47 protein-coding genes and 1 rRNA gene (1 of these 48 running past the window's edge) are annotated in these 57,671 nt (G+C 75.5%); 27 read left to right on the top strand and 21 right to left on the bottom strand.

What is annotated here, in order from left to right:
* On the bottom strand, positions 1-318 hold the 5' end (the start) of the coding sequence (locus BMW99_RS26590; protein WP_075017676.1) for an LCP family protein. The gene continues 1,020 nt to the left of window position 1, outside the view; the window shows 318 of its 1,338 coding nt (coding positions 1-318); the start codon lies at positions 316-318; its stop codon lies off the left edge, out of view.
* 634 nt (positions 319-952) lie between these two features.
* Here BMW99_RS26590 and BMW99_RS26585 point away from each other — a divergent pair.
* The 4 genes from BMW99_RS26585 to BMW99_RS42930 all read left to right on the top strand — a co-directional run bounded on the left by BMW99_RS26585 (position 953) and on the right by BMW99_RS42930 (position 5,546).
* Positions 953-1,822 (top strand): oxygenase MpaB family protein, encoded by an 870-nt coding sequence (locus BMW99_RS26585; RefSeq protein WP_075017675.1) that lies wholly within the window; start codon positions 953-955, stop codon positions 1,820-1,822.
* Positions 1,823-1,949: 127 nt separating this feature from the next.
* Positions 1,950-4,142, top strand: a complete 2,193-nt coding sequence (locus BMW99_RS26580) for a serine/threonine-protein kinase (protein WP_075017674.1) — start codon at positions 1,950-1,952, stop codon at positions 4,140-4,142.
* Positions 4,143-4,285: 143 nt separating this feature from the next.
* Positions 4,286-5,044 (top strand): alpha/beta fold hydrolase, encoded by a 759-nt coding sequence (locus BMW99_RS43155; protein WP_075017673.1) that lies wholly within the window; start codon positions 4,286-4,288, stop codon positions 5,042-5,044.
* Positions 4,962-5,546, top strand: coding sequence for a GNAT family N-acetyltransferase (locus BMW99_RS42930; protein WP_407640321.1), 585 nt, complete (start codon positions 4,962-4,964; stop codon positions 5,544-5,546). The genes BMW99_RS43155 and BMW99_RS42930 overlap by 83 nt, the downstream gene beginning before the upstream one ends.
* Positions 5,547-5,591: 45 nt before the next feature.
* On the opposite strand, the gene BMW99_RS26565 is transcribed toward BMW99_RS42930, so the two are convergent.
* From BMW99_RS26565 to BMW99_RS26545, 5 genes are all read right to left on the bottom strand, one after another.
* Positions 5,592-6,167 carry a chloramphenicol phosphotransferase CPT family protein gene (locus BMW99_RS26565; protein WP_075017672.1) on the bottom strand — a complete coding sequence of 192 codons (576 nt, stop codon included), beginning with the start codon at positions 6,165-6,167 and terminating at the stop codon, positions 5,592-5,594.
* A 125-nt stretch (positions 6,168-6,292) separates the two neighbouring features.
* Positions 6,293-7,240, bottom strand: coding sequence for a phosphotriesterase family protein (locus tag BMW99_RS26560; protein ID WP_069465321.1), 948 nt, complete (start codon positions 7,238-7,240; stop codon positions 6,293-6,295).
* Positions 7,237-7,524, bottom strand: a complete 288-nt coding sequence (locus BMW99_RS26555; RefSeq protein ID WP_069465322.1) for a hypothetical protein — start codon at positions 7,522-7,524, stop codon at positions 7,237-7,239. Before BMW99_RS26555 ends, BMW99_RS26560 begins: the two co-directional genes overlap by 4 nt.
* Positions 7,525-7,592: 68 nt before the next feature.
* Positions 7,593-8,180: a DUF4865 family protein gene (locus BMW99_RS26550; protein ID WP_069465323.1), complete on the bottom strand. Its 588-nt coding sequence runs from the start codon at positions 8,178-8,180 to the stop codon at positions 7,593-7,595.
* Positions 8,181-8,292: 112 nt separating this feature from the next.
* Positions 8,293-8,856, bottom strand: a complete 564-nt coding sequence (locus BMW99_RS26545; RefSeq protein WP_069465326.1) for a TetR/AcrR family transcriptional regulator — start codon at positions 8,854-8,856, stop codon at positions 8,293-8,295.
* A gap of 164 nt (positions 8,857-9,020) precedes the next feature.
* Between BMW99_RS26545 and BMW99_RS26540 the strand changes: the two genes are divergently transcribed.
* Entirely contained in the window at positions 9,021-9,260 is a 240-nt protein-coding gene (locus tag BMW99_RS26540) for a DUF397 domain-containing protein (RefSeq protein WP_069465324.1), read from the top strand.
* A gap of 135 nt (positions 9,261-9,395) precedes the next feature.
* On the opposite strand, the gene BMW99_RS26535 is transcribed toward BMW99_RS26540, so the two are convergent.
* A complete protein-coding gene (locus BMW99_RS26535; protein WP_245791630.1) occupies positions 9,396-10,091 on the bottom strand; it encodes a maleylpyruvate isomerase family mycothiol-dependent enzyme in 696 nt (231 codons plus the stop codon).
* Positions 10,088-10,741: a pyridoxine/pyridoxamine 5'-phosphate oxidase gene (locus tag BMW99_RS26530; protein ID WP_069467565.1), complete on the bottom strand. Its 654-nt coding sequence runs from the start codon at positions 10,739-10,741 to the stop codon at positions 10,088-10,090. Before BMW99_RS26530 ends, BMW99_RS26535 begins: the two co-directional genes overlap by 4 nt.
* 49 nt (positions 10,742-10,790) lie before the next feature.
* Here BMW99_RS26530 and BMW99_RS26525 point away from each other — a divergent pair, with 49 nt between their 5' ends.
* From BMW99_RS26525 to BMW99_RS26515, 3 genes are all read left to right on the top strand, one after another.
* A complete protein-coding gene (locus BMW99_RS26525; RefSeq protein WP_075017671.1) occupies positions 10,791-11,405 on the top strand; it encodes a CGNR zinc finger domain-containing protein in 615 nt (204 codons plus the stop codon).
* A 286-nt stretch (positions 11,406-11,691) separates the two neighbouring features.
* Positions 11,692-14,394, top strand: a complete 2,703-nt coding sequence (locus BMW99_RS26520) for an ATP-binding protein (protein ID WP_079176190.1) — start codon at positions 11,692-11,694, stop codon at positions 14,392-14,394.
* A 102-nt stretch (positions 14,395-14,496) separates the two neighbouring features.
* Positions 14,497-14,997 (top strand): hypothetical protein, encoded by a 501-nt coding sequence (locus tag BMW99_RS26515; protein WP_075017698.1) that lies wholly within the window; start codon positions 14,497-14,499, stop codon positions 14,995-14,997.
* Positions 14,998-15,122: 125 nt separating this feature from the next.
* Here the strand turns inward: BMW99_RS26515 and BMW99_RS26510 are convergent, their stop codons facing one another.
* Positions 15,123-17,132, bottom strand: a complete 2,010-nt coding sequence (locus tag BMW99_RS26510; protein ID WP_069467100.1) for an N-acetylmuramoyl-L-alanine amidase — start codon at positions 17,130-17,132, stop codon at positions 15,123-15,125.
* A 268-nt stretch (positions 17,133-17,400) separates the two neighbouring features.
* A complete protein-coding gene (locus BMW99_RS26505; RefSeq protein WP_075017670.1) occupies positions 17,401-18,492 on the bottom strand; it encodes an aminoglycoside phosphotransferase family protein in 1,092 nt (363 codons plus the stop codon).
* 229 nt (positions 18,493-18,721) lie between these two features.
* On the opposite strand from BMW99_RS26505, the gene BMW99_RS26500 reads away from it, so the two are divergent.
* Entirely contained in the window at positions 18,722-20,224 is a 1,503-nt protein-coding gene (locus tag BMW99_RS26500; RefSeq protein ID WP_069465873.1) for a DNA-binding protein NsdB, read from the top strand.
* Between the two features lie 153 nt (positions 20,225-20,377).
* On the opposite strand, the gene BMW99_RS26495 is transcribed toward BMW99_RS26500, so the two are convergent.
* Positions 20,378-21,829: a PP2C family protein-serine/threonine phosphatase gene (locus tag BMW99_RS26495; RefSeq protein ID WP_069465872.1), complete on the bottom strand. Its 1,452-nt coding sequence runs from the start codon at positions 21,827-21,829 to the stop codon at positions 20,378-20,380.
* 445 nt (positions 21,830-22,274) lie between these two features.
* Between BMW99_RS26495 and BMW99_RS26490 the strand changes: the two genes are divergently transcribed.
* From BMW99_RS26490 to BMW99_RS26475, 4 genes are all read left to right on the top strand, one after another.
* On the top strand, positions 22,275-23,747 hold the full coding sequence (locus BMW99_RS26490) for a HEAT repeat domain-containing protein (protein WP_075017669.1): 1,473 nt from the start codon (positions 22,275-22,277) through the stop codon (positions 23,745-23,747).
* Between the two features lie 87 nt (positions 23,748-23,834).
* On the top strand, positions 23,835-24,956 hold the full coding sequence (locus tag BMW99_RS26485) for a glycosyltransferase family 4 protein (protein ID WP_075017668.1): 1,122 nt from the start codon (positions 23,835-23,837) through the stop codon (positions 24,954-24,956).
* Complete coding sequence (locus tag BMW99_RS26480) at positions 24,953-26,140, top strand: glycosyltransferase (protein ID WP_075017667.1); 1,188 nt, start codon at positions 24,953-24,955, stop codon at positions 26,138-26,140. Before BMW99_RS26485 ends, BMW99_RS26480 begins: the two co-directional genes overlap by 4 nt.
* A 130-nt stretch (positions 26,141-26,270) precedes the next feature.
* Entirely contained in the window at positions 26,271-27,236 is a 966-nt protein-coding gene (locus BMW99_RS26475; RefSeq protein ID WP_069463477.1) for an SGNH/GDSL hydrolase family protein, read from the top strand.
* Here the strand turns inward: BMW99_RS26475 and BMW99_RS26470 are convergent.
* From BMW99_RS26470 to BMW99_RS26460, 3 genes are read right to left on the bottom strand one after another with little or no spacing between them, the layout of a single operon-like run.
* Entirely contained in the window at positions 27,128-28,015 is an 888-nt protein-coding gene (locus tag BMW99_RS26470) for a 5-oxoprolinase subunit C family protein (RefSeq protein ID WP_075017666.1), read from the bottom strand. The genes BMW99_RS26475 and BMW99_RS26470 overlap by 109 nt on opposite strands.
* Positions 28,012-28,680: a 5-oxoprolinase subunit B family protein gene (locus BMW99_RS26465; protein WP_075017665.1), complete on the bottom strand. Its 669-nt coding sequence runs from the start codon at positions 28,678-28,680 to the stop codon at positions 28,012-28,014. The genes BMW99_RS26470 and BMW99_RS26465 overlap by 4 nt, the downstream gene beginning before the upstream one ends.
* The gene (locus BMW99_RS26460; protein WP_075017664.1) at positions 28,677-29,438 is read right to left on the bottom strand and encodes a LamB/YcsF family protein; all 762 of its coding nucleotides are present in this window, start codon (positions 29,436-29,438) and stop codon (positions 28,677-28,679) included. Before BMW99_RS26460 ends, BMW99_RS26465 begins: the two co-directional genes overlap by 4 nt.
* A 253-nt stretch (positions 29,439-29,691) precedes the next feature.
* Between BMW99_RS26460 and BMW99_RS26455 the strand changes: the two genes are divergently transcribed.
* From BMW99_RS26455 to BMW99_RS26445, 3 genes are all read left to right on the top strand, one after another.
* A complete protein-coding gene (locus BMW99_RS26455; protein WP_245791629.1) occupies positions 29,692-31,248 on the top strand; it encodes a hypothetical protein in 1,557 nt (518 codons plus the stop codon).
* A gap of 100 nt (positions 31,249-31,348) precedes the next feature.
* Positions 31,349-32,254 (top strand): hypothetical protein, encoded by a 906-nt coding sequence (locus BMW99_RS26450; RefSeq protein ID WP_075017697.1) that lies wholly within the window; start codon positions 31,349-31,351, stop codon positions 32,252-32,254.
* 108 nt (positions 32,255-32,362) lie between these two features.
* The gene (locus BMW99_RS26445; protein WP_245791628.1) at positions 32,363-37,276 is read left to right on the top strand and encodes a hypothetical protein; all 4,914 of its coding nucleotides are present in this window, start codon (positions 32,363-32,365) and stop codon (positions 37,274-37,276) included.
* Positions 37,277-37,309: 33 nt separating this feature from the next.
* On the opposite strand, the gene BMW99_RS26440 is transcribed toward BMW99_RS26445, so the two are convergent.
* Positions 37,310-37,705 carry a hypothetical protein gene (locus BMW99_RS26440; protein ID WP_107451631.1) on the bottom strand — a complete coding sequence of 132 codons (396 nt, stop codon included), beginning with the start codon at positions 37,703-37,705 and terminating at the stop codon, positions 37,310-37,312.
* Between the two features lie 177 nt (positions 37,706-37,882).
* Here BMW99_RS26440 and BMW99_RS26435 point away from each other — a divergent pair, with 177 nt between their 5' ends.
* From BMW99_RS26435 to BMW99_RS26420, 4 genes are read left to right on the top strand one after another with little or no spacing between them, the layout of a single operon-like run.
* Positions 37,883-40,537, top strand: coding sequence for a sensor histidine kinase (locus tag BMW99_RS26435; protein ID WP_069464827.1), 2,655 nt, complete (start codon positions 37,883-37,885; stop codon positions 40,535-40,537).
* Complete coding sequence (locus BMW99_RS26430; protein ID WP_069464826.1) at positions 40,534-40,956, top strand: roadblock/LC7 domain-containing protein; 423 nt, start codon at positions 40,534-40,536, stop codon at positions 40,954-40,956. Before BMW99_RS26435 ends, BMW99_RS26430 begins: the two co-directional genes overlap by 4 nt.
* 35 nt (positions 40,957-40,991) lie before the next feature.
* Positions 40,992-41,384 (top strand): DUF742 domain-containing protein, encoded by a 393-nt coding sequence (locus tag BMW99_RS26425; protein ID WP_069464825.1) that lies wholly within the window; start codon positions 40,992-40,994, stop codon positions 41,382-41,384.
* A gap of 28 nt (positions 41,385-41,412) precedes the next feature.
* Complete coding sequence (locus tag BMW99_RS26420) at positions 41,413-42,024, top strand: GTP-binding protein (protein WP_069464824.1); 612 nt, start codon at positions 41,413-41,415, stop codon at positions 42,022-42,024.
* A 34-nt stretch (positions 42,025-42,058) separates the two neighbouring features.
* Here BMW99_RS26420 and glpK read toward each other — a convergent pair whose 3' ends face one another.
* Both glpK and BMW99_RS26410 read right to left on the bottom strand, forming a co-directional pair.
* Positions 42,059-43,591, bottom strand: a complete 1,533-nt coding sequence (glpK, locus tag BMW99_RS26415; RefSeq protein ID WP_069464823.1) for a glycerol kinase GlpK — start codon at positions 43,589-43,591, stop codon at positions 42,059-42,061.
* Between the two features lie 119 nt (positions 43,592-43,710).
* Positions 43,711-44,139 carry a DUF962 domain-containing protein gene (locus BMW99_RS26410; RefSeq protein ID WP_079138627.1) on the bottom strand — a complete coding sequence of 143 codons (429 nt, stop codon included), beginning with the start codon at positions 44,137-44,139 and terminating at the stop codon, positions 43,711-43,713.
* Positions 44,140-44,279: 140 nt separating this feature from the next.
* On the opposite strand from BMW99_RS26410, the gene BMW99_RS26405 reads away from it, so the two are divergent.
* The 3 genes from BMW99_RS26405 (at position 44,280) to BMW99_RS26395 (ending at position 47,652) form a co-directional block, all read left to right on the top strand.
* Entirely contained in the window at positions 44,280-45,197 is a 918-nt protein-coding gene (locus BMW99_RS26405) for an NUDIX hydrolase (RefSeq protein WP_069464822.1), read from the top strand.
* Positions 45,198-45,386: 189 nt separating this feature from the next.
* Entirely contained in the window at positions 45,387-46,316 is a 930-nt protein-coding gene (locus BMW99_RS26400) for a hypothetical protein (RefSeq protein WP_069464821.1), read from the top strand.
* Complete coding sequence (locus BMW99_RS26395; RefSeq protein WP_218108439.1) at positions 46,303-47,652, top strand: adenylosuccinate synthetase; 1,350 nt, start codon at positions 46,303-46,305, stop codon at positions 47,650-47,652. The genes BMW99_RS26400 and BMW99_RS26395 overlap by 14 nt, the downstream gene beginning before the upstream one ends.
* Here the strand turns inward: BMW99_RS26395 and BMW99_RS26390 are convergent.
* Positions 47,577-48,377: a M15 family metallopeptidase gene (locus tag BMW99_RS26390; RefSeq protein ID WP_069464829.1), complete on the bottom strand. Its 801-nt coding sequence runs from the start codon at positions 48,375-48,377 to the stop codon at positions 47,577-47,579. The two genes, BMW99_RS26395 and BMW99_RS26390, sit on opposite strands and share 76 nt — an antisense overlap.
* Before the next feature lie 104 nt (positions 48,378-48,481).
* On the opposite strand from BMW99_RS26390, the gene BMW99_RS26385 reads away from it, so the two are divergent.
* A complete protein-coding gene (locus BMW99_RS26385) occupies positions 48,482-49,093 on the top strand; it encodes an NUDIX domain-containing protein (RefSeq protein WP_069464820.1) in 612 nt (203 codons plus the stop codon).
* Here the strand turns inward: BMW99_RS26385 and BMW99_RS26380 are convergent.
* Positions 49,060-51,438 carry a glycoside hydrolase family 31 protein gene (locus BMW99_RS26380; protein WP_075017663.1) on the bottom strand — a complete coding sequence of 793 codons (2,379 nt, stop codon included), beginning with the start codon at positions 51,436-51,438 and terminating at the stop codon, positions 49,060-49,062. The genes BMW99_RS26385 and BMW99_RS26380 overlap by 34 nt on opposite strands.
* Positions 51,439-51,698: 260 nt before the next feature.
* On the opposite strand from BMW99_RS26380, the gene BMW99_RS26375 reads away from it, so the two are divergent.
* Both BMW99_RS26375 and BMW99_RS26370 read left to right on the top strand, forming a co-directional pair.
* Positions 51,699-53,738, top strand: a complete 2,040-nt coding sequence (locus BMW99_RS26375; protein WP_069463491.1) for an acetoacetate--CoA ligase — start codon at positions 51,699-51,701, stop codon at positions 53,736-53,738.
* A 106-nt stretch (positions 53,739-53,844) separates the two neighbouring features.
* Positions 53,845-54,813 (top strand): hypothetical protein, encoded by a 969-nt coding sequence (locus BMW99_RS26370; protein WP_069463490.1) that lies wholly within the window; start codon positions 53,845-53,847, stop codon positions 54,811-54,813.
* Between the two features lie 93 nt (positions 54,814-54,906).
* Here BMW99_RS26370 and ptsP read toward each other — a convergent pair whose 3' ends face one another.
* Both ptsP and BMW99_RS26360 read right to left on the bottom strand, forming a co-directional pair.
* Positions 54,907-56,577 carry a phosphoenolpyruvate--protein phosphotransferase gene (ptsP, locus tag BMW99_RS26365; RefSeq protein ID WP_069463489.1) on the bottom strand — a complete coding sequence of 557 codons (1,671 nt, stop codon included), beginning with the start codon at positions 56,575-56,577 and terminating at the stop codon, positions 54,907-54,909.
* A gap of 4 nt (positions 56,578-56,581) precedes the next feature.
* Positions 56,582-57,031 (bottom strand): PTS sugar transporter subunit IIA, encoded by a 450-nt coding sequence (locus BMW99_RS26360; RefSeq protein WP_069463488.1) that lies wholly within the window; start codon positions 57,029-57,031, stop codon positions 56,582-56,584.
* Between the two features lie 524 nt (positions 57,032-57,555).
* Here BMW99_RS26360 and BMW99_RS26355 point away from each other — a divergent pair.
* Positions 57,556-57,671 (top strand): 16S ribosomal RNA (locus BMW99_RS26355); the annotation flags it as partial.

Below are 57,671 nucleotides of genomic sequence, written 5' to 3'. Positions count from 1 at the left end.
GGCGCGGGTGTCGGAGCCGATCACCAGCACGTTCACCGGGGTCCTGCCGAAGGCGTCGGCGCGCTCGCTGCCCGCGTCACCGCCGACGCCGCCGAACAGGGGCAGGTCGCGCAGGTTGCCGTTGAGCCGGAGGTACTCGAACGCGGTGGCCGCGGCGCAGAGGAGGACCGCGACGGAGAGGCCCGCGGCCAGCCAGCGGATGACCCTGCGCCGGGTCGAGAGGGGCGCGCCCGCCGGCCCCTCCCCGGCGCGCGGGGCGAGGCGGCGCGGGTCGGCCCACGCGAAGCGCCGCTCCTGCTTGTCGTGCCCGTCGCCCATGCGTGGCTACGTCCTCGGGTCGTCCGCCGGGGCCGGTGGGCACGCCGCCCACCGGCGGACTAGCAGTATGTCCCATCCTGACCCGTTTTCCGTGGTATCCCGTCCCGGAGGGTGTCGGTGTCGTGCGCGGCCGCCGCGCGCCGGCGTTCCCCCGGCGACGGGCCCCGCCGGGGGCGGCGCGGCCATGTGGGGGCGCGGACGGCCGTGTGGCCGTTCGCCGGCGGCGTGCGCCGTAGGGCGCGTCGCGCCCCCAGGGGGCGCGAGGTCCCCTGCCTTTCGGCGAGGTCCCCTGGTCTTCGGCCGGGAGCTGCCCCCCACGCGTCCAGCCGCGGCGCGCCCTCGGACCGTCGCCGCCGAAGGAGAGCCGTCCGGTCCGACCCGGGCCACCGGCCGGCGGCGGGTTGCGCGCGTCGGGACCGCTCCCGTCCGAAGTCCCGGGGACCGCAGGCCCTTTGAGGGATGGTGCCCGCCCGTGCTGGGCTGGGCGCGCCGGGGTGCCTCCCGGGGCCGAGGGCCCGGGGGACGTCGCGCCCCGGAGGGTCGCCCCTTGCCCGCGCAGGGCGAGGCCGGTTTCGGCGACCCGGGGGAAGGGACGGAGGCGGGGGGTTACCGTGGGCGCAGGGAGGAGGCGCGGATGCGTGACGCGGATCCCGGGCTCTTCGGGCCCGACTCGGTGACCTGGCAGCTGCACGGCGATCCCGTGATGTGGATCGCCGGAGTGCGCGCGCTGTACCTGCAGGCCCTGCACCCGAGGGCGGTGCGCGGCGTCACCCAGAACTCGGACTTCCGGCGCGACGCGTGGGGCCGCCTGATGCGCACCGCCTCCTTCGTCGGCGAGATCACGTACGGCACGACGCTGGCGGCCGAGCGGGCCGGCGCCCGCATCCGCGGCATCCACCGCAGGCTGTCCGCGGTCGACCCGGACACCGGGGAGCGGTACGGCGTCGACGATCCCGACCTGCTGCTGTGGGTGCACTGCGCCGAGATCGCCTCGTACCTGCACGTCGCCCGCCGCTCCGGCTACCCGCTGACCGACGCGCACGCCGACGCCTACGTGGACGAACAGCGCGAAGCCGCCCGCCTGGTGGGCCTCGACCCGGCCGACGTGCCCGCCGACGCGGACGAGTTGGAGCGGTACTTCGGGAAGGTCCTGCCCGAACTGGCGGCCGCACCGGAGGCGTTCGAGGTGGTCCGGTTCCTGAAGGCGCCGCCGGTGCCGCGGCTGCTGCTGCCCGCGCGGATCGCGCTGTGGCAGACCGTCGCCGACACCGCCTTCGCCACACTGCCGGAGTTCGCGCACGAGCTGTACGGGCGCACCCCGCCGTCGCCGGCCGCGACGACGCGGCGGCTGCGGACCCGCGCGGGGCTGATGCGCGCCATTCCCGCGATGGTCCGCTGGCAGCTCCCGCCCGGCCACATCCTGAAGGCCGTCGGGCGCCTCGGCCCGGGCACGCACCCCTCCCCGCGCCGCCTGCCCGCCGCTCCCGCGACCGTTCTGCCCTGATCCGCCGTCCCCGTTCGGCGCGGCCGCGGTCATACTGGTCCCGGGGAAGCACGCAGGAGGAAAACCGGGGGCGGGGCGGCGCGCGATGGCGGCGGGACACTCAGGACAACCACATCATCCAGGGCACGTGTCCGACGGGCACCGCGCGGCGGAGCAGGGCGGCGGGCTCGTGCAGAACCGGTACCGGCTGCACGAGCTGATCGGGCGCGGCGGCATGGGCGAGGTGTGGCGCGCCCTCGACGAGTCCCTGGGCCGCCGGGTCGCCGTGAAGTGCCTGAAACCGGCCGGTGCGGAGTCCGGCGACGCGGGCTTCACCCGGATCCTGCAGGAGCGGTTCCGCCGCGAGGCGCGCGTCGCCGCGTCGCTCCAGCACCGCGGCATCACCGTCGTGCACGACTTCGGCGAGCACGACGGCGTGCTGTTCCTGGTGATGGAACTGCTCGACGGGCGCAACCTGCTGCAGATCCTCGACGACGCGCAGCGCCATCCGCTGCCGGTCCCCGACATCACCGACGCCGCCGAACAGGTCGCCGCCGCCCTCGCGTACACCCACGCCCAGGGCGTCGTCCACCGCGACCTGAAACCCGCCAACATCATCCGGCTGTCCGACGGGACGGTGAAGATCTGCGACTTCGGGATCGCCCGCCTCGGTCACGACATCGGCTTCACCTCCCGCCTCACCGGCAGCGGCATGGCGATGGGCACCCCGCACTACATGTCGCCGGAGCAGATCGACGCCGCGGAGGTCGACCACCGCAGCGACCTGTACTCGCTGGGCTGCGTGCTGTACGAACTCGCCACCGGCGCACCGCCGTTCGACCTGGGCGATGCCTGGTCGATCCTGGTCGGCCACCGCGACACCACGCCCGAACCGCCGCGCGCGCGGCGGCCGGAGCTGCCCGCCGACCTCGAACGCCTCATCCTCGACCTGCTCGCCAAGGACCCCGAGGAGCGGCCGCAGGACGCCGCCGACGTCTGCGGGCGCCTCAAGGCGATGCGCGCCGCCGGGGTCGCGGCGAGTGCCGCGGGCCGGCGCCCGGCCGAACTCCCGGACTGGGCGCGGAGCCTGCGCACGGGATCGGCCGCCCGGTCCACCCGCGCCCACCGCCCGGCGGCCGTGCCGCACCACGAGCTGACCGGTGCCTGGTCGACCCGCGCCATGACCGTCCCGGCCGGGCCCGAGGCGCTGGACGCGCTCGCCGCCCGGCAGGCCGAGGCCGCCGACCTCGGCCGGATCGGCAACTGGCAGCAGGCGTACGACCTGCACACCGCGGTGTGCGCCGAGCGCGACCGGGTGCAGGGCCCGGAACACCCGGCGGCCCTCGCCAGCCGGCACGAGGCCGCGTACTGCCTGACCCGCCTCGCACGCACCGAGGAGGCGCTGCGGCTGTACCGCTGGATCGCCGAGGTCCGCGGCCGCGTCCTCGGCCCCGACCACCAGGACACCCTCGCCGCCCGGCACGAGGCCGCCTTCGCCCTGGGCCGACTGGACCGGCACGTGGACGCGCACCGGGAGTACGCGGCGGTGCTCGCCGCCCGCGAGCGCACCGTCGGTGCCGACGACCCGGACACCCTGAGCTGCAAGCACAACCTCGCCGTGAACCTCGGGCAGCTCGGCCGCGCCGCGGAGGCGTACACCGCGGCCGCCGCGGTGGCCGCCGCCCGCACCCGGGTCCTCGGCGCCGCCCACCCCGACACGCTGCTCAGCCGCGTCGAGGTCGGCTACGCCCTCGGGCGCCTCGGCCGCTGGGGGGACGCGCTCGACGCCTATCTCGAGGTCGCGCGGGAGCGGGCGGACGCGCTCGGCGCCGACCATCCCGACACGCTCGCCGCCCGCTACGAGGCCGGCATCTGCCTGGGCCGCCTCGGCCGCAGCGACGAGGCGCTGGCGCTCTTCGACGAGCTGGTGGCCGCCCGCACCCGCGCCTCGGGCTCCGCCGACCCGGAGACGCTGCGCACGCGGCACGCGCTGGGCGTGACGCTGGGGCTGGTCGGGCAGTGGGACCAGGCGCTGGCGGAGGCCCGGGAGGTGGCCGCGATCCGCGAGCGGGTGCTCGGGCCGGCGGACCCCGACACGCTCGCGGGCAAGCGGGAGATCGCGGTGGCGATGGGCTGGCTCGGCCGCTGGCCGGCGGCGCTGACGGTGTACCGGGAGGTCGCCGACGCCCGCGAACGCGTGCTGGGACCCGCGCACCCCGACGCCCTCGCCAGCCGCACCGACGAGGCGCACTGCCTGGAGCGCCTCGGACGCGCCGAGGAGGCGCGGGAACTGCTCCGCCGTGTGGCGGCCACGGGCAGCGACGGGCCCGAGCGGCTGTGAGAGGCGGCGCGGTCCGCGGGTGAGGCGCGGGCCCCGCCCGCGGTGACCGGGTCCCGCCCGTGGTGACCGGGCCTCGCGCAGGCGGCGTCGGCCCTGCGCGAACGGCCCGCGGAGATCCCCACCACAGGCCCTAGGCTCGGCCCATGGGTGAGGTCGCGATGTACCAGGTGAACGGCGTGCTGCTGGCATGCGAGGCCGACGGTCCGCCGGACGGCCCGCCGGTGCTCCTGCTGCACGCGCTCGGGGAGGACCGCGGCTCGTGGCGCGCGGTCTCCGCGGGACTGGCCGCCGACGGATGGCGGACGCTCGCGCCCGACCTGCGCGGGCACGGCGACAGCGGGCACCCCGGCGCGTACGCGTTCGAGTCGATGCGGGACGACGTCCTGGCGCTGCTGGACGCCCTGCGCCTGGAGACGGTGACGGTGGTGGCGCACTCGCTGGGCACCATCGTCGCCTCGCTGGTCGCCATGGACCGGCCCTGGGCCGTACGCCGGATGGTGCTGGAGGAGGGGCCGCTGCCCTACCCCGCCGACCCGCCGCGGCCGGTGCCCGGTGCCCGGCGCCCCGGACGGCCCGACGCCGTACGACTGGCGCGTGGTGCCCGCGGTCGCCGTGCAGCGCAACGCCCCGCCGCCCCGGCACCTGGAGGGTCTCGCCGAGATCACCGCACCCACCCTGATGGTGGCCGGCGGCCCGCGCAGCCACGTCCCGCAGGACCGGCTGGCGGAGATCGCGGCGGCGATCCCCGGCGCGCGCCTGACCACCATCGAGGGCGGGCACATGGTCCACGACGAGCGGCCGGCCGAATTCCTCGCCGTCGTGAGGGAGTTCCTCGGGAGCCCGCCGGACGCGGACGCCGAGACCCCGGCGCCGTTCGTGCCGGTGCGCGTCACGGCCGGTGAACTGCGCGACCAGGTGGAGGACTTCGCGGCACTGCTGGTGGACGCGGTGGCGTCCGGCGCCTCGGTGGGCTTCCACGGCCCGCTGGCCCCCGCCCGCGCGGTGTCCTTCTGGCAGGGTCTCGCCGCCGGTGTGGCGGCGGGCCGCGTCGACCTGTGGGCGGTGTACGACCACGACGCGAAGGTCTGCGGCGCGGTGCAGGTGCACCGCCCCGACTCGCCGAACGCCGCCCACCGTGCGGAGATCGCCAAGCTCCTCGTCCGCCGGGACGTCCGCCGCAAGGGCCTCGCCCGCATGCTGCTGCGCACCGCGGAGGCGTCCGCGTGGGGTGACGGGGTGCGCCTGCTGATCCTGGACACGCAGACGGGCAGCGCCGCCGACCATTTCTACCGGGCCGCGGGCTGGACGCCGTTCGGCACCGTGCCGGGCTATGCCGCGGACCCGGACGGCGCGTTGCTCCCGACGACGTTCTTCTTCAAGTCCCTCCCGGACGAGGCGATCTGACGGCTCCGCCCGAGGACGGCCGGCAGGCGCGGGGAAGGGCCTGGGTCAGCGGGTGACGCGGCCGGCGACGGCCGCCGCGCAGTCCTCGGGCGTGCCCTTCCCGCTGTCGACCTCCAGGTCGTACTCCACCCCGCGGTGGACCAGTTCGGCCTGGAGCCGCGCCATGCCACCGACGCGGTCGCCGCGTGCCGCCTCCCGGGCCGCGGCCACCTCCGGATCGCAGCGCACGCCGACCCACAGCACGTCCGTCCCGGCGAGCGCGGCACGCCACCGGGCCTGGGACCTCGGGCCACCCAGGAACACCTCGTCCACCACGACCGGCACCCCGGCGCGGACGATCGCGGCCACCCCCCGCGCCCATGCCTCGTCCAGGCGCCGGAACTCCTCGCCGGTGACGACCTCGCCACTGTCGGCGATGCCGATCCCGTCGGTCCCGTCGGCCCCGGCCGCCCCGGCCGCCCCGTCGGTGTGGGACGAACGCAGGCGCCCCGGCAGGGCGTCGACCAGCGTGTCGGTCCCGAGCGTCAGCCACGCCTCGGGCAGCAGGTCCTGCAGGCGGCGGGCGAGCGTGCTCTTGCCGGAGCTGGAACCGCCGTTCAGCATGATCACTCGTGTCGGCATGGGGCCACCGTAGGCGGCCCGGCGGGCGGCGGCGAGCGGATTCCCGCGCCGCCGCCCCAGATCCGGCCCCGGCACACCGGACCGCCGCCCCCGTGGCGGCGGTCCGGGCCCCCGGGCCCGTGCGGCTACCGCCAGTCGACGGCGAACGCCCGGGCCGGGTTGTCCACGAAGACCGCCCGAGCGGCCTCGGCGCCGAGCGCGGCGGTGATCCTCGGCCGCAACACCCGTAGCAGGTAGGGGAGTCCGGGACCGCCGCCGGTGGCCGCCCGGCCGGACGCCGACGTGGTGTCCCCGCCGAGAAGCAGCCGGCCGGTGTGGCCGGCCGCCGCCAGCTCCTCCAGGCACGTCAGCAGCCGCCAGTCGGTGGCGTGGTGGGCCCGCGACGGACCGTCGAACGCCAGGAAGGCGCCGGAGGCGGCGAGTTCGCGGTGCAGGCCCGGATCGGGGAAGCGGTTGAGGTGGCCGAGCAGGATGCTCGCCGCGGGCACCCCCAACTCCTCGTGCAGCAGCGTGAGGACGTCCATCGCTGCGGTGCCCGTTTCGTGGTGGATGCCGATCGGCGCGCCGGTCGCGTGGTGGGCCTCGGCCGCCGCCGCCATCACGCGGCGGGTGCGGGTGTCCAGGCCGTGGAACATGCCGGCGACCTTGATCATCCCGGCCCTGGCCCGGCCGCGGGGGCCCGCCGGGTCGTCACCGTCGATCAGCCCCTCGGTCAGCTCGGAGACGAAGAGCGCCGCCAGCCCGTGCTCGCCGAGCGCGTCCAGCCGGGCCCTCAGCGCCGGGTCGTAGTGCACGGCCTGGTGCAGTCCGGTGGCGGCGACGACGTGGACCCCGGACGCGCGGGACACCGCGGGCAGTTCGGCGGCCATCCGGCCCAGACCGAACGGCGTCCACTGGACGAGTGCGGCGCCGCCCAGCTCCCCGAACGCGGCGAGTTCGTCGCGTGCGGCCGCCGGATCGTCCAGTTCCTGGCCGGCCAGCGCGGGCACGGCGATGAACAGATGGTCGTGCGCGTCGCACACGCCCAGCGCGCCGGGGTCGATGTCGCCCAGGACCGTGCGGACGGCGGTCATCCGGTCACCTCGGCGGAGGAGCCGTGCAGCGCCGTGTCCTGCCGCGGGTCGACGCCCGCGTCCTCGAAGACCGCCGAGGCCACCCGCAGCCCGGCGAGTGCCCTGGGCGCACCGGTGTAGGGGTCCAGGTGCACCATCACCAACCGGTACCCCGCCGCGCGGTCCGACGGCGCCGTGTCCATCGCCGCCGTGTCCATCGCCGCTCCGTCCACCGGCGGCGGACCGTCCGCGCCCGCCTGCCCGTGCGCCGTGTGCGGCCAGTCCACCGCTGCCCCCGCGTTCATGCCCGTCCGTCCTTCCGCCGCTGTCCGCTCGTCCCCGTCCGACGGCCCTCTCGCCGCCCTCCGCTCCGTCACCACTGCCGTCCCGCTGGCAGGGCGTCCAGTCCGGGACGGGACAGGTGCAGCACCCGGTAGCGGTCGGTGCCCGGTTCCGGTGGCGCCGTGTCCTGCCACAGCGTGAACCGCACCACCTCCCAGTGCCGCGGGTCGACGGCCAGCGCGGCGCTGTGCACGCCCGGAGCGGCGGCCTGTTCGGCGAGGGCCCTCACCTCGTCGGCGAGCACCGGCGCCGGATCGGCCGCGGGGTCCAGGCGGTGGACCCGCCGGGACGCGGAGAGGGGCACGGCGCCGACCGCCGCGCCGCGCTCGAAGGCGAGCCCGGCCCAGTGCTCGACCGTGGGACGGCCGAAGTCCGCGACGAGGCCCTGGAATCCCGGGCCCCACAGGAAGCTGTTCATGCCCTCGGGGGTGTTCCACAGATAGAAAGGGGCGTACTCGTTGACCGGCGAGCCGTCCGTGCCGCGCTCGCGCACGAGGTACGCCTTCAGGCCGAGCCCCGGGAAGCCGTCCAGGAGATGACCCTTGGCGGCCACGCGCCGGTGGACGATCCCCATGTCGTAGTCGGCGGGCAGGGTGATGCGGTAGTTCATGGCGTGCACGAGCGGACTCCCTCAGGGCGTCGTTCGGTGCCGCCGCGGCCCAACGGCCGGGCAGCGCTGGGTCGTTCGGCGTGCGTTCCCGGCGGCGCGGCGCGCTACGGGAGCGGACGGTTCAGGCCCGGGCGGCGGCCAGCAGTGCGGCCGCGCCGCGCACCGCGCGGTCGAACGGCTCGCGCGAGCCGGCGGCCCGTGCGAGGACGTAACCGCCCTGGACGACCGCGGCGACCGCGGCGGCGGTGTCGGACGGGTCGAGCTCCGCGGACAGTTCACCGGTCGCGACACCCTCGGCGACGATGCCGGCGAGACGGTCGCGCAGCCACGTGAAGGTCTCGTCGACGGGCCGGCGCAGTTCCTCGCTGCCGATCACCTCCGGGTCCATGGCCATCCGGCCGACCCGGCAGCCGCGCAGCGGGTCGCGCTCGCGCTCCAGGTAGCCGCCCAGCCGGGCCACGGCCGAGTCGCCCTCGCCCAGCACCGCGTCGGCCTGGGCCCGCAGTTCCGCCGCGCTGCGCCGCATCGCGGTGACCGCGAGGTCCGGCTTGCCGCGGAAGTGGTGGTACATGCTGCCCTGGCCCGCGCCCGCCCGTTCCTGGATGGCCTTCGGGCTGGTGCCGACGTAGCCGCGCTCCCACAGGAGCTCCTGCGTGCTGGCGATCAGGCGTTCCACGGTGTCCATGCCGGGAGTGTACATACTAGTAGGTACAGAAACGAGACCGTCAGCCCGACGCCGGTCGTCCCTACCCCAAAGAGCGGTGTGGCGGGCGGCTTCGCGCATGTTGCGTCCCCGGCGTCCCCGGCGGATAGGCTGGGTGAGGATGTCGACGTGGGAGGAGAACGGACGTGGCCGAAAGCACGATCGGACAGCCGTTGGCCAACGGGAAGAAGCCGCAGGTCGATCTGACGGGCGCGGACTGGCTGTCCAGCAGCCAGGGTTCGGGTGACGTCCAGATCGCCTTCGTCGAGGGGTACATCGCCATGCGCGACGGCCGCAGCCCCGACGGTCCGGCTCTCATCTTCACGCCCGCCGAGTGGCGCGCCTTCGTCCTGGGCGCGCGCGACGGCGAGTTCGACCTCACCTGACCGAGGACCGCGGTCGCGGCGGTGGCACCGGCCGTGCCACCGCCGCGACCGCGGTCGTTTTTTCGCGCTCGCGCGCCGCGGGCACCCGCCCGTGAGTCTTCCGGGGCCGGTGAACTCCCGTCTTCGGAGGGCCGGTTACGGCCAGGGGCCGAGCCGGGGGAGCGGGTCGCCGGTCAGCGGCGGCGACGGGAGCCGCCCCGCGAGCCACGCCACCAGATCGGGCAGCCCGCCGCTCACCTCCACGGGCGTGCCGCTGCCGTGCGCGAAGTCCTGGCCGCCGTCGGTGGGCGTCAGCGTCAGCCGCACCCCGTCGGGGACCCGGGCCGCGAGGAACTCCGCGGCGTGGGCGCAGAACTCCGGCGACCAGTCCCCGAACGTGCGGCCCAGGTCCAGGTCCACGCTGTGGATCTCCAGTTCCCGCCACCAGGCGAGGCCGGCGTCGAGCAGGACGCCGTCCCGGTAGCGCACGGGCCGCCCCCAGTCGTCGGGGCCGACCTCCGCCCAGGACGCCTCGACCTCGTCCAGTGCGTCCGCCAGCGCCGTCGCGAACTGCGGCGCGCTGCGCCGGTGTCCGGCCTCGATCGCGGCGTCGCGGGCCGGCCGCCCGCCGTCGTACACGTCGATGAGCCGGCCGCGGCGGGCGTACCGGGCCTGCCGTGCCAGGGCCAGGCCCACCCCCTCGATGTGGCTGAGGACATGGCCGCGCGTCCAGCCCGGCAGCGGGCTCGGGCCCCGCACGGCCTCCTCGGTGAGCCCGGGCAGCAGCGCGCGCAGCCGGTCCCGCCCCGCGGCGAGGGCGTGTTGCAGCACCGTGGGATCGGTGGAGGTCACGGCCACAGCAGCCCCCGGTCCCAGCCGGCCTGGCCGCGGGTGAACTCGACGCGGGTGTGGCGGCGTTCGCGGTCGCCCTGCCAGAACTCGACGCCGTGCGCGCGCAGCGTGTACAGCGTCCAGTGCGGGGCGACGGCGCCCGGTTCGCCGGCCATCCGGGCGGCGGACGCGGCGACGGCGGCGTCCCGCTCGGCGAGGCCGGACAGGGGCCGGCTCTGCCGGTCCAGGAGTGCCTCGGCGCGCGCGCCGGGGGAGCGGGCCAGGAAGTCGGCCGCGGAGTCCGCGGCGGCCGCGGGTGCGACGTCCCCGGTGACGCGCACCTGGCGGCCGAGTTGCGGCCAGTAGAAGGTGAGGGCGGCGGCCGGGCGGGCCGCCAGGTCGCGCCCCTTGCGGCTTGCCGAGCTGGACGCGAACTGCCAGCCGTCGGGCGAGAGGTTCTTCAGGATCAGCACCCGGGCGGACGGGAGGCCGTCGGACCCCACGGTGGACAGGGTCATCGCGTGCGGCTCGCGCACCCCCTGCCGTACGGCGTCCCGCAGCCAGTCGGTGAACAGCTCGTGCGGGTCGGCCGGGAGACCGGTGAGGTCGAACACCGGCAGCTCGCCCGGGAACACCTCGATGCCGCGCAGGAGTTCGCGGAGGTCGGACACGTGTACCCCCCTCAGTGTTAATGGTGTGCGGCGACGATACCATTAGCCCATGCACGCTGATCATCTCGCACTGGCCCTCGCGGTCACCATCCGGCACGACGGGCACGGCGGCGTCGCCGACGACCTGGCGGAGCCCGCCGGGCTCACCCGGTGGGTGCGCGAGCACGCGGCCGGTCTCGTGCCCGAAGGGGGCGGGACGGACGACGGGTACCAGGCGGACGCGGCCGCGCTCGCCGCCGTCGTCGGCGTGCGGACCGCGGTCCGCGCGCTGTTCGCCCGCGCGGTGCTGCCGGGGCCGCCCAGTCCGGCCGACGCGGGGCGGCTGCCGGACGCGGAGTCGGCGTTGCGCCGACTCAACGAGGCGGCAGGGCGGGTGCCGTTGGTGCCGCGGCTCGACTGGCCGTCCGAAGGCCCGGCCGTGGCCGGGTTCGCGGTCGTCGGCACCCCGGACCCGGGGGAACGGCTGGCCGCGGCCCTCGCTCAGGCGGCCATGGGTTTCCTGTCCGGCCCCGATCGCGACCGCCTCCGCGCCTGCCCGGCGCCGCGGTGCGTGCGCTACTTCGTGCAGGACCACCCGCGGCAGGAGTGGTGCAAGCCCTCGTGCGGCAACCGGGCGCGCGTGGCCCGGCACCACGCGCGGCACCGTGCCCCCTCCGGTGACTGAACCGGCCCCTCGTCACAGGCGGTTGGCCCTCCCCGCCCCTTCCCGGGGGCGCACGAGGGGCGCATGGGGGGAAGGGGGTGGGGGCGCGGTGGTGGGAGACGTGTGCACGGTGGGAGGCTCGGGGACCGAGCCGGGCGGCTCGCCTTGCTGCCAGGGGGCGAACCGGCCCGGCTGTTCACCCTTACACGCCGCACCCGACGGCGTACGCTGTGAGGCCACCGGACAGATGTCCGTGCGGTACGGCGTGCGCGGGGCGCACGCGCCGGCCGCCGGCAGGGGGTGGAGCATGACGGAGAGCGACTCGCGCGACCGGCGGGCGCTGCTGGAGCGCGAGGCGGAACTCGCCGCCGTCGACGACGCGCTCGCCGCCCTCACCGGTGCCGGCGGTCCCTCCCACGGCGGACTGCTGGCCATCGCCGGACCCGCCGGACTGGGCAAGACCACGCTCCTCAAGGAGGTCCGCGCCCGGGCCGCCGCCCGCCGCTGCACGGTGCTCTCCGCCCGCGGCGGCGAGCAGGAGCAGCAGGTCGCCTTCCACGTCGCCCGACAGCTCCTGCAACCGCGCCTGGCCGGCGGCACCGACGCCGAAGTGCGCGAGACGCTGGGCAGTTGGTACGGCATCGTCGGACCCGCTCTCGGACTGTGCACCGCCGAGGGCCCGCCTCCCGACCCGCAGGGCCTGCGGGACGGCCTGGACTGGGTGCTGACCCACCTCGCCGTGCACCTCGCCCCGGCCGTCCTGGTGCTGGACGACGCCCACTGGGCCGACCCGCAGTCGCTGAGCTGGCTCGCCGCGTTCGCCCCGCGGGCCGACGAGCTGGACCTGCTGATCGTCGTCGCCTACCGGCCCGACGAACTCCCCGCGGGCGCCGACGCGTTCCGCGGCCTGCCCGGACGCGCCGGGCACCGCCCCATCGGCCTGGAACCGCTGACCGAGGCCGCCATCGGGCGGCTGGTCCGGCAGACCCTCGGGGAGCACGCCGACGAGGCGTTCTGCCGGGAGAGCTGGGCGGTCACCTCCGGCAACCCCTTCGAGGCCGTCGAGCTGACCGCCAAGGTGCACGACCGGGGACTGCCGCCCGACGCCACGAGCGCCCCGCTGCTCAGGGACCTCGCCGCCGCGGTCAAGGGCACCGGCCTCATCGCCCGGCTGGAACGGCTCGGCCCCGCGACCGTCCGGCTGGCGTGGGCCGCGGCCGTGCTGGGCACCGAGATCCAGCCCGCGCTGGCCGCCACGGTCGCCGGCCTCGGCCGCGAGGCCGCCGCCGACTGCGCCGACCGGCTGCGCGAGGCCCGCATCCTCACCGGCAGCCGCACGCTGGAGTTCGTCCACCCGCTGATCGCCACCGCGGTCTACCGCGCGATCCCCGACGCCGTGCGGGTGGCCCTGCACGGGCAGGCCGCGTGGGCGGTCGTCGACGCCGGGCTGGGCCCGGGCGCCGCGGCCCGGCACCTGCTGGAGACCCACCCCGAGGGCGACCCCGCGGTGGTCCACCAACTCCGCGCGGCCGCCGGGGAGATGCTCCGTGCCGGAGCCCCCGAGGCGGCCCGCAGCCACCTGGCCCGGGCCCTGCGGGAACCGCCCCCGGCGAACCAACGCGCCGCGGTGCTCTACGAGTTGGGCTGCTGCTCCCAGCTGCTCGAACCGTCCACGACGGTCAACCACCTGCGCGCCGCGCTGGAGGAGCCGATCGACGACCCGGAGCTGCGCGACGACATCCACTTCCGGCTCTCGCAGTCGCTCGCCCACAGCGACCGGCTCAGCGAGGCCGCGGAGGTCGTGGGTCACGCCGCGCGCACCGCGACCAGCGCGCGCACCCGGCTGCGCATGCAGTCCGAGCAGTTCATGTGGGACGCGTTCCGCGCCGACGAGCCCGACTCGCCCAGCCGCTCCCGGCGGCTGACCCGCCTCGCGGACCGGCTCACCGGCCGCGACCTCACCGAGCGCTACATCATCGGCCTGCGCGCCTGGGACGCCACGCTGCGCGGCGAGCACACCTCGACGGTGCTGCGGCACGCCGGCCGCGCCCTGGAGGGCGGACTGCCGTGGGCCGTCGACGGGCGCGGCTTCGAGGTGCCGGTGCTGGTCGCCATGACGTACATGTACAGCGACCGGCCGGACCGCGCCGAGGAGCTGTTCGCGACCGGCATCGCCGACTTCGAGCGCCAGGGCTGGCGCGGCGCGCACCTGTCGTTCGGCTATCTCCTGCTCGGCTACGTCCGCTACCGCGGCGGGCGGCTCGCGGAGGCCGAGGAACTGGCTCGCGACGGGCTCCGGCTGGCCGAGCGCGTCGGCCGGGGCACCCCGGTGCAGTGGTACTCGGTCGCGGTGCTCATCGAGATCCTGCTGGCCCGCGGACGCGTCGACGAGGCGACCGCGCTGGCCGCCGAGTACGCCTTCCGCGAGCCGTTCCCGGCCGCCGTCACGTTCCCCGACGCGCAGGCCGTGCACGGCGAGCTGCTGCTCGCCCGCGGGTTGCACCGGGAGGCGGCGGCCGTGCTGTCCTCGGTGGGCCGGCGGCTCGACCCCCGCGGGATGCGCAACCCCGCCTGGTGCCCGTGGCAGCTCGACCTGGCGCTCGCCGAGGCGCACGACGCGCCCCTGCGCGCCAGGGAGACGGCGCTGGACGCGGTGACCCGCGCCCGGCAGTTCGGTGCCGACTCCGCGATCGGGCACGCGCTGCGGGTGGCCGCCGAGGTGGTGGACGACAACGACGAGGCGCTGAAGCTGCTGGCCGAGGCGGTGGACCGGCTCTCCGGCTCGCCCTCGGCCTACCAGCTGGCCTGCGCCCTGGTCGCCCACGGCACCGCGCTGCGCCGCGCGGGCGCCGGCACGGCGGCCGCCGCCGAGCTGGACCGCGGCCTGACCGCCGCCCGGCGCTGCGGCGCCGACGGCCTCGCCGACCGGGCCCTCGCCGAGATCGCGGCGCTGGTGCCGCGTCCCGCGGCACCGGCCGCGGCCTCCGGGGCGGGCCGGCCGGTCGGCTGATCCGTCCCGGGTCCCACGGTCGCCACGGCACGGCTGTGACGGCGCCGCGAGCGGCCCGCTCCCGGCTGCCGTCGGCCTGCGGAAACCCGTACGATGGGCGGCATGTCCTTCCTCCGCCGCCGTAGTGCAGCCACGCCCACCGGGCCGGACTTCGACGTCCTCGCGATGGACCCCGGCGACTGGCCCGGCGACCTGGGCGCCGGCCTGCTGCCCGGCCCCGACGGCAGCTGCCAGGGCATCTACCTGCGCTACGACCTGTTCGGCGGGCGCGGCCCCGCGATGCTGATCGGCAACCTGCCGCCCGGCTCGCCCGCCCGCGAGCTCGCCGAGGGCCAGGTGCCGTTCGAGGTGGCGCAGCTGCTGGCCGCGCTGGGCAACGACGAGCCGGCCGAGGTCACGGAGATCGAGGACACCCCGGTGTGGCACGGCGACGGCCTGCTGATCGTGCGGCGGATCAAGATCTCCGAGTCGCGGGTCGCCTGCGCGCAGTTCGACCGCAGCGACGGCGTCCAGGTCACCATCGCCACCTGGGACCGCCCGATCACCGACGACCTGTACCAGCTGCTGAAGCCGCTGCCCGCGGAGATGTTCCAGGCCGGCTGAGCGCGGGCGGCACGCCGCACATGACGCACGTGGCGAGGGGCGCCACCGGAGAGATCCGGTGGCGCCCCTCGCCACGTGCGTCGACGCGGCCGGGCCGGGTCAGCGCGGACCCGGCCCGGACCGGGTCACTTCGCCGCGCGCGTCGTCGACGGCAGCAGCGTCACGTCGTCGGCCCTGACGTACTCGACCCGGTGGCCCAGCTGGATCTCGTAGTACAGCTGCTTGCCCCGCACCACCTTGTGGCTCGTCGAGGTGTCGTACGTGACCGCGTAGTAGTACTCGCCGGGCACCACGTTGCCGACCACGTACCGCTGGCCCGCGGCGATCGTGTACGGCATCGCGTAGATGCCCTGCACCGGGACGTCGGACGGGTAGGCGGAGGCCTCCGGGTAGGCACGGCCGTACACCGGGACGGACGCCAGGCCCGCCTTCGGGGTGATCACGGCGCCCACCGCGTTGACGGCCGTCGGGTGGTTCTCCGGGTTGTAGAACCACGCCTCCTGCCCGAGGTACCAGATGGCCGTCCAGTCACCCTGCCGGTCCGCCACCGCGTACTGCTGGCCGGTGGAGGCGCGGGCGCCCACGTCGTTGACCCCGGTGGTGCTGGCGCCGGTCGCGCCGTGCAGGCCGATGTCCTTGACCAGGGGCGCGTCGGTGCTCGGCGCCGTGTACAGCCGCACCGCCTCGGAGCCGTACGCCGGGCAGGTGTCGCCGGCGGTGACGCAGCCGGTGTAGAGCGGCTGGTTGCTCTCGAAGTCCGGGTCGATCGTCACGATGCCGCCCCACGGGCCGGCGGTCGCGTGCACGGGAGCGCCCAGCAGCTCCATGTAGTGCGCCCAGTCCCAGTACGGGCCCGGGTCCGTGTGCATGCCCGAGATGTACGAGGCGGTCGGGCCCGGCACGTTGTCGTGGCCCAGGATGTGCTGCCGGTTCAGCGGGATGCCGTACTTGCCGGCCAGGTAGCGCACCAGGCGCGCCGACGAGCGGTACATCGCCTCGGTGTACCAGGTGCCCGGGTCGACCAGGAAGCCCTCGTGCTCGATGCCGATCGACTTGGCGTTGGTGTACCAGTTGCCCGCGTGCCAGCCCACGTCCTTGGTCTGGACGTGCTGCGCGACGTGGCCGTCGGACGAGCGGACGGTGTAGTGCCAGGCCAGGTACGACGGGTCCTGGACCAGCTGCATCGCCGTGTCCCAGTAGCCCTCGGTGTCGTGGATGACGATCGTGTCGATCTTCTGGTCGGCCGGCCGGTTGGCCTTGTCGTAGTTGCCGTAGTCACCGGGGTCGGTGCCCAGCGACTGGTACGGCGCCGGCACCCACTCGCAGCCCAGTCCGGGCGGGCACTCCGTTCCGGCGTCGTTGGCCTTCGGCAGGCCCATCCGGGTCGCCTGCCCGGAGGCGGGCGCGAGCGACGGGTCGGCCGCCAGGCGCACCTGGTCACCGGTGTCGGTGGTGCGGGCCTGGCCCTGCTTGATGACGTCGAAGACGTCGTCCGCGAAGGAGGCCGCGGTCTGCTCGTCGCTCGCCCCCGAGTAGCGGGAGACGGCCGCGTACCAGTCCGCCGGGTCGGAACTCAGCGGCTCGCCCAGGGACTTCTGCGTGTCGGCGAGCAGCGCCGCACCGCCCTGGACGTTCACGGCCGCGTCGCCGCGCAGGCTGTCCGCGGACATGCCGGTCAGGGACGCGGCACGGTCCAGGGTCGTCAGCGTCGCCGGCAGCGCCGCGACGTCGGGCGCCTCGGCGGTGGCCTTGGTGATCAGCGGACGGGACGCGTCGCCGCGTCCGTCGTCGCCGCCGTCGCCCAGGCCCTGCTGCGGGAACTGCGCCAGCGCGGTGCGCGCGTCGGTCAGGTGCATCGGGCCGTAGCCGCCGCTGACGCTGGGCATGCCCGGGTGGGTGTCCCAGCGCGACTCCAGGTACGAGACGCCGAGCAGCACGCTCTGCGGCACCTGGTACTGCTGAGCGGCTGCGGAGAACGCCTGCTGCAGCGAGCCCGCGGCGCCGTCCTGTGCCGGCTCCGCGGCGTGCGCGGTCCCGAACACGGGCAGCAGCGCGGCGGTCGCCGCGACGGCGGTCACGGTGCGCGGCAGGCGTCGCCCGCGGCGTCTGTCGTTCGGCGGAGCGGATCCTTGCACAGCAGCCTCCAAGGGGTACCGGTCGATCGGCATCCCCTTGGCTACCGGCTCGCGGATCATCCGTCAACTACCCGTATACGATGCCGTCTTCGCACGTCAGCGCCGGTTCGCGAACTTTCTCCGCCCGAAGCCGCCGACCAGCGGGGCGTCACTGGTGTGGACCACTGCGGCGCGTCGGCCCCCCTGCGGCACGCACCGCCCGCGGGCGCGTCCCGCGCCCCCGGGGCCGGCCGCCGGGGTGGGGCGGACGGCGGGAGGAGGCCGGCGGTCAGCGGGTGCCGACGGCGGCCCGGACGGCGCGGCGTGCCAGGCCGCAGTCGTCGTGCAGGCGGCGCAGCAGCAAGCGCTGCTCCTCGCCGGCCTCGGCGGCGCCCGGGGCGATCGGGCCGGGCGCCTTCATGGTGCGCTGCACGGCGGTCTCGTAGGTGCGGATCTCCCGGGTCAGCACCAGCATCAGGTTGACCAGGAACGCGTCCCGGGCGGCCGGACCGGCCGACTGCGCCTGCTGGCTGATCTGCCGCCGCGCGGCCGGGTCGTCGCCGAGCACCGACCACAGCACCGCCAGGTCGTAGCCGGGCAGGTACCAGCCGGCGTGCTCCCAGTCGACCAGCGACGGGCCGGCCGGCGAGAGCAGCACGTTCGAGAGCATCGCGTCGCCGTGGCAGAACTGCCCCTGCACGTGGGCCAGTCCGTGCAGCAGCTTCTGCAGGTCGCCCATGTCCCGGTCGGTGAGCAGGCCGAGTTCGTGGTAGCGGTTGATGCGGGACGGGTAGTCGATCGGCGCGTCGAAGGCGCCGGCCGGGGGCCGCCACAGGCCGATCCGGGTGTACGCCTGGAGCGCGGCGCGCACGTCGGCCCGCGTGGGCGCCTGCGAGGGGTGCCGCTGCGGGCTGACGACCCGTCCGGGCATCCGTTCCATCACCAGCACGCAGCTGTCCGGGTCGGCCGCGATGAGCCGTGGCACCCGCACGGGGGGACGGTGCCGCACGAAGGTGCGGTACGCCGCTATTTCGTGGCGGAAACGTTCCGCCCACGCCGGCGACTGGTCCAGCAGGCATTTGGCGACGGCCGGCGCGCGGCCGGAGGTGCCGATCAGCAGGGCGGTCCGGCCGCCGCGGCGCAGCAGCTGCACCGGGGTGAACTCGGGACAGATGCGCTGCACGGCGGCCACCGCCGTGCGCAGTTGGGCCCCTTGGGGACCGCTCAGGTCGAGTCTCCCGCCGATCGGATGGGAGCCGGGCGCCGGACCCCGCCGCAGTGCGGTGGCGGGGCGCCGGGGCGCCGGGCGGAACACCGGCTCCCCGACAGCGGGGAACGCGGGGCGGGGTGGTGCGGACACGGAGGACGATGCCGAATACATGATGAGGAAGCAGATCCCTTCGTGTGCCTGCGAGTTCGGTCGCACCGCTCCCGGCCCGGCACCGCACCCTGGGGAATGCGGTGCCGGAGGCGGGGTGGCGCGTTCCTACCTGACACCCGGGCGCGGGTGGCAGACCATCTGGCGGACCCTGGCGAACCCTGGCGAATAGTCGCGGGGCGATTGTCGGGGGGAATAGTGTCGACAGTGCCGAGGAACCTGGGGGCTTGACGTGAACGACGAAGCGGACCCGGCCAACACCCGACTCTCGGACCTGTTCGGTCTCACCGGATGGTCCAAGGGCGAACTCGCGCGGCTGGTCAACCGGCAGGCGGCGGCCATGGGCCACCCGCAGCTGGCGACCGACACCTCGCGGGTCCGCCGCTGGATCGACACCGGCGAGTCGCCGCGCGATCCCGTGCCGAAGGTGCTGGCGGCGCTGTTCACCGAGCGTCTCGGCCGTGTCGTGACCATCGAGGATCTCGGGTTCGACCGGCGCCGGCAGACAGGCAGGAAACCTACCGGAGACGGCCTTCCCTGGCCGCCGGAGCGAACCGCCGCGGTCCTCACCGAATTCACGGGAATGGACCTCATGCTCAACCGACGCGGTCTGGTGGGCGCGGGCGCCGCGCTCGCCTCCGGCACCGTACTCAGCACTGCCATGTACGACTGGCTCCACACCGACCCGGCCCTGGCGGCCGACGGCCCGGCCCTCGACGACCCCCTGTACGCCGATCCGGCCGCCTACGACCGCTACGAGGCGGCGCCCGTCGGCTCCCAGGAGATCGAGTCGCTGGAACGCTCCGTGGAGGTGTTCCGCGCCTGGGACGCCTCGCGCGGCGGCGGGCTCCAGCGCAAGGCCGTGGTCGGCCAGCTCAACGAGGTGGGCGGCATGCTCTCCTACCGCCATCCTCCGCACCTGCAACGGCGGTTGTGGGGGGTGGCCGCCAACCTCGCGGTCCTGGCCGGCTGGATGTCCCACGACGTGGGCCTGGAACCCACCGCCCAGAAGTACTTCGTGATCGCCGCGCACGCCGCGCGCGAGGGCGGCGACCGCCCGCGGGCCGGCGAGGCGCTGTCCAGAGCGGCCCGGCAGATGGTCCACCTCGGCCGCCCGGACGAGGCGCTGGACCTGATGAGGCTGGCGGCGTCCGGCTCCGGTGAGCAGGCCCTGCCGCGCACCCGGGCGATGCTGCACACCGTCGAGGCGTGGGCGCAGGCGTCCATGGGCCGCGGCCAGGCGATGCGCCGCACGCTGGGCGAGGCCGAGGACCTGTTCACCTCGGACCGCGGCGACGTGCCGCCGCCGCCCTGGATGCAGAACTTCGACGAGGCGGACCTGCACGGCATGGAGGCGCTGGCCTTCCGCACCCTGGCCGAGCACGACCCGGCGGCGGCGACCCAGGCCCAGTACCACGCCAAGCAGGCCATCACGCTCCGCGCCGGCGGGCACGAGCGGTCGATGATCTTCGACTACCTCTCGCTCGCCTCCGCCTGCTTCATCGCCGACGACCCCGAACAGGCCGACACCTACGCCCGGTTGGCGCTGCTGACGATCGGTCAGACGTCCTCGCACCGCACCTGGGACCGGCTGCGCGAGATGTACCGGCTCACCGGCAGGTACGCCGACTACCCGCGCATCCAGGACCTGCGCGAGGAGATCGAGACCGCGCTGCCCAGGAAGCGGTCGAAGGGCCGGCCGGGAGGGGCCGGCGAGGGGACCGTGCGGGTGTGAGCGGTCGACCCGGGGTGCCGGCCTGACGCCGAACGGGCCGGACGCGCCACCGGGTCGACCGCTCATCTCCCCTGCCCGTCCTCGACGGAGACCTCACACCGGAGGACGTCGGCGGCCGCCCGCGGGATCGGGCCGGCGGCCGCCCGTCGCCGGTCAGCCGATCCTGGCGATCAGCACGCAGGCGTCGTCCTCGCGCTCCGGCACGCCGAACTCCTCGGCCACCATGCGCAGGCAGTCCTGCGCGGACCGGGCCCCGGCGAACAGCGGTGCCAGGGCCAGCAGCCGGCTGACGCTCGCCTCGGGGTCGGCCGCGCCGGCGGCGCGCCGCGGGATCAGCCCGTCGGTGTGCAGCACCAGCAGGTCGCCCGCGGCCAGCTGCTCGCTCGCCTGCGCGTAGGCGGCGCCCGTGGTGGCGCCGAGCAGCACGCCGTCGGGCGTCTGCAGCACGCGCCCCGTCCCGCCGCGGAACAGCAGCGGGGCGGGGTGGCCGGCCTGCGACCAGTGCAGCACCCGGCTGCGCGGGTCGTAGCGGCAGCACAGCGCGCTGCCGAGAGCCGGCTGGGGGGAGGTGTCCAGCAGCTCGTTGAGCCAGCCCATCAGCGGGCCGGGCTGCAGCCCGGCCACGGCCATGCCGCGCAGCGCGCCGAGCAGCATCGCCATGCCCGACGTCGCGGCGACCCCGTGCCCGGTGAGGTCGCCGACCGTCAGTAAGGTCGCGCCGTCGGGCAGCTGCATCGCGTCGTACCAGTCGCCGCCGATCAGGGCGCTGGTGGCGGACGGGAGGTAGTGCGCCGCCAGGTCCATCGTCACGGGTCCACCGTCCAGCGGGAACTGCTGCGTGCCGCGCCACGGGGGGAGCACGGCCTCCTGCAGTTCGACCGCCAGCCGGCGCTCGGTCTGCGCGATCTGCCGCTGGCGCTCCAGGGAGTCACGCGTCTCCCTGAGCGTCCGCTGGCTGCGCCGCAGATCGCTGACGTCGCGGACGACCGCCCACATGGAGACGGTGCCGCCGTCGGCGCCGAGCACCGGTTCGCCCACCATGTGCACCGTGCGCACCGAGCCGTCCGCGCGCACGATGCGGAACTCCCCGTCGATCGGGCGCCCGTCGACCAGGCAGCCGGTGACCATCCCGGTCAGCAGCTGCTGGTCCTCGGAGAACAGCCACGACGGCAGCTCGTCCAGGGTCAGCGGGCCGTCGGCGGGGGAGCGGCCGAAGATGCGGTACAACTCGTCCGACCACTGCACGTCGTCGGTGAGCAGGTCCCACTCGGCGCTGCCGGCGCGGCCCAGGGAGCCGACCGTGGCGGCGTCGGGCACCCGCTCGCGCAGCGGGGCGTCCAGCAGCAGCTCGCCCGCCTCGGCGTCCAGCTCGAAGCCGTCCCTGAGCTGGCCGAGGTGGGAGTCCAGGTCGTCCAGCTGGTGCACGGCCAGGTCGCACAGGGCCCGCTGCCAGCGCTGCTGCGGGTCCTCGGCCGATCCGTCGCCGTCGCGCAGCACCGCGTCGACGCGCGTCCTGAGCTGGCGCGCCTGGGAGATCAGCGCGTCCACGGCGCCGGGGTCCGGCGCCTGAGCTGCGGTGTGATCCGCGTGCGTGGGGGACGGCATGACGCACTCCGAACGTGTCTGCTGGCAGGCGCTTGTGCGGCCTGGGCGGCCTCGGTGAGCAAAGGACCGGTAACGACTGTTGCACAGGGAGCGATGGGCCGTAAGGGTTTCTTCGATACCCGATCCGGTGGTGCTCGGGACATATGCCGGACGCAGCTCCGTCCGAGTGGCGTGCCGCACACCCGTGCGTCACCGGGTGCCGGACCGCGGCACCCGCCCGTGCCTCCGCACCGCTGCCACCGCCCCGGCCGGCCTGCGGGTTGTGGGCTTCCACCAACAACCCGGAAGCGACATCGCGCCGCCGAATCGGTAGGCTGCCGCCGCCCGTCCCCACGGAATCCCCCGCTCCAGCCAGGTATGGAACGCCCGCTGGCCGGTAAGGATGCCGGGCACCGGCAGCGGAAATCCCGTTGCCATGGAATCCCCCGCACCGGATGCTGACCTCATGTTCGACCCAGACATAGCGCCCAGCGGCACCCTTCTCGGCCTCCTTCAGCGAGGACGCGGGGACGGGCCCCTGCATGCCCTGGCGGCCGACCGGGCGGAGGCCCTGGCCGCCCTGGAGCAGTGCGTGCTGCGCGACCCCCGCCTCGACTGGCGGGTCGAGTCGCGCTCCCTCTACTACGCGCGCCTCTACTCCGACCTGGAAGGGCCGCTCGACGGGATCGAACAGCACCTCTTCCACCCCGACGACCTCGTCGCCCCCGACGAGCACCGCTGCGGCCTGGCCCTGTCCGTGCTCGGGCACCTGGCCGGCTACGGGCGCCGCGACGCGATGCGGCTGCTGCGCCGCTACGCCGCCGCCGGCGGCTGCTGGGAGTGGGCCCTGGACGAACTGGCACTGCGTGACGACGAGGCCGGGCTGCGCGCCCTGGGCCCCGCCGTGGTCGCCCGCTTCCCCCGCGGCCCGGAGGGCGACGCCGAGCTGGCCCGCGCGGTCCGCGAGGCGTACGAGCCGCGCCCCTGGCAGTTGTGGGCCGAGGACGCCGCCCACCCCGACACCGCCGAGCGGGTCGCCAAAGCCGCCGAGCAGGTCTCCTTCGACCGCTGGCAGCGCCAACTGCGGCCGGCCGGACCCACCCCCGGGTGGAGCGTCGCCGCCGTGCTCGCGTGGGCCGAGGAGGGCCTGGCGGCCTATCCCGCCGTCGAGCGCGACCAGCCCGCCGCCCGCTGCCTGGCCGCCGTCGCCGGCCCCGAGGACCGGCCCGCGCTCGTCGAGGCCGCGCTGCGCGGCCCGTCGGCCGCCCGCGCCGCGGCCCTGCGCCACCTCACCGACCGCCGCGACCCCGACCGCCTCGACCTGATCGAGACCGCCGCGACGGACCCCGACGAGCGCGTCGCCCGCGCCGCCCTGGAGTCCTTCGAGCGGCTGCGCGACGACGAGGCGCTGGCCCGCGCCCGCGCCTGGGTGCCGCGCCCCGACGCGCTCGGCGCGGCCGCCGCGCGCAGCCTCGCCCGGCACGGCGGACCCCAGGACGCCGACCTGGTGCTCGCCGCGCTGCGCCGCACCGTCCAGTCCGGCGGCGCCGACGCCGACGGGCTCGACGCCCTCGTGGAGGGCGTCGGCCGGCTCGCCGAGGGCGCCACCGGCGGCGACGACTGCCGGCAGGGGCAGTTGACCGCCTGCCGGGCCGCCCCCGTGCTGCGCCACGTCTACCGCGAGACGTCGTCGTCACACGTGCGGGGCCTCACCGCCCACGCGCTGTCCGCCGCCGACCCCGGATTCGGCGCGGGATTCGCCGTCGAGTGCCTGTGGGACTGCGAGGAGGCCACCCGGGAGCTCGCCGCGCACCGCGCCGCGTCCGGAGACGTGCGGGTGCTGGCGCAATTGCGACGCCTCGCCGCAGACCCGGCCGAGGAGGACGATGTCCAGACGGCCGTGCGAGGCCGGCTGAGCTCCGGAGGTTCCACCAGGTGAACCGGGAGTTCTAACGCTCACGGGCCGTTCCCCCAGGGGAAAGATCCACGTGGTCCTGACAACTCCCACTACGGCGACAACCACCGTATGAGAGTCGCCATCGTCACCGAGTCCTTCCCCCCGGACGTCAATGGAGTGGCCCACTGCGCCCTGCGCACGGCCGAGCACCTCGTCAGGCGCGGGCACGAACCGCTCGTCGTCGCCCCCGCCGGTCCCCACGACGTCGACCCCGCGCAGGACCCCTGCCCGGTCGTCCGGGTCCCGTCCCTTCCGCTGCCGGGCTACCCGCAGGTGCGGGTCGCGCTGCCCGGCCGCCGCACCGCCGCCGCCATCGCCGCACACCGCTCCGAACTGGTCCACCTGGCCAGCCCGTTCGTGCTCGGCGTGCGGGGCCTGGCCGCCGCCACCCGGCTGCGGATCCCCGCCGTCGCCGTCTACCAGACCGACCTGGCCGGCTACGCCCGCACGTACCTCAACGCCGGGGAGGCCGCCGCCTGGCGGCGCATCCGCGGTGTCCACGCGGCCGCCGCCCGCACCCTGGCGCCCTCCAGCGCCTCCGTCACCGCCCTCAGCGAGCAGGGCGTGCCGCGTGTGTTCCTGTGGCCGCGCGGCGTCGACTCGGTGCGCTTCCAGCCCGCGCACCGCGACCAGGCGCTGCGCCGTGAACTCGCCCCGCGCGGCGAGCTGATCGTCGGCTACGTCGGCCGCCTCGCCGCGGAGAAGCACGTCGAAGTGCTCGCCGAGACGTGCGCGCTGCCCGGCGTGCGGGTGGTCGTCGTCGGCGACGGGCCCAGCGCGCCCGGCCTGCGGGCCGCCCTGCCCGGCGCGGTCTTCCTCGGCCGCAGGACCGGCGACGACCTCGCGCGGATCTACGCCTCCCTCGACCTGTTCTGCCACACCGGCCCGTTCGAGACGTTCTGCCAGACCGTCCAGGAGGCCATGGCCAGCGGCGTGCCGGTCGTCGCCCCGGCCGCCGGCGGACCGCTCGACCTCGTCGACCACGGCAGGACCGGCCTGCTGGTGCCGCCGCTCGACGGGCTCGCGCTGTCCAGCGCCGTCCAGATGCTCCACCACGACCCGCGGCTGAGGGTCCGCTTCGGCACCACCGCGCGCGCCGCCGTGGCCGAGCGCACCTGGGAGGCCGTCGGCGACCAGCTCCTGGACCACTACGACCAGGTCATCGGCGAGCGTCAGGCGGCCGTGGCATGACGAGCGCACCGATCCCCGCCGCAACCCCCGGACACCGGCTGCGCATCGTCCGCGTGGCCAACTTCGTCACCCCCGTCTCCGGCGGCCTGCGCACCGCGCTGCGTCACCTCGGCGAGGGCTACGCGGCCGCCGGGCACGAGCCGGTGCTCGTCGTCCCCGGGCCGCGGGCCACCGACGAACTCACCCCGCAGGGCCGGGTCGTCACCCTGCCCGGGCCGGAGATCCCCGGCACCGGCGGCTACCGCCTGCTGGCCCGCCGCGGCCGCGTCGAGGCCCTCCTGGAGTCCCTGGCGCCGGACCGCCTGGAGGTCTCGGACCGCACCACCCTGCGCTGGACGGGGGAGTGGGCCCGCCGCCACCGGGTCCCGGCCGTCATGGTCTCCCACGAGAGCGCCGACGGCGTCCTCGGCACCTGGGGCCTGCCGCCCGGGGCCGCCCGCCGCACCGCGGACGCCCTCAACCGGCGCACCGCGAACTCCTACACCAAGGTCGTGTGCACCACCGGCTGGGCCGCCGCCGAGTTCGAGCGCATCGGGGCCCGCAACGTGGTGCGCGCCCCGCTCGGCGTCGACCTCGACGGCTGGCGGCCCGACAGCTTCGACCGGTCCGTCCGCGAGCGGTACGCCCGGCGGGGCACTCTGCTGCTGGTGATGTGCTCGCGGCTGTCGCCGGAGAAGAAGCCGGACACCGCCCTGGAGGTGCTCGCGCACCTGCGCCGCTCCGGCGTCGACGCGGTGCTCGTCGTCGCCGGTGACGGGCCGCTGCGCACCCGGCTGACCAACCACGCGCGCGCCACCCGGCTGCCGGTGACGTTCCTCGGCCACGTGCCCGACCGCTCCGAGCTGGCCGCGGTGCTCGCCAGCGCCGACGTCGCCCTGGCCCCCGGGCCGGTCGAGACCTTCGGGCTCGCCGCGCTGGAGGCCCTGGCCAGCGGCACGCCCGTGGTGGTCAGCGCCCGGTCCGCGCTGCCGGACATCGTCGGTGCGGCCGGCGCGTCCGCCCGGACGACGGCGGAGTACGCCGCCGCCGTGCAGCGCCTGGCCGCCATGCCCGAGCCGCTGCGGCGCGCCCGTGCCCGCGCGCAGGCCGAGCGCTACACGTGGCCGGCCGCGGTCAACGCCTTCCTCAGCGCCCACGGCGCGGCCCTGCTGCCCGCCGCGGCGGCCGCGGAGTTCCGGCGATGAACCGCACACCCCTGCCCGCCGCGGCACGTCGCCGCCCCGCGCCGGTCCCGGACCCCCGGGCCGGTGCGGGCGGTGCCACGGCGGGGACGGCGGCGAGGTGCGGTGGCCTTCCCGCGCGCGGGGGTGCACGGTGAACAGCGAGCCCGGGGGGCTGCGGTTCGCCGTACTGGGCGACTCGCTCAGCGAGGGCGTCGGCGACCCGCTGCCCGGCGGCGGGTGGCGCGGCTGGGCGGGCCTGCTCGCCCAGTCGCTCGGCGACGACGTCCTGCTGCTCAACTCCGCCCGCAGCGGCGCCCTGTCCGGCGACGTCGCGGGCCCGCAGCTGGAGGAGGCGCTGCGGCACCGGCCGCATCTCGCCTCGGTGCTGGTCGGCGGCAACGACACCCTGCGCGGTGGCTTCGCCATCGAGCGGGTGGCCGCCGAACTGCACGCCACCATCGGCGCGTTGCGGTCCGCGGGCGCGGAGGTGCTGACCGCCTGCCTGCCCGATCCCGGCACCGTGCTCGGCCTGCCGTGGCCGCTGGCACGGCCGTTGGGCCGTCGCATGCGGGCGCTCAACGAGACCGTGCACGCCCTGTCCGACCACCACGGAACCGTCCACCTGCACGCGGCGGCCCACCCGTGGTCGACCACACCCGGCAGCCTCAGCGCCGACAAGCTGCACCCGAGCGAGGCCGGACACCGGCTGCTGGCACGCGACTTCCACGCGCTGCTGGCCGCCACCGGACTCGCCACGGGACCGGCGCCCGGCCTCACCACCGACGGCCCGGCGCCCGGCAGGGCGGCGTCGGTGTGGTGGATGGCGACCCGGGGGACCCGCTGGGTCGCCGACCGCTGCACCGACCTGCTGCCCGACCTGCTGCGGCTGGCCTGGGCCGAGTACCGCAGCGAGTCGCACGGCACCGCCGGACTCCTCGACGCGGCCTCCGACCAGGACACCGCCGACGCGCTGGCGTCCCTCGGCCTGATCCGGGTACCGGCCCCCGACTACGCGAGGCGCGGGGCCCGTTCCGGCACGAAACGGATCCTGGTGCCGGGCGGCGACTGGGCCGCCGCGGGCAGCGAGGTCTCGGGCACGACGCCGATGACCGGGTAGCCGCCGGTGGTCGGATGGTCGGCCAGGAACACCACGGGGCGCCCGTCCGGCGGTACTTGGAGGGCGCCCTGCACCATTCCCTCGCTCGGCAGCTCCCCGGTGCGGACCCGGACGAGCGGCGGGCCGAGGGTGCGCAGGCCGATCCGGTTGGAGGCGGGGGAGACCTGCCAGCGGCCGGTGGCCAGCGTGTCCAGGGCGTCCGGCGCGAACCAGTCGTCGCGCGGCCCGGGCACCACCGGCAGCACCAACTCGGTGCCGGGCGCGGGGTACGGCTGCGGGTCGGCCGCGAGGACCCGGCCGAGGGGCGCGCCCACCGGCAGTTCGTCACCGTCGGCCAGCGGCGGCGGCCCGAGCCCGGACAGCAGGTCCGCCGACCGGCTCCCCAGCTCCGGCGCGACCGCCACACCCCCGGCGACCGCCAGATAGGACCGCAGGCCGAACGTCGCCGCTCCCACGTCCAGCACCGCGCCCGCGGGAACCCGCACCGGCGCGCCCCAGGCCGCGGGCCGCCCGTCGACCCGGACCGGGCACGCCGCGCCGGTCACCGCCACGACCGCGGGCCGCGCGGCACGCACCGCGCAGCCCCCCGCCGTCGTCTCCAGGACGGCCGCCCCCGGCGCGTTCCCGACCAGGCGGTTCGCCAGCAGCAGCGCCGGCGGGTCCAGCGCGCCCGACCGTGGGACGCCCAGGTGCGCGTACCCCGGCCGCCCCAGGTCCTGCACCGTGGTCAGCGGCCCGGCCCGCACCACCCGCAGCGCCGCCGGCGCCCCGGCGCTCACCGGACCGCCACGAAGCGTACGGCCCGGCCGGGCGCGAGCAGCGCGGCCGGCTCGCGGGCGGCGTCCCACAGCAGGGCCTCCGTCGTCCCCACGATCTGCCAGCCGCCCGGCGACGCCCGCGAGTAGACGCCCGCGTACGGGCCGGCCAGCCCGACCGACCCCGCCGGCACCCCGGTGCGCGGAGTCGCCCGCCGGGGCACGTGCCGGTCCGGCGGCAGGCCGGTCAAGTAGCCGAATCCGGGCGCGAATCCGCAGAAGGCGACCCGGAGCGGGGCGGCGGTGACGATCCGGACGACCTCGGGCGCGGTGGTCCGCCACAGCGCCGCCACCCCGTCCAGGTCCGGCCCGTCGAACCGCACCGGCAGCTCGACCTCCGCGCCCGGCTCCACCGCCACCGGCGGCAGCTCCCAGCCGGTGACCGCGGCCGCGAACGACCGCGGGTCGGCCAGGCCCGTCACCAGCACGGTGCGGGCCGCGGGGACGATCTCGGGTCCGGGATCGGCGGTGCCGCCCGCTCCCGCCCCCGCCGCGCCCGGGAGTCCACCCGCCGCGCGCCGCCGCAGCAGCTCCGCGTGCAGGGCCGCTGCACGCTCGCCGTCCGCCACCTCCACCAGCACCGCGGACCGGCCGGCCGGCAGCACCCGTATCGCCGCACCCCCGCTCATCCGAAGGCCTCCACCTTCACGCCCGCCCGCTCCAGCGCCCGCCGCACGCCCGCGGCCAGCAGGGCCGCACCCGGCGTGTCCCCGTGCACGCACAGCGACCTGGCCCGCACCGCGACCGGCTCGCCCGTCGCCGCCACCACCCGCCCGTCCCGCGCCAGGGCGACGGCACGCGCCGCCACCTCGTCCGGGTCCTCGACCACGGCCCCGGGCCGGGAGCGCGGCACGAGCGTGCCCTCCGCGGTGTAGGCGCGGTCCGCGAACGCCTCGGCCACCCGCGGCAGTCCGGCGTCCGCCGCGGCGGCCAGCAGCCGCGAGCCGGGCAGGCCCAGGACCGGCAGGTCCCCGGCCAGCCGCACGCCCGCGACCACCGCCGCGGCCTGCTCCGCGTCGTGCACCGCCCGGTTGTACAGGGCGCCGTGCGGCTTGACGTACGACACCCGCGAGCCCGCCGCGCGCGCGAACACCTCCAACGCGCCGATCTGGTACGCCACCTCCGCCGCCAGCTCGCCGGCGGGCACGTCCATCGCGCGCCGCCCGAACCCGGCGAGATCCCGGTACGAGACCTGCGCGCCGATCCGCACGCCGCGCGCCGCCGCCAGCTCGCACACCCGGCGCATCGTCGCGGGATCGCCCGCGTGGAACCCGCACGCCACGTTGGCGCTCGTCACCACCGTCAGCAGCGCCTCGTCGTCCGTCAACCGCCAGCGCCCGAAGCCCTCGCCGAGATCGGCGTTGAGATCGATGACCGTGTCCGCCATGGATGACCGCCCGGTGTCCGTCGCCGCTGTGCCGTAGCCCGATGATGGCAGGCGGCCGCGCGGGCACCGCGGGGCGGACGGCAGGCGGCATGCGGCGGGCAGCATGCGGCGGGCGGGGAACGGCGGGCGGCACGTTGAGCGTCGTGGGCCGATGCCCCGTGCCCGAGGCCCCGGGCCCGGGCCGGTCCGCACCCCGGCGGGGCGCAATGAGGGTGCCTGACCCGCCCCGTGCGCATCCGTGCCGTTTCGTGTGATGTCGGTGCCAGCGCCTAGGGTGTGGGGCGTGACCACCACCGTCCCCTCCGCGCCGCACGCAGCGCACGCACCCCACGTGCCGCACGCGTTGCCGGGCGCCCCGCGCCCCGCGCCGGGCCCGGCGGCCGACGAGGGCCTGGCCCGCAGGCTCAAGGCACTCGCCTGCACCGCGCCGCTGCACGACCTCGACGCGCGCAAGGCCAACCTGGCCGGCGAGTACTCGGTGTACGCGATGGCGGAGATCGCGCTCGCCGCGATCGACCTGGTCACCCTGAACATGGACTTCGACACCGGCGCCGACCACGACCAGATAGTGGCCAGGCTGCTGCCGCGCGTCGCCGCCCAGGCCCCGGACCGGACGCACGCCGAGCACGAGCGCGTCGCCCGCTGGGTGCTGGAGAACCTGATCAACGTCGGCAGCGCGGACCGCGGGTTCCGCGCCGTCTACGGCACGTTCGGCGCGGACGGCCACTACGTGCGCCGCGACTACGACTTCAAGCTGATCGAGGAGGTGCCCGGCCCCGGCGGCAGCGTCTACCTGCGCACCACCGACGAGGCCGTCAACGTCCTGGTCGGCGCGCTCGACACGGACGTCACCAGCGCCCAGATCGCCGCCGAGGTCAAGCTCGAGGTGCTGATCAGCCGCGGGCGGCTGGCCGACGCCCAACTGGCCGCCGAGCAGGCGCGCTACCGCACCGTCCAGTACGCGGAGACCCTGCGCCGCACCCTGGAGGCGACCCGGCGCAACGTGCGCGCGGTCGACTGGCTCCGCCAGGTGCCCGACATGATCGCCGAGGCGCTGGACCACGTCGCCGACCGCTACCGCCACGAGAACGCGATCCTCACCAACATCCGCAAGGCGCGCGACGAGGCGGAGGACCCCGAGCACAAGCGGCGGGCCGCCGAACTCGTCGACATCGTCAAGGACTGCATCCGCCGCCACACCCAGCTCCAGTCCCGCCTCCTGGAAGCCGGGCCGCTGTTCCGCGCCGAGCAGGACCGGCAGGCGTTCGCCGCGCCTCCGGCCCGGGCCGGCCTCGACCTGTACGGGCAGCTCGTCGCCCCCGTGCTGCCGCTGCCGGTCGAGCGGGCGGCCCGCGTCACGGACGCGTACTTCGCCCGCGGCACCGGACTGCGCACGCCCGCGGCGGTGCGCGTGGGCGACCTGGTCGACCTGCTGCTGACGCCGCCGGTCGAACGGGAGCACCTGGGCGCGGAGATGCCCGAGCCCGACCTGGTGGCCACTCCGGACGACTCCCGCTTCTCCGACGAGCAGCTGGAGTCCGCGCTCGAACTCCTGGACCTGCCGGCGGACGCCCCGCGGCGGCTGTCCGGCCTGCTGGCCGAGGCCCGCAGGCGCGACCCCGACCTGCCCTACCTCGTGGCGCTGCTGGCGGTCCACGCCGCGTCGCCGCCGGTCGGCACCGCCCATCGCCAGGGCGAGCCGCAGCTGCTGTTCGCCGTCGACGACGGCACGCAGCTGGACGACCCGGAGTTCGGCGGCGCCGACCTGATCGTCGGCACCGCGCGGCTGGCCGCCGCGGTCGCGTCATGACGGCCGCGCGCGGGCGCGGCCGGCCGGGGACGGCGGGGCCGCGCCGCCGGAGTGTGAGGAGTCGGGTGCAGTGGGGAGTACGGAGCGAGGAGTGCGGGACGTGACCGAGGAGCGGGAGGAACGGCAGGAACGGGCGGACGGCGCCGAGCTCCGGGAGCCTGCGGCCCCGCGGCCCGCGCCCACCGCGGGCGACGTGGCGGACGCCGCGCGCCTCGTCGGGTTCGGGCTGCAGCCCCGGCTGCTGCCCGCGCGTGACGCGGAGTACGCGGAGCTGATCCGGCGGCACCGGGAGGACCCCGGCTTCGCCCGCCTCGCCGACGCGGTCGCGGCCGGCCTCGGCCTGATCGTGCTGGAGGTGTCGCCGCGCGCGGGCATGGCCGTCGCCGCGGCCGAGGACTCCGTCTTCGCCGTGCGCATGGGCGACTACGCCCGCCGCGCCGCGTCCGACACCGGCGACCGCTTCCTGCACGGCCTCGCCCACCTGGCCGCCGCCGCGCTCGCCTTCCCCCGCCCCGAGGACCTGGCGGACGACGGCTACATCGGCCGCATCACCGTCCACGGCGTCGACGCCTTCGTCCGGCAGGCGTGCCGCCGCCTGGAGGAGCGCGCCGACGAGGCCGGTGAGAACACCGACCCGGCCAGCGACGCGCCGGGCCTGGAGGCGGCCTGGCGGGTGTACGTGCGGCGCAGTGCCACCGGCGCCACCAAGGACGCCCGGCGGCTGGCGAGTTCGACCACCGGCATCATCGGCAAGGCCGTCGCCTTCCTCGTCGACTCCGGCTTCCTGCAACGCACCGGGGACGAGCACGGCGGCACCTACCGCACCACCGCCCGCTACCAGCTCCAGGTCCGGGACATGGCGGGCGGGGCGGCCATGGCCGAACTGCTCGACCTGGGCGTGGTGCCGGTCAGCGACGGCTCGGCCAGCCTCGCGCCCGCCGCGGCCGACGACGACTTCCTGGCCGCCGACGCGGGACTGCCGTTCCACGCCGCGCCCTCGTCCTGACCCGACCCCACCCGTCCCGTCCCGTCCCGTCCTGAGCATGCACCGGCCCGCCCCGCCGCGGCGCCGGTCCCCCCACCCGATTCCGCCTCCCGAGCACGAGAGCCTTGCATGTACGAGCTTTCCCGAGTCCGCCTGTACTCCATCGGGCCCGCGGGCGCGCGGTACGCCGACACCGTGCTCGACCTCCGGGGCGTGGGCGACGTGGTGCCCCATCCGGCGCCCGCGCAGGGCGACTTCTTCGCCGACGAGCCGGCCGGGCCACCGCGCCGGCCGGCCCCGGCGGGCGTGCTGTTCCTGGAGAACGGCGGCGGCAAGTCCGTCCTGCTCAAGCTGATCTTCTCGGTCATGCTGCCCGGCCACCGCAACACCCTCGGCGGCGCCAGTTCCGGCGTGCTCAGGAAGTTCCTGCTCGCCGAGGACTGCGGGCACGTCGCCCTGGAGTGGCAGCACACCCTCACCGGGGAACTCGTCGTCGTCGGCAAGGTCAGCGAGTGGCGCGGACGCCAGGTCTCGTCCGACCCGCGGAAGTTCGCCGAGGCCTGGTACTCGTTCCGGCCCGGTCCCGGGCTCAGCCTCGACGCGCTGCCGGTCGCGGAGGCCACCGCGGTCCGGGCGGCGGCCGAGGGCATCTCCGGGGCGCGGGGCCGCCGCCGCACCATGAAGGGCTTCCGCGACGCGCTCACCGAGGCGGGTAAGACCTACCCGCACCTCGACGTGGTCTGGGAGGAGGTCCACGACCGCTGGAACGAGCACCTCGGCGACCTCGGCCTCGACCCCGAACTCTTCCGCTACCAGCGGGAGATGAACGCCGACGAGGGCGAGGCCGCCGGCCTCTTCGCGGTCAAGAAGGACTCCGACTTCACCGACCTGCTGCTGCGCGCGGTCACCGACACCCGCGACACCGACGGCCTGGCCGACCTCGTCCACGGCTTCGCGGGCAAGCTCGGCCGCCGTGCCGAGCTCACCGCCGAGTGTGACTTCACCGCCGGCTCCCTCGACCTGCTGGAGCGCATCGTCGAGAGCGCCGCCGCCAGGGACCGGGCACGCGCGGTCCATGCCCAGTCCGAGCGCCGCACCCGCGACCTCGCGCACCGGCTGTCCGCCCGCGGGCGGCAGGAACGGGCCCGGGCCGGGGAACTCGCCCAGCACATGGCCCGGGCGGCGCACGCCGTCACCGACGCCGACCAGGCGCGCGGCGGCAGCGCCGGCATCGCCGCCGAACTCGCGTACCGCCACGCGTCGCTGGCCCTCGCCGCCGCCGACAAGGGCGCCACCGCGCTGCGCCGCGAACTGGGCGACGCCCGCACGCTGCACGCCGCGTGGCAGGCCGCGGAGACGGTGCTCCGGCACCGGGCGGCGGGTGACCGGCTGCAGCGCGTCACCGAGGCGATCCGGGAGGCCGAACGCGACGCGGCGCCCGCGCTCGCCGCCCGCACCCGGGCCGCCACCGCGCTGGTCCGCGCGCTCCACGCCGCCGCGGGCCGCGCCGAGGAGCAGGCCGACGCGGAGGAGGAGCGGTCCGCCGTCCTCCAGGGCCGCTCGGAGACCGCGCACCGCGACGCGACCGCGGCCGCCACCGAGGCGGAGCGCGCCCGCAGCGAGAGCGGGCACCTCACCCAGCGGCTCGCCGAGGTCGAGCAGGAGACCGCCGACGCGGTACGGGCCGGCTGGCTCGACGACACCGCGCCCGACGCCGACCCCGCGCGCGCCGCCCTGGCCGCCGCCGACGCGGAGAAGGCGGCCGACGCCCTGGCCCGCAGCGCTGCCGGGGCCGCCGCGGCCACCACGACCCGCGCCCGCGAGGCGGCTTCGGCCGAGGCCCGCGCCGAACTCGCCGCGGCCCGCGCGGCGGACGGCCTGGCCACCGCCGAGGCCGCGCACTCCGTCGCGACCGTCGCGGCCACCGCGCTGGCCGCCGACCCCCGCCTCACCGCCCTGCTGAGCATCCCCGCGCCCGCTGCCGGGCCCGCGGCCGCCATCCCGGCCCCGCGGGCCACCGCGCGCCCGGCCGACGCCGAGCAGAGCGCGGACGGGACCGCCGGGACGGGTGCGGGCCGCGCCGACGGCGCGGGCCCCTCGGGTGAGGGCGCCGCCGCCTCGTCCCGGGGCCGGGCCAACTCCCGTACCGGTGCCGCCGATCCGGCAGGCCCGGACCGGACGTCGCACGACGCCGGGATGACACCGGGTGATCTGGACCGGTTCGCGGAGTCGCTGCGGGAGCTCCTGGACGACTCGGTCGCGGCCGCCGAACGGCAGCTGTTCGAGCTGCGCACCGCGGCCGCCGACGACGCGCGCATCCTGGCCGCGCTCGGTGACGGCGGCCTGCTGCCGCCGGGGCCCGACGTGCTGGCCACCGTCGAGTTCCTGGGCGAGCACGGGATTCCCGCGCTGCCCGGCTGGCGGTACCTGGCCCAGGCGGTCGACCCGGTCGACCACGCCGTCGTGCTGGCCGCCAGGCCCGAACTCGTCGACGGCGTCGTGGTGACCGACCCGGACACCTACGCCCGGGCCAAGGAGGTCCTCGGCCAGGCGGCGCTGCTGCCGCGCTCCACCGTGGCCGTCGGCACGTCCGCCGCGCTGCTGGCCCCGCCGCCGTCCGCCGGCGGCGCCCCGGACGTCTTCCTCGTCCCGCCGAACCCGGCGATGCACGACGAGGTCGCCGCCGACGGGGAGCGGCAGGAGCTCCGGGGCCGGGCCACCGCCCGGGAGGAGGACATCCGGGTGCTGGCCGCCCGGCTCGCGCACGACAGGACGCTGGTCGCCCGGCTCGCCTCGTGGCGGTCCAGCTGCCCCGAGGGGCGCCTCGCGGAGCTGGCCGACGACGTCGCCGCGGCCCGGCAGGCCGCCGAACGGACGCGCGCCGCCCTCGCGGAGGCGCGGGTCGAGCGGGCCGGGGCGGAGGCCGCTGCCGCCGCGGCCGCGGCCGAGAACGACACCCGCCGCGCTGCCGCCGAGCAGGCCCGCCGCCGCGCCGACGCCCTCGCCGGGCTCGCGCACCGGCTGCGCGAACGGGCCAACTGGCAGCGCAGGAGCCGCGAACTGGCCGCCGACGCGGCGGAGGCCGAGGCCCGGGCGGAGGCGTGCCTCGGGCTGGCCCGCGCCGCCGACGAGGACCGCCGCGCGGCCCAGCGCGCCTCGGACGACGCCCGGCGCACCGCCCGGGTGCTGCGGGCCGAGCGCTCCGAGATCGCCGGCGCGCCCGAGGACGCCCCGGACGCGGTGGCCGACGGGGCGGCGTCCCCGCAGGCGCTGCCCGCGCTCCGCGAGGCGTACCGCGCGGCCTCGCAGGTCTACGAGAAGGTCGGCGTGGGCGCCGACCTGCGGGCCGAGCAGGCCCGGGCGGAGAGTTCGGAGAGCGCGGCGCTCACCGAGCTGGAGCGGCTCACCAACAAGGTGCGCAGCCGCGCCGCCCAGCTGCTGGAGGGTCCGGACGGCGCCGACGGCCCGTCCCGCCAGGCCGCGGCCGCCCGCGCCGATCAGCTCGTCCAGACGCTGGAGTCGCGGCAGTCCACGGCGAGCGAGCAACTGGGCCGGCTGCGCGGCGAGACCGAGCGGCTCGCGCCGGCCGACGGCGGCGCGCACGCCGAGCTGCCCGAGGAGCTCACGCCCCGGGACGCCGAGCACGCCCAGCAGTTGCTGCGCGCGGCCAACGCCGACCTGGGCTCCCGCACGGAGGCGCTGGAGCAGGCGAGGGCCGCCCACGCGGACGTGGTGCGCGACCACCGGGCGGCCGAGGACGCGGCGGGCGGCTTCGAGGAGCTGGCCGCGATGCTCCGGGACCTGCTCAGGGAGACCGGCCAGCACCCGGAGGAGAACGAACCCGAGCCGTATCCGGGCAGTACCGAGGAGGCGCGGCAGCAGGCGGCCGAGGCGCGGCGCGGCCTGCGCGGCTGCGCCGCCGACCTGTCGGCCGCGGAGGGGCAGGTGCGGGAGGCCGCCGACGTGCTGGTGCGGCACGCCAACGCGGTCCGCTACGAGCAGGTCCGCACGCCCGCCCGGCAGCAGATCAGGGAGCTGCCCGGCGCCGCGCTGCCCGACCACGCGGCGGCCTGGGCCGCCGCGTTCGCCCCGCGCCTGCGCGTGCTGACCGACGAGCTCGGTCAACTGGAGCGCAACCGGGAGAGCATCGTGGACCGGCTGCGCGGGCTGGTCGAGACCTCGCTGGCGACCCTGCGGTCCGCCCAGCGGCTGTCGCGCCTGCCGGAGGGCCTGGGCGAGTGGTCCGGACAGGAGTTCCTGCGCATCCGCTTCGAGGACCCGGACCAGGCGCTGCTGACCGAACGGCTCGGCGAGGTCATCGACGAGGCGACCAGGGCCGCCGTGCGCAAGAACTCCGACCTGCGCCGCGACGGGATGACGCTGCTGCTGCGCGGCGTCGGCGCGGCCCTCGAACCGCGCGGCGTCGCCGTGGAGATCCTGAAGCCCGACGCGGTGCTGCGCGCCGAGCGGGTGCCGGTCGGGCAGATGGGCGACGTGTTCTCCGGCGGTCAGCTGCTGACCGCGGCGATCGCGCTGTACTGCACGATGGCGGCGCTGCGCAGCAACGACCGCGGCCGGGACCGGCAGCGGCACGCGGGCACGCTCTTCCTGGACAACCCGATCGGCCGGGCCAACGCCACGTACCTGCTGGAGTTGCAGCGCGCCGTGGCCGACGCCCTGGGGGTCCAGCTGATCTACACCACGGGGCTGTTCGACACCACCGCGCTCGCCGAGTTCCCGCTGGTGGTGCGGCTGCGCAACGACGCGGACCTGCGGGCGGGCCTGAAGTACATCAGCGTCGAGGAGCACCTGCGGCCCGGCCTGCCGGTGCCCGACCCCGACGGGGAGCCGGTGCACGGCGAGATCACGGCGACCCGGATGTTCCGCCGCCCCTCGGACACGGCTCCGGGGAAGGGCGGCGGACCCGCCGTGCGGAAGGGCGGCGAACCCGCACCGGCGTCGCCCGTCCCGGCCCAGGCGGAACCCGCGGCCGGGAGTCCGGCGGGATCCGGGTCCGGGTCCCCGGCGGGACCGCGCCCGTAGGCCCTGGCCGTCGCCGTGGCGGAACCGCTCCGGCTACACCCCGTGCGCCCGCGGTATCCGGGCCCGGCCGCCGGCCGGCTCCCGGTCCGCGCGGCGCGCGGCCCGCCGTCGCCTGCGGCGCTCCCGGCGCAGGGCACGCGCGGCGCTGCTCGGGCTGGACACCACGCCGTTGCGCTGGTTCCACACCTGGCGCGTCACCCACACGTCCAGCACGGACCAGCTGGCGACGACACAGGTGAACACGGTGAACAGCAGCAGTGGCGCGGAGAGCCAGGAGTGCCCGAGGGCCAGGAGGACGTCGACGACGGCCTCCACCAGGGCCAGCGCCGTGCACAGCAGGGCCCGCACCGCGGCCGCCCGCACCGGATCGGGCATCCGGGGGGTCGCGACGGGCTCGTACTCCCACATCGTTCGGCGTTCGAACTCCATGCCACGTGCCTGCCCCAAAGATTCCCCCTCCATTCCGGTGCCCCAGCGCGGTACGTTTCGTCGCAGACCAGCCCAACTTCACAGACACACTTTCGAGTTACGACTGTGACAGTAGTAGGCTCACGCCGTTTAAACGCGACAGACGAACCCCGTTTCGGGGGAGACGTTGGGGAGGCCATGCGCTTTCGCGGTACGACGATCCGCCGGAAGATCGTGGCGCTGCTGCTCATCCCGCTGGTGTCACTCACCGCCATCTGGGCGTTCGCCGCCACTCTCACCGGTCGCGCGGTGTTCGGACGTCCGGACATCCAGCGCACGGTGGACAGTGTCGGCTACCCCACGAACGAAGTGGTGAGCAGCCTGGAGCAGGAGCGCCGGGTCGCGATGGTCTACGTGGCCAACACCCGGGACTCGCAGGCACGGATCGCCTTCAACAAGCAGGTGCAGACGACCGACGCGTCGATCGCCAAGCTCCGCACCCAGGTATCGGCCTCCGGCATCCGCACGAACCTCAACCTCCGGGCACGGGACCGGCTCGACGTCTTCCTGAACACCGTCGACGGTCTCACGTCGCTGCGGCAGCGGATCGACAACAGCCGAATAACCCGCAACGACACCTTCGACGCGTACAATGCGCTCGTCGATCCGGCCTACGGGTTCTTCAACGAGATGCTGCCGCTCAGCGACTCCTCGCTCGACGGGCAGCGGCGCGCGGTGATCGACCTCAACCGGGCGCGCGAGGACCTCAGTCGGCAGGACGCGCTGATGGCCGCGGCGATCAGCACCGGCCACATGAGCCCGGCGGAGCTCACCTCGTTCACCTTCGCGGTGGCCCAGGAGCGCAACGACTACGACGACAACCTGACGGTCCTGGACGACAGCGTCCGCTCGCCGTACGACACCTACTGGCAGGGCAGTGGCGGGAAGACGCTGCGCTCCGCGCAGAACGCCATCGTCGCCGCGGGCGCGGGCAACGCACCGATCGTCGCCAACCGCCTCCAGTGGCAGACCGTCGCCGCCACCGCGTTCGACGACCTCGGCCGGATCGACGCCACGTCCACCTCGGCGTTCTACAAGAAGTCCCGCACCCTGCCGACCACGCTGGTCTTCGAGACGTCCGTGACCGCGGGCCTCGGCCTGATCGCGGTGATCGCCACCCTGATCGTGTCGGTGCGCATCGGCCGCAGCCTGATCCGCGACCTGACCGGGCTGCGCCGCGAGGCCCAGGAGGTCTCGGGCACCCGGCTGCCGCGCGTGATGCGGCGGCTCGCGGCCGGCGAGCAGGTCGACGTCGAGACCGAGGTGCCGCGGCTCCAGTACGCCGACGACGAGATCGGCCAGGTCGGCAAGGCGCTCAACACCCTGCAGCGGGCAGCCGTCGAGGCCGCCGTCCGCCAGGCCGACATGCGCAAGGGCGTCTCCGACGTCTTCGTCAACCTCGCGCGGCGCAGCCAGGTGCTGCTGCACCGGCAGCTGACCCTGCTCGACGCCATGGAGCGCCGCACCGAGAACTCGGACGAGCTCTCGGACCTGTTCCGCCTCGACCACATGACGACCCGCATGCGCCGTCACGCCGAGGGCCTGGTCATCCTGTCCGGAGCGGCTCCGTCCCGGCAGTGGCGCAAGCCCGTCCAGCTGATGGACGTGGTACGGGCGGCCGTCGCCGAGGTCGAGGACTACGAGCGCATCGAGGTGCGGCGGCTGCCGCGGCTCGCGGTGACCGGCGCCGCGGTCGCCGACCTCACCCACCTGCTCGCCGAACTCATCGAGAACGCCGCGGTGTTCAGCCCGCCGCACACCCAGGTGCGGCTGCACGGCGAGCCGGTGTCCAAGGGCTTCGTCCTGGAGATCGACGACCGCGGCCTCGGCCTGACCCCCGACGCACTGCTGGAGGCGAACCTCAGGCTCGCCGAGACCCCGGAGTTCGAGCTGTCGGACACCGACCGCCTCGGCCTGTTCGTGGTCAGCCGGCTGGCCCAGCGGCACGGTGTGCGGGTCTCGCTGCGCCAGTCCCCGTACGGCGGCACCACCGCGGTGGTGCTGATCCCCTCGGTGCTGCTCAACGAGACCGGCGACGACACCGGTTCGACCCGGATCGGCGACCTGGCCGGGGCCGAGCCCGCCGCACCCGCCGGCGACCCCGAGCACACCTTCCGCCAGTGGGGGATGGACGGCGTGGGGGACGAGTCGCAGAAGGAGCACGTCGCGCATCCCGACGAGCCGTCCGCGCTGCCGGACGAGGACCCGGAACTGGACGACCCGCTGCCGCTGCCGCGGCGGCGCAGGACCGCGCCCGTGCTCGTCACCGACAACGGCGTACCGGTCGCCGGCCGGCACGCCGCCCGGCAGCAGCCGGAAACCCCCGCGGCGGCCGCCGCGCCCCCCACCGCACGACCGCCGTACGAGCAGGAACCGCCCGCGCCGGTGCAGCCCTTCCCGGCCTCCCGCGGCGGCGGTCGGCCGCACCGGGACCCGGACGCACCGGCGGCCCCCGCTCCCGCGGGCGGCGCACCGGCTCCGCAGGCCGCGGCCGACGCCGTCCTGCCGCGCCGTGTCCGCCAGGCCAGCCTGGCCCCGCAACTGCGGGAGGTCCAGGCCGATCCGGGCCCGGACGCCGCGTCGGCCGGCCGGGAGCGCTCCGCGGACGAGGTGCGGGACCGGATGGCCGCACTGCAACGCGGCTGGCAGCGGGGTCGGCGGACCGCCGACCCCGAGCCCGGCCCGGCCGCCGAACCCGGCGGTCCCGAGTCCGGTCCCGGCCCCCACTCCGGGCCCGGCGACCCGACGTCGACATCAGTACCGCGAACGACACCTGAGGGGAACGGTCGATGACCGCACCATCGAGTCCTACCCGTGAGCTCAGCTGGCTCCTGGACGATCTGGTCACCCGCGTGGCCAGCATCCGCAAGGCCCTGGTCCTCTCCGGGGACGGGCTGGCCATCGGCGCCTCCGACGGGCTGACGCGCGAGGACTCCGAGCACCTGGCCGCCGTGGCGTCCGGGTTCCACAGCCTGGCCAAGGGCGTCGGACGGCACTTCAAGGCCGGCAGCGTCCGGCAGACCATGGTCGAACTGGACGACGCCTTCCTGTTCGTGACCGCGGCGGGCGACGGCAGCTGCCTGGCGGTGCTGACCGACGCCGAGTCCGACGTCGGCCAGGTCGCGTACGAGATGGCTCTCCTGGTCAAGCGGGTAGGCGCCCACCTGGGCACCGCACCGCGGCACGACGGCGGCACGCTGCTCAGCGGCTGACCGATGAGCGGGCGCGAATGACGGGGTGACGGGGAATGACTTCAGAGTCGGACCGGTGGTACGACGACGCGGCGGGGCCGGTGGTGCGGCCCTACGCGATGACGCGCGGCCGGACGAGCCATGCCGCAGACGCGAAGATCGACCTGATCGCGCTGGTGGTGACCCGGCACGAGGCCGGGGACTCCGCGGCTCTGGACGACCACACCCTGTCGCCCGAGCATCTCGACATCGTCGAGCGCTGCCAGTACCAGGCGGTGTCCGTCGCCGAACTGGCCGCCGACCTCGACCTTCCGGTCGGGGTCGTGCGGGTGCTCGTCGGCGATCTGCTGGAAGGGGCGCACGTGCAGATCCACAAGCCCGTGCCGCCCGCGGAACTGCCGGACGAGAGCATCCTGCGCGAGGTCATCGCCGGCCTGCGCGCGCTGTGATCGGGAAGTAGAGAGTAGAGAAGAGACCATGGCCTTCGCGCGCTCGGACAGCCGTCGCACGACGCCCACCGCAGAACCGGTGGCGCTCAAGCTCCTCGTCGCGGGCGGCTTCGGCGTGGGCAAGACCACGCTCGTCGGCGCCGTCAGCGAGATCCGCCCGCTGCGCACCGAGGAGGCGCTGAGCGAGGTCGGCCGCCCGGTGGACGACACCGAGGGCGTGGAGTCCAAGACCACCACCACGGTGGCGATGGACTTCGGGCGGATCACGCTCAAGGACGACTTGGTGCTCTACCTGTTCGGCACGCCCGGACAGGACCGGTTCTGGTTCCTGTGGGACGAGCTCGCGCAGGGCGCGCTGTGCGCGGTGGTCCTCGCCGACACCCGCCGGCTGGAGGACTGCTTCGCGGCCGTCGACTACTTCGAGCGCCGCGGCATCCCGTTCGCCGTCGCCGTCAACTGCTTCGACGGCGCCCGGCTGCACGACCCGGAGAGCGTCCGCGAGGCCCTCGACCTCGACTCCGGCGTGCCGGTCGTGCTGTGCGACGCGCGCGAGCGGGAGTCGGCGAAGAACGTGCTGATCACGGTCGTGGAGCACGCGGCGAAGGTGGCCGAGAGCCGCAGGCACCCGGCCGCCACCTGAGCGCTCCGTGCCGGCGGCGGGCGGCACGTGGCGGTCAGCGGGCGGCGGCGGCCGCGTGCTCGTCCTCGTCGATCCAGCCGAAGCTGCGCTCGACGGCCTTGCGCCACCGCCGGTACTCCCGCTCCCGGGTCGTGGCGTCCATCCGCGGCGCCCACTCGGTGTCGCGCGCCCAGTGCGCCCGCAGCGCGTCCAGCCCGTCCCACACGCCGGTGGCCAGCCCGGCCGCGTAGGCGGCACCCAGGCTGGTGGTCTCGGCGACCACCGGACGCGTCACCGGCACGCCGAGCACGTCGGCCTGGTGCTGCATCAGCAGGGAGTTGGCGGTCATCCCACCGTCCACCCGCAGCGAGGTGATCGGCACCCCGGAGTCGTGGTGCATGGCGTCGACCACCTCGCGGGTCTGCCAACTGGTCGCCTCCAGCACTGCCCGCGCGAGATGGGCACGGGTGACGTAGCCGGTCAGGCCGGTGATCACGCCGCGCGCGTCGGAGCGCCAGTAGGGCGCGTACAGGCCGGAGAAGGCCGGAACGACGTAGGCGCCGCCGTTGTCCGGGACGCTCGCGGCCAGGGCTTCGATCTCGGCCGCCGACCTGATGAGGCCGAGCTGGTCGCGCAGCCACTGGACGAGGGCTCCGGTGATGGCGATGGACCCCTCCAGGCAGTACACCGGGCGGTCGGTGCCGAGCCGGTAGCCCACGGTCGTCAGCAGCCCGCTCTTGGAGGCCACCAGGCGGCTGCCGGTGTTGAGCAGCAGGAAACTCCCCGTGCCGTAGGTGTTCTTGGCCTCGCCGACGTCGAAGCAGGTCTGGCCGAACAGGGCGGCCTGCTGGTCGCCGAGCGCGGCGGCCACCGGCACGCCGGCCAGCCGCCCGGTCGCGGTGCCGTAGACCTCCGCCGAGGACGCGATGCGCGGGAGCACCGCCTCGGGGATGTCCATCACGGACAGGATCGCCGGGTCCCAGTCGAGGGTCGTCAGGTTCATCAGCAGCGTCCGTGAGGCGTTGCTGACGTCGGTGACGTGCACCCCGCCGTCGGGGCCGCCGGTCAGGTTCCAGATCAGCCACGAGTCGAGCGTGCCGAAGGCGATCTCGCCGTGCTCGGCGCGCCGCCGCAGCCCCGGCACGTGGTCCAGCAGCCAGGCGGCCTTGGGCCCCGAGAAGTAGCTGGCCAGCGGCAGGCCGGTGGCCTCGCGGAAGCGGTCCTGCCCGTCGGCGCCGCCGAGTTCGGCGCACAGCGCGGCGGTCCTGGTGTCCTGCCAGACCACCGCGTTGTGCACGGGCCGGCCGGTCGCGCGGTCCCAGAGCACGACCGTCTCGCGCTGGTTGGTGATGCCGAGGGCGGCCAGCCGGTCGGGCCGCAGCCCGGCCCTGGCGAGCGCGCCCGCCACGACCGCCTGGACCTTGGCCCAGATCTCGGTCGCGTCGTGCTCCACCCAGCCCGGCCGGGGCAGGATCTGGCGGTGCTCGCGCCGGTCGGCGGCGACGACGCGGCCGGCGGAGTCGAAGACGATGCAGCGGGTGGACGTGGTGCCCTGGTCGATGGCGGCTACGTAGCGCGGGTCGCTCATGTCAACGCTCCCTGCCCGGGACCCTCGTGGGGTTCACCTCTGAGGCGTGTGCCGGAAATGTTGTCCCGGGCCGGGAGAGCGTCAAGGAGCGGGGCCGATTCCGCCGGCCGCCCCGCGGCTCAGACCTCGATCTCCTCGGCGTCCTCGTCGTCCTCGGCGTCCTCGACCGCCGTGACGGCGCCCGCGGTGTGATCGGGGTTCTCCGCCAGCCACTTGGCCGCCGTCTCGGCCAGCTCGGCGTCGCGTCCCGCGAGCATCGTCGTGATCATCCTGACGTCCCCGCGCAGCGACCAGGCCGGGTGCCCGAACGTCGCCGGGTTGTTCCTCTCGATGAGGAAGTGCGCGGGCCACGCGGTGCCGTAGCCGATCACGGGCAGTGCCGCCGCGTACCTCAGCCGGCCCCGGGCGAGCCCGTAGCCGGTGACCGCGAGCCCGGTGAGGGTGCCGGCCAGGTGCACCCAGCGTGTGGCGGCCTTCGAGTGCATGGCCACGTAGTAGGGCCAGAACTCCTCGAAGGACGAGAACTCCTGCTGCGTCTGCTTGGTCATGACCGCACCGTAGCGCCGGCCCTGGACGTTGTCAGGGGGTCGTGGTACGTTCTTCTCGTACTGAGAAAGACTCACATTGAGAAAAACTCATACCGAGAACGACCAGTCGGGAACAACTCACCCGCGGGGAGGGGACACGGATGGACGGGCGCCGGCCGGACGACGAGCGGGAGTTCCTCGCGGCGTACGACCCGCGGGCCTTCGCGCCGATCGCCGTGACCGTGGACGTGGTCGCGCTGACCCTCCGCGGGGGCGCCCTGCACCTGCTGGCGGTCCGCCGCGGCGGACCGCCGTTCGCCGGCGCGTGGGCGCTGCCGGGCGGCTTCGTGCAGGCCGGACAGGAGTCGCTGGACGAGGCCGCGGCACGCGAACTCGCCGAGGAGACGGGCCTGGACGCGGGCGCGCTGGGCCGCGTCCACCTCGAGCAGCTCGGCTCCTACGGGCAGCCCGACCGCGACCCGAGGATGCACGTCGTGTCGGTGGCGTACCTCGCGTTCGCCCCGCACCTGCCGGACGCCACGGCCGGCGGCGACGCCGCGGGGGCGGACTGGCTGCCGGTGGAGTCCCTGCACCTGGCCGGGCAACCTGACGCGGCGCCCCCGCGTCCCATCGAACAGGGTCGGCGGACCGGAACCTACGGGGGTGGTACCGGCCGCCGGCCCCCTTCCCCCGGCGACTCCGCGCCGGGCGCGTCATCGGCCTCGGCCGAGGCCCCCGCCCCGGACTTCGCCTTCGACCACGACCGGATCGTCGCCGACGGACTGGAACGGGCCCGCGCCAAGATCGAGTACACCCCGCTGGCCACCGCCTTCCTCGACGAGACCTTCACCATCAGCGACCTGCGGGCGGTCTACGAGGCGGTCTGGGGCGCCCCGCTGCACGCGGGCAACTTCCACCGCAAAGTGCTGTCCGTACCCGGTTTCGTGGAGTCCACCGGCGAGACCGGCTCCCGCCCCGGCAGCCGCGGCGGGCCCCGCGCCCGCCTCTACCGGGCAGGCGACGCCCGTCAGCTGCACCCGGCGCTGCTGCGCCCCGACCACGAGGCCGCCGTCCGCTGAACGCGCCACGGCACCCGCGGCACGGCACCCGCCGCCTGTCGCCAAGGGCTGCGGCCGGGCCGCCGTCACCAACCGCCGCCGACCGGCACCACCACCGCCGACCGGCGCCACCGCCACCACCGAACCGTCACCGCACCACCACCGGTGAAGGAACGCCGGCATCGTCATCGACACCACAGGGGGACCATCATGGGAAGCGGACGCTGGTCGAGCAACGTCTACGACGCCGCCGCGCGTTACCGCGCCGCGTCGGGCACCGACGCCTTCGCCTACAACGACCACGTCAGGACCACCTCGCCGCGCCGCAGCTGGAGGGCGCACCCGTCGCTCGACCCGCGCGGACTGACCGTCAGGGAGAGCCGGGACTCCGCCGAGCACCCCACCTCGCTCGCCATCGCGGTGCTCTTCGACGTCACCGGCTCCATGGGCGGCGTCCCGCGGGTCCTGCAGACCAAGCTGCCCGACCTGTTCGGGCTGCTGCTCGCGCGGGGCTACACCGCGCACCCGCAGATCCTCTTCGGCGCCGTCGGCGACGCGACCTGCGACCAAGTGCCGTTGCAGCTCGGGCAGTTCGAGTCGGACAACCGCATGGACGACGACCTCGGCAACATCCTGCTGGAGGGCGGGGGCGGCGGCCAGATGACCGAGTCCTACGAACTCGCCCTGTACGCCATGGCCCGGCACACCTCGCTGGACTGCCACGAGAAGCGCGGGCGCCGCGGCTACCTGTTCCTCATCGGGGACGAGATGCCGTACGGCAAGGTCAAGGCCCGCGAGATCAGCGCGGTGCTCGGCGAACCCGCCGAGCGGGACATCCCCGTCACCGAGATCGTGGCCGAACTCCAGCGCACCTACCACGTCTTCTACATCCTCCCGGCCGGCGCGTCCTACGCGGGCAACCCCGAGGTCCTGGGGGTGTGGCGGCGGCTGCTCGGCCAGAACGTCATCGAACTCGACGACCTCGACGCCGTCTGCGAGACGATCGCGCTGACCGTCGGCCTCGGCGAGGAGGCCATCGACCTGGCGTCCGGCCTCGCCGACCTCGACGCGATCGGCTCCGACGCCGGGGCCAGCGTGGCGCGGGCCCTGCGGCCGGTGGCCGACCGTGACCGCCGCTAGCCGGGGACCGGGCGGCCCGCCGACGAGCCCGCACACGATCGTCGTCGACCTCGGCTACGGCGACGCCGGCAAGGGCGCCGTCGTGGACCGGCTCAGCCGCACCGGGGAGTTCACCGCCGTGGTGCGCTTCAACGGGGGAGCCCAGGCCGCCCACAACGTCGTCACCGAGGACGGCAGGCACCACACCTTCGCCCAGTTCGGCTCGGGCACGCTCCGCGGCGTGCCCGGCCACCTGTCGCGCTTCACCTGCGTCGACCCGCTGGCGCTCGCCGCCGAGGCGGACCACCTGCGGGCGCTGGGCGTGCCGGACCCGTACGGCCTGCTGACCGTCGACCGCCGGGCGCTGCTCACCACGCCGTACCACGCCGCGGCGAACCGGCTGCGGGAGCAGGCCAGGGGCGCCGCGCGGCACGGCTCGTGCGGCATGGGCGTCGGCGAGACCACCGCCTACGCCCTGGCCCACCCGCGGGACGCGCCCACCGCGGGCGACTGCGCTTCACGGCCCCGGTTGCTGCGGTTGCTGCGCCTGCTGCGGGACCGCCTGGCGGACGAGCTCGGCCCGTTGCCGGCCCCGCCGCCGGAGGACTGCGTCGACGCCTGCACCGCGTTCGCCCGCACGGTGACGCTCACCGGCGAGCACCACCTGCGGGACCTCGCCCGGCGCGGGCCGCTGCTCTTCGAGGGCGCCCAGGGCGTCCTGCTCGACGAGTGGCACGGCTTCCACCCGTACACCACCTGGTCCACCACGACCTTCGCCCACGCCGAGACGCTCCTGGAGGAGGCCGGCGACGGTGGCTCGGCCCGGCGGCTCGGCGTCGTGCGCACCTTCACCACACGCCACGGCCCGGGGCCGCTGGTCACCGAGGACCCCGAACTGGCCGCGCTGCTCCCCGAACCGCACAACGGTCACGGCCGCTGGCAGGGCGCCTTCCGCGTCGGCCACTTCGACGCCGTCGCGCACGGCTACGCGGTCGAGGTGTGCGGCGGCGTGGACGCCCTCGCCGTCACGCACCTCGACGCCGCGGCCCGCGTCGGCACGCTGCGGATCTGCCGCGGCTACGGCCTCGACGGCACGCTCGTCGAACGGCTGGCGCCCGGCCCGCCCCGTGACCTGGTGCACCAGGCGGAGCTGACCGGGCGCCTGCTTGGGGCCGCGCCCGCCGTCTGGGACACCCCCGGGCCCGACCCGGAGGACTGGACCGCGGCGCTGTCCGCCCTGCTGGGCGCGCCGGTGCTGGTGGCGTCCTCCGGGCCGGCGCGTCAGGAACTCAGGGACCTGCGGTCGATGGGGAAGTCGAAGTACGTGTCCGGGAAGGGCTCGCCGTTGAGCGTGTAGTGCCACCACTCCTCGGGCAGGTTGGTGAACCCCTGCGCCTCCATGGCGTTCTTCAGCAGCAGCCGGTCGGCGAGCTGCACGCCCTGGATGCGCGGGTCGAGGGTGTGGGCGAGGGTGTCGAAGCAGTCGAACCCGGTGCCCATGTCGATCGAGTTGTCGGGGAAGCGCTGGTCCTGCGGCCCGTAACAGGGCTCCAGGGTCTCGCCCGGCCGGTAGGGGCGGGTGGGCGTCGCCGGCAGCCGGACGACCGTGAGGTCCATGGTGCTGCCCCGGCTGTGCCCCGACTTCGCCGCGATGTAACCGTCGTCGAACAACCGGGTCTTGTCGACGTGCGGGTAGAACTCGGGCTTCATGCTCTGGTCGTTGAGGTCCTCGGCCCATGCCACGAAGTTGTCCACGGCGCGCTGCGGCCGGTAGCAGTCGTACACCTTCAGCGAGTATCCGCGGGAGAGCAGGCCCGTCTGCACCCGGTGCAGCGCCTCGGCAGCGGGCCGGGTCAGGATGCACATCGGCTTGCGGTAGCCGTCGATGGGGGCACCGGTGAAGTTGTGCGGGGTGATGTACCGGATCTCCTGGATGATCGTCGGGTCGACGTCGTGCAGGGCGGTGAACTGCGCCGGCGCCTTGGGCTCCGGGCGGGCCTGTGCGGGACCGCCGGCGGCGACCGCGATCAGCGCGGCGACGGGCAGGGCGAGGGTGCGCAGCACCGTGGTGAGTTTCGGCATGCTCCCACTGCCTACCAGCAACGAGGTCCCGGCGGGAAGGACGACCTGACGGCGGATCAGCGACATCCGCCGGAGATCGCGGGGCGATCCGGTACAGTCCGGGCGTGCCCGACGCCGACCGTGACCTCCCGTCCGTCCCCCCGGCCCGTGCCGCCCGGGCGGCCGCCGCGCCGGCCGCCGCCGCGGCGGTCGAGGACTCGCACTGCTCCTGGTGCGGCGCCCGCTACCCCTCGGACGCCGGCTGGCCGCGCCGATGCGCGGAGTGCGGCCGCTGGGCCTATCGCAACCCGCTGCCGGTCGCCGTGGCCCTGGTGCCGGTGCGGGACGCCGCCGGGCCCGCCCTGGTCGTCATCCGCCGCAGCATCGAGCCCAGCCGCGGCCGGCTCGCGCTGCCCGGCGGCTTCATGGAGGTCGGCGAGAGCTGGCAGCAGGCCGTGGTGCGCGAACTGGCCGAGGAGACCGGCATCCCGGGCGACGCGGGCCAGGTGGCGCTCGCCGACGCCCTCGCCGACGAGGCCGGCGGCTACCTGCTGCTGTTCGGGCTGCTGCCCGAGCGGCCCGCCGCCGCACTGCCGCCCCCGATCGTCACCGACGAGACCGACGGACACCAACTCATCCACGAACCGGTCGAGTTGGGTTTCCCGCTGCACACCGAGGCGGTCCGCCGCTGGTTCGCCGGCGGCTACCCGCCGGCACCCCGCACCCGCACCGCGTAGTCCGGCTCGCCGCCTCCGTCGGCCTCCACGACCACCCGGTCGCCGGCCCAGCGCGAGACGAAGCGCGTCATCCGCGGCGGCTCCCAGCCCTCCGGGTCGCCGGTGAACACCACGCCGCCGCCGGTGCGGCCGGCCCGCGGCGCCCACGCCTCCAGCTCGATCCCGCCGTCCGGTCCGGCCACCGGCAGCACCGCGCCGGCCCGGGCCAGGACCGGGATCCGGTCCAGCGGCGCGTCCAGCAGCACCTGGCCGGGGCCGCGGTGCGCCTCCCCGGTCGCCGTGTCGTACCACAGGCCGCGCGGCAGCCGCACCGCGCGCTTCGCCGATCCCGGCTCCATGACCGGCGCCACCAGCAGGGCATCGCCCAGCAGGAATGCGTCGCCGCACTCCCGCAGCGCCCGGTCCGCCGGCGACGTCCACCACAGCGGCCGCACGTACGGCGCGCCGGTGCCGCGCGCGATGTGCGCGAGCGTCTCGAAGTAGGGCAGCAGCCGCGTCCGTTCGGCCAGCGCGGCCCGCGCGTGCTCCAGTACCCGAGGCCCGAACTCCCACGGCTCGCGGCGGCCCGCGTCGTGCGCCGAGTGGGTGCGGAACAGCGGCAGGTAGGCGCCCAGCTGGAACCAGCGCAGATACAGTTCGGGCGACGGCGAGCCGGTGAACCCGCCCACGTCCGGGCCCGAGTACGGCACCCCGCACAGCCCGAGCCCCAGCACCAGGGCCAGCGAGGCACGCAGTCCCTGCCAGCCGGTCGCCACGTCGCCCGACCACGTGCCGCCGTACCGCTGCATCCCGGCCCACCCCGAGCGCGAGAAGAGGAACGGCCTTTGCTCGGGCCGCAGTTCGCGCAGGCCCTCGTACGCGGCCCTGGCCATCGCCAGCCCGTACACGTTGTGCGCCTCGCGGTGGTCGCCGCCGCGGCCCTCCAGGTGGTGGCGGGCCGAGCGGGGCAGCGTCGGATCGCCGAACGCGGCGAACGACACCGGCTCGTTCATGTCGTGCCACACCCCGGCGAAGCCCTGCCCGAGCCGCTCCGCGTACAGCCCGCCCCACCAGTGCCTGACCTTCGGGTCGGTGAAGTCGGGGAAGACGGCGGGGCCCGGCCACACCACGCCCTCCACCTCGCGGCCGCGCGCGTCCCGCACGAACGCGCCCGCCGCCAGGCCCGAGTCGTACTCCGCGAGCCCCGGCTCGGCCTTCACCGCCGGGTCCACGATCGACACCAGCCGGATGCCCCGGTCCTCCAACTCCCGTGCCAGGCGCGGCAGATCGGGGTAGGCCTCCCGGTCCACGGTGAACACCCGGTGCCCGTCGTAGTGGTCGATGTCCAGGTGGATCACGGACAGGGGCAGGTCGCGTTCCCGGTAGCCCGCCGCGATCCGGCGCACCTCCTGCTCGTTGCCGAAGCCCCACCGCGAGTGGTGGTGCCCCAGCGCCCAGCGCGGCGGCAGCGCGGGCCGCCCGGTCAGTGCCGTCCAGCCGGACAGCACCCGCGCGGGCGTGCCCGCGATGACCCAGTAGCGCAGCGGGCCGCCCTCCATGCGCAGCTCGCAGCCGCCCGGCCGGTCGTGGCCCGACCCCTCGCCCTCCTCGCCGTCGCGCAGGGTGACCTGCCCGTCCCAGGTGTTGTCGTGGAACAGCAGGTGGCAGCCGGCGTCCGCCACCACGAGCTGGACCGGCATCGTGATGTACAACGGGTCGTCCCCGGGAGCGAACGCGCCGCCCGGGTCGGTGTTCCACAGCCGGTACGTGCCGTCGGCCAGCCGCGGTCCCGCGGCCCGCCCGCCCAGGCCGTACACCCGCGCGTCGGCCGGAGTCTGCGAGCGCTGCACCCAGCGGGACGCCCCGCCCTCGTGCCCGCTCGCGTCCCACCAGCGCGGCGGCAGCTCGCGGCGCAGCAGCAGGCCGCCGGGCGTGCGGAACTCCACGGCGCCGTGGCGCGAGACCAGCACGGTCATGCGCTCGGACACCACCCGCCAGCCGTCCTTGTCCGGCTCCAGCAGCGCCCGGACGTCGGGAGCCGGCAGGCCCCCGCCCGCGCCGCCGTGCGGCGACCCGGCGGGCGCCAGCGCGTACGAGGGCTCTGGCTCCGCGCCGTCCCACCCGCAGAACACGGCGCCGCCGACCGAGACCCGCACCAGCAGCCGGGACCGGCCGAAGGCCACCACCCCACCGCCGGGCAGCGGCTGCGCGTCCACCGCGGCGCCCGGCACCCGGGCCCGCTCAGGGCCCGGCCGCGGGAGGTCCCGGGCGTCCAGGCGCCTCGTCCGCCAGGCCGCGCGCGTCGTGCGCAAGCCCGTGGCGGAACCCGCCATTCGTACCGATCGCAGCAGGTCCCGAGCGTCCATGCCCTCCAGCCTTTCATTGCTCCCGCGGCGGCGCCGCCCGTTCGGGCGGTGTTCACCTGGAGGAGCGCGCGAATCCGGCCGCCGCGCCCGGGCCCGCTCTGGCGCCGCAGACGATCACATGGCATCGTCCTGCCCAGCCCCCGCGGTGGGAGAACCCCGTCCCGGGAGCCGGCCGACAGCGCGGCCCGCCGACCCGGCGACACCGTGCACCGGCCGACCCTGCAGCCGCGCACAGCCGCGAACCGTCCGGGAGCCGCCGCATGACCACCACGCCCGAGCCCGCCAGCGCCCCGGAGCCGGCCGCGGAGCCGCGTCCCCTGTGGAGCCCCGGCCCGGAGCGCGTCGCACGCGCGCAGGTGACCCGCTTCCACGACTGGGCCGCCGAGCGGCACGGCGCCCCCGCGCGCGACACCGGCGACCCGCTCGCCGCCTACACCGCGCTGCACGGTTGGTCGGTCCACGACCCCGAGACGTTCTGGCGCGCGGTGGCCGAATGGTTCGACGTGCGGTTCGCCACCCCCTACAGCCGGGCCCTCGCCGACCCCGGGATGCCCGGCGCCCGCTGGTTCCCCGGCGCCACCCTCAACTACGCCGAGCACGCGCTGCGTCCCGCGCTCGACCCGGCCCGCGCCGGCACCCCCGCACTGCTGCACCTCGACGAGAGCCTCGAGATCGGCACCGTCACCTGGGCCGAACTCAGCCGCCAGGTGGCCTCGCTGGCCGCGGCCCTGCGGCGGCTCGGCGTGGCACCCGGTGACCGGGTCAGCGGCTACCTCCCCAACATCCCGCAGGCCGCCGTCGCCCTGCTGGCGACCGCCGCGGTCGGCGCCGTGTGGACCTCCTGCGCCCCGGACTTCGGCGCCCGCAGCGTGCTGGACCGCTTCCAGCAGGTCGAGCCGGTCGTGCTGTTCACCGTCGACGGCTACCGGTACGGCGGCAAGACCCACGACCGCACCGCGACCGTCGCCGAACTGCGCGCCGGCCTGCCCTCGTTGCGCGCCACCGTGCACATCCCGCTGCTCGGCACCGCGGCGCCCGAGGACGCCCTCGACTGGGAGGGGCTGACCGCGGACGCGCCCGAACCGGCCTACGCGCACGTGCCGTTCGACCACCCCCTGTGGGTGCTGTACTCCTCGGGCACCACCGGGCTGCCCAAGGCCATCGTGCAGTCCCAGGGCGGCATCCTGCTGGAGCACCTCAAACAGACCGGGCTGCATCTGGACCTCGGCCCCGGCGCCCGCTTCTTCTGGTACACCTCCACCGGCTGGATGATGTGGAACTTCCTGGTGTCCGGGCTGCTCGCCGGCGCCACCGTGGTCCTCTACGACGGCAGCCCCGGCCACCCGACCGTGGACGCGCAGTGGCAGGTGGCCGAGCGGACCGGTACCACCGTGTTCGGCACGTCCGCCGCCTACGTGATCGCCTGCCGCAAGACCGGCGTCCATCCGGGCCGCGACCACGACCTGTCCGCCGTGACCTGCGTGGCCACCACGGGCTCGCCGCTGCCGCCGGACGGATTCCGCTGGTTGCACGACGAGGTGAAGGAGGACCTGTGGATCGCCTCGGTCAGCGGCGGCACGGACGTGTGCAGCTGCTTCGCCGGGGGAGTGCCGACGCTGCCGGTGTACATCGGCGAGCTGCAGGCACCCTGCCTGGGCACCGACCTGCAGGCGTGGGACGCGCAGGGACGGCCGGTCGTCGACGAGGTCGGTGAGCTGGTCGTCACCAACCCGATGCCGTCGATGCCGATCGGTTTCTGGAACGACCCGGACGGCGTCCGCTACCGCGAGAGCTACTTCGAGATGTTCCCCGGCGTGTGGCGCCATGGGGACTGGATCACCCTCACCTCGCGCGGCACCGTCGTGATCCACGGACGCTCCGACTCCACGCTCAACCGCCAGGGCGTGCGCATGGGTTCCGCGGACATCTACGAGGTCGTCGAACGCCTCCCGGAGATCCGGGAGTCGCTGGTCATCGGCATCGAACTGGCCGACGGCGGCTACTGGATGCCGCTGTTCGTGCAGCTCGCGGACGGCGCGCGACTCGACGAGGCGCTGATCGACCGCATCCGCACCGCGATCCGCGCCGAACTGTCGCCGCGGCACGTGCCCGACGAGGTGATCGCGGTCCCCGGCGTCCCGCACACGCTCACCGGCAAGCGGATCGAGGTCCCGGTCAAGCGCCTGCTGCAGGGCACCGCGCTGGACAAGGCGGTCAACCCCGGTTCGGTGGACGACCTGGGCGTGCTGCGCTTCTACGAGCGGCTCGCCGCCGAACGCTCCGGAGGCGGCCGCCCGTAGCCGTGCTCACGGCCCGGACGGCCGGGACTGTCAGAGGCTCCCGTTACGGTGAGTGAGCATCAGACAGCGCAGGGATCGCATCCGGTCCCGGACCCGAGGGGGAAGCATGACCCGCACCGGCACCCGCCGCAGCACCGCACACCGCCGCCACGACCGCGCCCGCAAGCGCCACGCCACTCGCCGCACCAGGCCCGCGGGCCGCACCGACCAGCGGCGCGCCCTGCGCGCCGAAGCCCCCACCATCCTCGGACTGCTGGTCGACGACGGCGACTTCACCGCCATGACCGGCTACCCGAGCTTCCCCTTCACCGACTACGGCCGGTACCTGCACCACGTCGACGCCCTGCTGCACAGCCTGCACGCGCGCGGCACCCACGTCGCCGTCACCCTCTTCGACCCCGCCGCCTATGCCGCCTACTGCACCGGCACCCGACAGCCACCGGACAGACCCGGCAGCCGCACCCGGTACACCGCCGAAGCCACCACCGCGGGCCCCGCCGTCCCCTACGCCCGGCAGCCCCTCGACACCCTGCGCGGCACCCTGGCCCGCGAAGCGGAACACCGCGCCACCTGGGAGCGGGCCACCGACCTGCTGATGGACGCCGGCCGCTGCACCGACTGCGGGGAGGAACTCGTGCACTGCGCGTTCGACCGCGCCTCGCACACCCTCATCCGCCTCGTCGAAGCCGTCGGCCCGGGCCGCCACCACGTCGTCGCCAGCCTGCCCGAGGACAGCCGTCCGCCGCTGCTCGCCGCGGCCCGCATCGGCTCCGACGAGGACGGCGAACTCCACCTCGACGAGGCCGACGCCCTCCTGCTGTGCACGGTCATGGCCGCCTGCGCCGCCACCGTCCACCCCGGCGGCCTCGTCATCCGCACCACCGCCTCCGACGGCACCGACACCGTCCGCGGCTGGACCCTGCGCGGCGCGGTGCCGCACCCCCTCACCGAACCGGAGGTGTTCAACGCGTACTGCACCGACCCCGACACCGGAGACCCCGTACCCCCGGAACCCGGTGTCCGCTACGCCGCCGGCATCCCGCTGCCCCCGCCGCTGCCCGGCGACCTCGCCTGAACCGCACCGCCGGAAACGGCGAGGGGCGCCCCACCCCACGGTGGAACGCCCCTCGCCGCCCGGCCCTTCGACAGCGGCCGGGCAGGCCGGCCGCTACTCGCCGGACAGCACCGCCTGCGCCGCCCGCCGCGCGTCGTCCGCGCTGTCCGTGGCACGCGCCGCCGCCGCCGCACGTTCGCACTGAGCGAGCGTGAACTTCGCCAACGTCGCCCGCACGTAAGGAATCGACGCCGCACCCATCGACAGGCTGGTGACGCCCAGACCCGTCAGCACGCAGGCCAGCAGCGGATCGGCCGCCGCCTCGCCGCACACGCCGCAGCCCTTGCCCTCCGCCTTCGCCGCCTCGGCGGCCATCGCCACCAGGTCCAGCAGCGCCGGCTGCCACGGGTCCTGCAGCCGCGACACCGCACCGACCTGGCGGTCGGCCGCGAAGGTGTACTGCGCGAGGTCGTTCGTCCCCAGCGAGACGAACTCCACCTCCTGCAGTACCGACCGTGCCCGCAGCGCCGCCGACGGGATCTCCACCATCGCGCCGAATTTGGCCGCCAGACCCGCCTCACGGCACGCGTCGGCGAACGCCTTCGCGTCGCTCCGGTCCGCCACCATCGGCGCCATGACCTCCAGGTAGACCGGAAGCCCCTCCGACGCCCTGGCCAGCGCCCGCAGCTGCGTCCGCAGCACCTCGGGGTGGTCCAGCAGCGTCCGCAGACCGCGCACACCCAGCGCCGGGTTCGGCTCGTCGCCCGGCGTCAGGAAGTCCAGCGGCTTGTCCGCACCCGCGTCCAGCACCCGCACCACGACACGTCCCTCGGGGAACGCCTCCAGCACCTGCCGGTACGCCTCGACCTGCTTGTCCTCCGACGGTGCCTTCGCCGAGTCGTCCAGGAACAAGAACTCGGTACGGAACAGGCCCACGCCCTCGGCGCCCGCGGCCAGCGCCGCCGGCACGTCCGCGGGCCCACCGACATTCGCCAGCAACGGCACCTTGTGCCCGTCGGACGTCGCGCCCGGCCCCGACGACGCGGCCAGCGCCGCCTTGCGCTCCGCGGCCGCGGCCGTCAGCGCCGACCGCTTCTCCTCGCTCGGCTCCACGAAGACCTCGCCCGTGCTGCCGTCGACGGCGATCACCGTGCCCTCGGCCAGCTCCTCGGCACCGGGCAGCGCCACCACGGCCGGCACCCCGAGCGCCCGCGCCAGGATCGCACTGTGGCTCGTCGGCCCGCCCTCCGCGGTCACGAAACCCAGCACCAGCGCGGGGTCGAGCAGCGCGGTGTCGGCCGGCGCCAGATCCCGGGCGATCAGCACGTACGGCTCGTCGCTGTCCGGCACACCCGGCATCGGCACACCCAGCAGCCGCGCCACGATGCGGTTCCGCACGTCGTCCAGGTCCGCGACGCGTCCCGCCAGGTACTCGCCCGCACCCGCGAGCAGCGCGCGATAGGAGGCGAAGGCGTCGTAGACGGCGCGCTCCGCGGTGCTGCCCACGGCGATCCGCCGCTCCACGTCCGCCATCAGCTCCGGGTCCTGCGCCATCAGCGCCTGCGCCTCCAGTACCGCCTGCGCCTCACCTCCGGCCAGGTGCCCGCGCGCGGTCAGATCCGCGGCGACCGCCTCCACGGCCTGCCGGGCGCGGCCCTGCTCACGCTCGGCCTCGTCGCGCCCGATCTGCTTGGCGGGGGGCTCCAGGACAGCGGTGCCCATGTGCCGGACCTCGCCGATGGCCACACCGTGGCTGACACCGACGCCTCGCAGCGTTGTCTCCATGTCCCTACTTCCAGTCGAAGAGGGTCTCGCCGGCCGCGACGGTGCCGCCGTCCCTGACGTTCTCCAGCACCTCGGCCGTCGCCTCCAGGGCCACCACCGGGCAGATCGGGGACTTCCCCGCCGCCTCGACCGCCGCGGGGTTCCAGCGCACGACCGCCTGACCGCGCGTGACGTTGTCCCCCTTGGACACGAGCAGCTCGAAGCCCTCGCCGTTCATCTGCACGGTGTCGATGCCGAGGTGCGTCAGCACCCCGTGGCCCTCGTTGTCCACCACGACGAACGCGTGCGGGTGGAGCGAGACGATGACACCGTCCACCGGAGACACCGCCTCGCCCGGCTCGCGCGCGGGGTCCACCGCCGTGCCAGGGCCGACCATGGCGCCGGAGAACACGGGGTCCGGCACCGCTTCGAGTCCGATGACCCGACCGGCCAGGGGCGATGAAACGGTCGTCATGAGAAGCCTCCTCAAGTGCGGAGATCTAGACGCCGTCACTGACAGTCACGGGACGGCGAGCCGCGAGAGCAGCCTAAGTCATGTCAAGTGCGGATTCGGCCCGGCACCCGCCGCGTCCTCGGCCCACCCCCGATTTGCTCCCCGCAGGGGCGTCCAGTACCTTGGCACAACCGCCTCGACGAGACAGCGGAAACGTGCGTCTCGGAGCCTTTACCGGCAAAGGGGCTGGTAATTCTGACCGGAAAGCATCTGCTAAGGTTGGAACACAACGAAGGGAAGGCCGGAGGGGCCCGAAAGGGAACCGAAGGAAGCGTCCGTTCCTTGAGAACTCAACAGCGTGCCAAAAGTCAACGCCAGATATGTTGATACCCCGTCCCTCACGGTTCGCCGTGGTGGATGTGGTTCCTTTGAAAAGTCCTTCCTGTAGCGGGAAGGCGAGACACAGCGAGGACGCTGTGCACTGCGGGGACTATTCCTCCTCGTGGTGCCGCTCTTTCGTGTGTTGCCGGGATAGCCCGGAAGCATTCACGGAGAGTTTGATCCTGGCTCAGGACGAACGCTGGCGGCGTGCTTAACACATGCAAGTCGAACGGTGAAGCCCTTCGGGGTGGATCAGTGGCGAACGGGTGAGTAACACGTG

The sequence above is a fragment of the Actinacidiphila rubida genome (assembly GCF_900110255.1).
GTDB lineage: Bacteria > Actinomycetota > Actinomycetes > Streptomycetales > Streptomycetaceae > Actinacidiphila > Actinacidiphila rubida.
This window is presented reverse-complemented; position numbering and strand designations above follow the sequence as displayed.

Coding starts and splice junctions, on each gene's coding strand:
- BMW99_RS26505 (WP_075017670.1), bottom strand. CDS start 18,492: ATGTATTCGGCATCGTCCTCCGTGTCCGCACCACCCCGCCCCGCGTTC.
- BMW99_RS26360 (WP_069463488.1), bottom strand. CDS start 57,031: ATGACGACCGTTTCATCGCCCCTGGCCGGTCGGGTCATCGGACTCGAA.
- BMW99_RS26585 (WP_075017675.1), top strand. CDS start 953: ATGCGTGACGCGGATCCCGGGCTCTTCGGGCCCGACTCGGTGACCTGG.
- BMW99_RS26495 (WP_069465872.1), bottom strand. CDS start 21,829: ATGCCGTCCCCCACGCACGCGGATCACACCGCAGCTCAGGCGCCGGAC.
- BMW99_RS26430 (WP_069464826.1), top strand. CDS start 40,534: ATGACCGCACCATCGAGTCCTACCCGTGAGCTCAGCTGGCTCCTGGAC.
- BMW99_RS26480 (WP_075017667.1), top strand. CDS start 24,953: ATGACGAGCGCACCGATCCCCGCCGCAACCCCCGGACACCGGCTGCGC.
- BMW99_RS26380 (WP_075017663.1), bottom strand. CDS start 51,438: ATGGACGCTCGGGACCTGCTGCGATCGGTACGAATGGCGGGTTCCGCC.
- BMW99_RS26420 (WP_069464824.1), top strand. CDS start 41,413: ATGGCCTTCGCGCGCTCGGACAGCCGTCGCACGACGCCCACCGCAGAA.
- BMW99_RS26370 (WP_069463490.1), top strand. CDS start 53,845: ATGACCCGCACCGGCACCCGCCGCAGCACCGCACACCGCCGCCACGAC.
- BMW99_RS26460 (WP_075017664.1), bottom strand. CDS start 29,438: ATGGCGGACACGGTCATCGATCTCAACGCCGATCTCGGCGAGGGCTTC.
- BMW99_RS26490 (WP_075017669.1), top strand. CDS start 22,275: ATGTTCGACCCAGACATAGCGCCCAGCGGCACCCTTCTCGGCCTCCTT.
- BMW99_RS26440 (WP_107451631.1), bottom strand. CDS start 37,705: ATGGAGTTCGAACGCCGAACGATGTGGGAGTACGAGCCCGTCGCGACC.
- BMW99_RS26555 (WP_069465322.1), bottom strand. CDS start 7,524: ATGAACGCGGGGGCAGCGGTGGACTGGCCGCACACGGCGCACGGGCAG.
- BMW99_RS26545 (WP_069465326.1), bottom strand. CDS start 8,856: ATGGACACCGTGGAACGCCTGATCGCCAGCACGCAGGAGCTCCTGTGG.
- ptsP (WP_069463489.1), bottom strand. CDS start 56,577: ATGGAGACAACGCTGCGAGGCGTCGGTGTCAGCCACGGTGTGGCCATC.
- BMW99_RS26520 (WP_079176190.1), top strand. CDS start 11,692: ATGACGGAGAGCGACTCGCGCGACCGGCGGGCGCTGCTGGAGCGCGAG.
- BMW99_RS26455 (WP_245791629.1), top strand. CDS start 29,692: ATGTCGGTGCCAGCGCCTAGGGTGTGGGGCGTGACCACCACCGTCCCC.
- glpK (WP_069464823.1), bottom strand. CDS start 43,591: ATGAGCGACCCGCGCTACGTAGCCGCCATCGACCAGGGCACCACGTCC.
- BMW99_RS43155 (WP_075017673.1), top strand. CDS start 4,286: ATGGGTGAGGTCGCGATGTACCAGGTGAACGGCGTGCTGCTGGCATGC.
- BMW99_RS26445 (WP_245791628.1), top strand. CDS start 32,363: ATGTACGAGCTTTCCCGAGTCCGCCTGTACTCCATCGGGCCCGCGGGC.
- BMW99_RS26560 (WP_069465321.1), bottom strand. CDS start 7,240: ATGACCGCCGTCCGCACGGTCCTGGGCGACATCGACCCCGGCGCGCTG.
- BMW99_RS26435 (WP_069464827.1), top strand. CDS start 37,883: ATGCGCTTTCGCGGTACGACGATCCGCCGGAAGATCGTGGCGCTGCTG.
- BMW99_RS26465 (WP_075017665.1), bottom strand. CDS start 28,680: ATGAGCGGGGGTGCGGCGATACGGGTGCTGCCGGCCGGCCGGTCCGCG.
- BMW99_RS26405 (WP_069464822.1), top strand. CDS start 44,280: ATGGACGGGCGCCGGCCGGACGACGAGCGGGAGTTCCTCGCGGCGTAC.
- BMW99_RS26375 (WP_069463491.1), top strand. CDS start 51,699: ATGACCACCACGCCCGAGCCCGCCAGCGCCCCGGAGCCGGCCGCGGAG.
- BMW99_RS26400 (WP_069464821.1), top strand. CDS start 45,387: ATGGGAAGCGGACGCTGGTCGAGCAACGTCTACGACGCCGCCGCGCGT.
- BMW99_RS26485 (WP_075017668.1), top strand. CDS start 23,835: ATGAGAGTCGCCATCGTCACCGAGTCCTTCCCCCCGGACGTCAATGGA.
- BMW99_RS26390 (WP_069464829.1), bottom strand. CDS start 48,377: ATGCCGAAACTCACCACGGTGCTGCGCACCCTCGCCCTGCCCGTCGCC.
- BMW99_RS26525 (WP_075017671.1), top strand. CDS start 10,791: ATGCACGCTGATCATCTCGCACTGGCCCTCGCGGTCACCATCCGGCAC.
- BMW99_RS26565 (WP_075017672.1), bottom strand. CDS start 6,167: ATGCCGACACGAGTGATCATGCTGAACGGCGGTTCCAGCTCCGGCAAG.
- BMW99_RS26425 (WP_069464825.1), top strand. CDS start 40,992: ATGACTTCAGAGTCGGACCGGTGGTACGACGACGCGGCGGGGCCGGTG.
- BMW99_RS26410 (WP_079138627.1), bottom strand. CDS start 44,139: ATGACCAAGCAGACGCAGCAGGAGTTCTCGTCCTTCGAGGAGTTCTGG.
- BMW99_RS26515 (WP_075017698.1), top strand. CDS start 14,497: ATGTCCTTCCTCCGCCGCCGTAGTGCAGCCACGCCCACCGGGCCGGAC.